The 57,671-nt window shown below is 39.9% G+C and carries 40 protein-coding genes (2 of these 40 cut by a window edge); 8 read left to right on the plus strand and 32 right to left on the minus strand.

From position 1 onward, the window contains the following. The 7 genes from E7274_RS03355 to nagB form a co-directional block, all read right to left on the minus strand. Nucleotides 1-721, minus strand: the 5' portion of a protein-coding gene (locus E7274_RS03355; RefSeq protein ID WP_304173708.1) for a hypothetical protein. The gene continues 500 nt to the left of window position 1, outside the view; 721 of the gene's 1,221 nt are visible here — the first part of the coding sequence; the start codon lies at nucleotides 719-721; its stop codon lies off the left edge, out of view. A 7-nt stretch (nucleotides 722-728) separates the two neighbouring features. Then, on the minus strand, nucleotides 729-1,808 hold the full coding sequence (locus tag E7274_RS03360; RefSeq protein WP_304173710.1) for a radical SAM protein: 1,080 nt from the start codon (nucleotides 1,806-1,808) through the stop codon (nucleotides 729-731). Continuing rightward, nucleotides 1,801-3,045 (minus strand): ATP-grasp domain-containing protein, encoded by a 1,245-nt coding sequence (locus E7274_RS03365; RefSeq protein ID WP_304173712.1) that lies wholly within the window; start codon nucleotides 3,043-3,045, stop codon nucleotides 1,801-1,803. The genes E7274_RS03360 and E7274_RS03365 overlap by 8 nt, the downstream gene beginning before the upstream one ends. An 11-nt stretch (nucleotides 3,046-3,056) precedes the next feature. Further along, a complete protein-coding gene (locus E7274_RS03370) occupies nucleotides 3,057-4,247 on the minus strand; it encodes a hypothetical protein (protein WP_304173714.1) in 1,191 nt (396 codons plus the stop codon). Between the two features lie 246 nt (nucleotides 4,248-4,493). Further along, nucleotides 4,494-5,432: a helix-turn-helix domain-containing protein gene (locus E7274_RS03375; protein WP_304173716.1), complete on the minus strand. Its 939-nt coding sequence runs from the start codon at nucleotides 5,430-5,432 to the stop codon at nucleotides 4,494-4,496. Then, on the minus strand, nucleotides 5,429-6,259 hold the full coding sequence (locus E7274_RS03380; RefSeq protein WP_304173718.1) for a helix-turn-helix domain-containing protein: 831 nt from the start codon (nucleotides 6,257-6,259) through the stop codon (nucleotides 5,429-5,431). The genes E7274_RS03375 and E7274_RS03380 overlap by 4 nt, the downstream gene beginning before the upstream one ends. A gap of 252 nt (nucleotides 6,260-6,511) precedes the next feature. After that, nucleotides 6,512-7,237, minus strand: a complete 726-nt coding sequence (gene nagB / locus E7274_RS03385) for a glucosamine-6-phosphate deaminase (RefSeq protein WP_304173720.1) — start codon at nucleotides 7,235-7,237, stop codon at nucleotides 6,512-6,514. A 250-nt stretch (nucleotides 7,238-7,487) separates the two neighbouring features. Here nagB and E7274_RS03390 point away from each other — a divergent pair, with 250 nt between their 5' ends. The 4 genes from E7274_RS03390 to E7274_RS03405 all read left to right on the plus strand — a co-directional run bounded on the left by E7274_RS03390 (nucleotide 7,488) and on the right by E7274_RS03405 (nucleotide 10,744). Continuing rightward, on the plus strand, nucleotides 7,488-8,198 hold the full coding sequence (locus tag E7274_RS03390) for an N-acetylmannosamine-6-phosphate 2-epimerase (RefSeq protein WP_304173722.1): 711 nt from the start codon (nucleotides 7,488-7,490) through the stop codon (nucleotides 8,196-8,198). After that, nucleotides 8,185-9,339: an N-acetylglucosamine-6-phosphate deacetylase gene (gene nagA / locus E7274_RS03395; RefSeq protein WP_304173724.1), complete on the plus strand. Its 1,155-nt coding sequence runs from the start codon at nucleotides 8,185-8,187 to the stop codon at nucleotides 9,337-9,339. Before E7274_RS03390 ends, nagA begins: the two co-directional genes overlap by 14 nt. Then, on the plus strand, nucleotides 9,326-10,174 hold the full coding sequence (locus tag E7274_RS03400; RefSeq protein WP_052169744.1) for a MurR/RpiR family transcriptional regulator: 849 nt from the start codon (nucleotides 9,326-9,328) through the stop codon (nucleotides 10,172-10,174). Before nagA ends, E7274_RS03400 begins: the two co-directional genes overlap by 14 nt. Before the next feature lie 72 nt (nucleotides 10,175-10,246). Beyond that, on the plus strand, nucleotides 10,247-10,744 hold the full coding sequence (locus E7274_RS03405) for a hypothetical protein (protein WP_304173726.1): 498 nt from the start codon (nucleotides 10,247-10,249) through the stop codon (nucleotides 10,742-10,744). Between the two features lie 81 nt (nucleotides 10,745-10,825). On the opposite strand, the gene E7274_RS03410 is transcribed toward E7274_RS03405, so the two are convergent. From E7274_RS03410 to E7274_RS03430, 5 genes are all read right to left on the minus strand, one after another. Further along, complete coding sequence (locus E7274_RS03410) at nucleotides 10,826-12,301, minus strand: PTS transporter subunit EIIC (protein WP_304173728.1); 1,476 nt, start codon at nucleotides 12,299-12,301, stop codon at nucleotides 10,826-10,828. 215 nt (nucleotides 12,302-12,516) lie between these two features. Then, nucleotides 12,517-13,338, minus strand: a complete 822-nt coding sequence (locus tag E7274_RS03415; protein ID WP_304173730.1) for a carbohydrate ABC transporter permease — start codon at nucleotides 13,336-13,338, stop codon at nucleotides 12,517-12,519. Between the two features lie 15 nt (nucleotides 13,339-13,353). After that, on the minus strand, nucleotides 13,354-14,244 hold the full coding sequence (locus tag E7274_RS03420; protein ID WP_090482318.1) for a carbohydrate ABC transporter permease: 891 nt from the start codon (nucleotides 14,242-14,244) through the stop codon (nucleotides 13,354-13,356). Nucleotides 14,245-14,331: 87 nt separating this feature from the next. After that, nucleotides 14,332-15,651, minus strand: coding sequence for an ABC transporter substrate-binding protein (locus E7274_RS03425; protein ID WP_304173732.1), 1,320 nt, complete (start codon nucleotides 15,649-15,651; stop codon nucleotides 14,332-14,334). Nucleotides 15,652-15,745: 94 nt separating this feature from the next. Beyond that, the gene (locus E7274_RS03430; protein ID WP_304173733.1) at nucleotides 15,746-17,959 is read right to left on the minus strand and encodes an alpha-galactosidase; all 2,214 of its coding nucleotides are present in this window, start codon (nucleotides 17,957-17,959) and stop codon (nucleotides 15,746-15,748) included. A 113-nt stretch (nucleotides 17,960-18,072) separates the two neighbouring features. Between E7274_RS03430 and E7274_RS03435 the strand changes: the two genes are divergently transcribed. Continuing rightward, complete coding sequence (locus E7274_RS03435) at nucleotides 18,073-18,900, plus strand: AraC family transcriptional regulator (RefSeq protein ID WP_304173735.1); 828 nt, start codon at nucleotides 18,073-18,075, stop codon at nucleotides 18,898-18,900. A gap of 41 nt (nucleotides 18,901-18,941) precedes the next feature. On the opposite strand, the gene E7274_RS03440 is transcribed toward E7274_RS03435, so the two are convergent. Next, on the minus strand, nucleotides 18,942-21,134 hold the full coding sequence (locus tag E7274_RS03440; RefSeq protein WP_304173737.1) for an LTA synthase family protein: 2,193 nt from the start codon (nucleotides 21,132-21,134) through the stop codon (nucleotides 18,942-18,944). A gap of 199 nt (nucleotides 21,135-21,333) precedes the next feature. On the opposite strand from E7274_RS03440, the gene E7274_RS03445 reads away from it, so the two are divergent. Further along, complete coding sequence (locus tag E7274_RS03445) at nucleotides 21,334-23,883, plus strand: hypothetical protein (protein ID WP_304173739.1); 2,550 nt, start codon at nucleotides 21,334-21,336, stop codon at nucleotides 23,881-23,883. A 57-nt stretch (nucleotides 23,884-23,940) separates the two neighbouring features. On the opposite strand, the gene E7274_RS14405 is transcribed toward E7274_RS03445, so the two are convergent. The 13 genes from E7274_RS14405 to E7274_RS03505 form a co-directional block, all read right to left on the minus strand. Beyond that, nucleotides 23,941-24,588, minus strand: coding sequence for a lysoplasmalogenase family protein (locus tag E7274_RS14405; RefSeq protein ID WP_442960410.1), 648 nt, complete (start codon nucleotides 24,586-24,588; stop codon nucleotides 23,941-23,943). Between the two features lie 14 nt (nucleotides 24,589-24,602). Next, nucleotides 24,603-26,726 (minus strand): hypothetical protein, encoded by a 2,124-nt coding sequence (locus E7274_RS03450; RefSeq protein ID WP_304173741.1) that lies wholly within the window; start codon nucleotides 26,724-26,726, stop codon nucleotides 24,603-24,605. Nucleotides 26,727-26,769: 43 nt separating this feature from the next. Next, nucleotides 26,770-27,951 carry a class B sortase gene (locus E7274_RS03455; RefSeq protein ID WP_304173742.1) on the minus strand — a complete coding sequence of 394 codons (1,182 nt, stop codon included), beginning with the start codon at nucleotides 27,949-27,951 and terminating at the stop codon, nucleotides 26,770-26,772. 141 nt (nucleotides 27,952-28,092) lie between these two features. Next, nucleotides 28,093-38,712, minus strand: coding sequence for an Ig-like domain-containing protein (locus E7274_RS03460; RefSeq protein ID WP_304173744.1), 10,620 nt, complete (start codon nucleotides 38,710-38,712; stop codon nucleotides 28,093-28,095). 173 nt (nucleotides 38,713-38,885) lie between these two features. Continuing rightward, nucleotides 38,886-39,497, minus strand: coding sequence for a Fic/DOC family protein (locus tag E7274_RS03465; RefSeq protein WP_090482291.1), 612 nt, complete (start codon nucleotides 39,495-39,497; stop codon nucleotides 38,886-38,888). A gap of 4 nt (nucleotides 39,498-39,501) precedes the next feature. Then, on the minus strand, nucleotides 39,502-39,666 hold the full coding sequence (locus E7274_RS03470) for an antitoxin VbhA family protein (RefSeq protein ID WP_304173746.1): 165 nt from the start codon (nucleotides 39,664-39,666) through the stop codon (nucleotides 39,502-39,504). A 122-nt stretch (nucleotides 39,667-39,788) separates the two neighbouring features. After that, nucleotides 39,789-41,048 (minus strand): MFS transporter, encoded by a 1,260-nt coding sequence (locus E7274_RS03475; protein WP_304173748.1) that lies wholly within the window; start codon nucleotides 41,046-41,048, stop codon nucleotides 39,789-39,791. Between the two features lie 156 nt (nucleotides 41,049-41,204). Continuing rightward, nucleotides 41,205-41,777, minus strand: coding sequence for a winged helix-turn-helix domain-containing protein (locus E7274_RS03480; protein WP_304173750.1), 573 nt, complete (start codon nucleotides 41,775-41,777; stop codon nucleotides 41,205-41,207). A gap of 152 nt (nucleotides 41,778-41,929) precedes the next feature. Continuing rightward, entirely contained in the window at nucleotides 41,930-42,715 is a 786-nt protein-coding gene (locus E7274_RS03485) for a hypothetical protein (protein WP_304173752.1), read from the minus strand. A gap of 376 nt (nucleotides 42,716-43,091) precedes the next feature. Next, on the minus strand, nucleotides 43,092-43,256 hold the full coding sequence (locus E7274_RS03490) for a hypothetical protein (RefSeq protein ID WP_304173754.1): 165 nt from the start codon (nucleotides 43,254-43,256) through the stop codon (nucleotides 43,092-43,094). Between the two features lie 582 nt (nucleotides 43,257-43,838). Then, a complete protein-coding gene (locus E7274_RS03495) occupies nucleotides 43,839-45,749 on the minus strand; it encodes an ABC transporter ATP-binding protein (protein ID WP_304173756.1) in 1,911 nt (636 codons plus the stop codon). Then, nucleotides 45,749-47,512, minus strand: a complete 1,764-nt coding sequence (locus E7274_RS03500; protein WP_304173758.1) for an ABC transporter ATP-binding protein — start codon at nucleotides 47,510-47,512, stop codon at nucleotides 45,749-45,751. The genes E7274_RS03495 and E7274_RS03500 overlap by 1 nt, the downstream gene beginning before the upstream one ends. Nucleotides 47,513-47,514: 2 nt before the next feature. Beyond that, nucleotides 47,515-47,997 (minus strand): MarR family winged helix-turn-helix transcriptional regulator, encoded by a 483-nt coding sequence (locus tag E7274_RS03505; RefSeq protein WP_304173760.1) that lies wholly within the window; start codon nucleotides 47,995-47,997, stop codon nucleotides 47,515-47,517. Nucleotides 47,998-48,295: 298 nt separating this feature from the next. Between E7274_RS03505 and E7274_RS03510 the strand changes: the two genes are divergently transcribed. Beyond that, nucleotides 48,296-48,853 (plus strand): TetR/AcrR family transcriptional regulator, encoded by a 558-nt coding sequence (locus tag E7274_RS03510; protein ID WP_090395239.1) that lies wholly within the window; start codon nucleotides 48,296-48,298, stop codon nucleotides 48,851-48,853. Nucleotides 48,854-48,913: 60 nt separating this feature from the next. On the opposite strand, the gene E7274_RS03515 is transcribed toward E7274_RS03510, so the two are convergent. Together E7274_RS03515 and E7274_RS03520 are read right to left on the minus strand one after the other, a co-directional pair. Beyond that, the gene (locus E7274_RS03515; RefSeq protein WP_304173762.1) at nucleotides 48,914-49,852 is read right to left on the minus strand and encodes an ROK family glucokinase; all 939 of its coding nucleotides are present in this window, start codon (nucleotides 49,850-49,852) and stop codon (nucleotides 48,914-48,916) included. Between the two features lie 26 nt (nucleotides 49,853-49,878). Beyond that, nucleotides 49,879-52,080: a transglycosylase domain-containing protein gene (locus E7274_RS03520; protein WP_304173763.1), complete on the minus strand. Its 2,202-nt coding sequence runs from the start codon at nucleotides 52,078-52,080 to the stop codon at nucleotides 49,879-49,881. 199 nt (nucleotides 52,081-52,279) lie between these two features. Between E7274_RS03520 and E7274_RS03525 the strand changes: the two genes are divergently transcribed. Beyond that, the gene (locus E7274_RS03525) at nucleotides 52,280-53,314 is read left to right on the plus strand and encodes an aldose epimerase family protein (protein WP_304173765.1); all 1,035 of its coding nucleotides are present in this window, start codon (nucleotides 52,280-52,282) and stop codon (nucleotides 53,312-53,314) included. Nucleotides 53,315-53,369: 55 nt separating this feature from the next. On the opposite strand, the gene E7274_RS03530 is transcribed toward E7274_RS03525, so the two are convergent. The 4 genes from E7274_RS03530 to E7274_RS03545 all read right to left on the minus strand — a co-directional run. Then, a complete protein-coding gene (locus tag E7274_RS03530) occupies nucleotides 53,370-54,347 on the minus strand; it encodes a diaminopimelate dehydrogenase (protein ID WP_044939128.1) in 978 nt (325 codons plus the stop codon). A 119-nt stretch (nucleotides 54,348-54,466) separates the two neighbouring features. Beyond that, nucleotides 54,467-55,636 carry a galactokinase gene (locus E7274_RS03535; protein WP_304173767.1) on the minus strand — a complete coding sequence of 390 codons (1,170 nt, stop codon included), beginning with the start codon at nucleotides 55,634-55,636 and terminating at the stop codon, nucleotides 54,467-54,469. An 18-nt stretch (nucleotides 55,637-55,654) separates the two neighbouring features. Then, nucleotides 55,655-56,182, minus strand: coding sequence for a DUF6106 family protein (locus E7274_RS03540; RefSeq protein ID WP_304173769.1), 528 nt, complete (start codon nucleotides 56,180-56,182; stop codon nucleotides 55,655-55,657). Between the two features lie 58 nt (nucleotides 56,183-56,240). Then, nucleotides 56,241-57,671, minus strand: the 3' portion of a protein-coding gene (locus tag E7274_RS03545) for a glycoside hydrolase family 2 TIM barrel-domain containing protein (RefSeq protein WP_304173771.1). The gene runs 1,587 nt beyond the window's last position; 1,431 of the gene's 3,018 nt are visible here — the last part of the coding sequence; the start codon falls outside the window, past its right edge; it ends in the stop codon at nucleotides 56,241-56,243.

Below are 57,671 nucleotides of genomic sequence, written 5' to 3' on the forward strand. Positions count from 1 at the left end.
TTATTGAAATAAACATTGCACAGAATTTATACCTATCACCTATCTTTAAATAATTATTTTTTAAAATCAGTTCATCTAACAACCTACATTCATATATTGTGTTTTTTCCACTATTCAATGTTTCCAGTACCAACTCTGAATATGAAATATCAACAATCTGTCTATTCACTAGATTGATTATTGTACAATCAACAACTAGTACAAAACCGGTGTAGTGCCTTTTGTAAATTTTTAGGTAATGCCCCTCTAAAGGATTTCCATTTACTATTGCTTTCCAAGCTAAGGCTCTCTCATTTACACATATTGAGCTTTTTATACCTTCTTTTTCCTTCTTCAATTCGTCAACAATTTCTTTGTCATTTTGTGTACATACATAAACTAAATCTGCAGGATTTATATTCAACTTTCTCAAAAAAAATATAGCCTTTAATATTTCTTCTCTAATTGTTGTACAGTCACAAAAAGTACTCATCATTATGTTGAAAGGTAATAGAAAGCTATCTTTTCCCCAGAGAGGTTCATGCGAAGGTTTTGTTCTAAATGTTCTTTGAATTGTGTAATATTTAAATCTTTCTTCATCGCTATATATTTTTGAAACAATGTTATCAAAGCTTGATATAACGTAATTGGTATTACCATTTTCACTACCAATAAGACTTTTTTCTTCGATCTCTTTGTACTCTTTTCCGTAGTACTCTCTAAAAATATCTCTTACTCTCATATTCTTCCTATACAAAATTTAAGTGAATGTAGTCATAATCAATTGCTTCTTGCATTATATTGTAAGAATCATGTTTACAAGGTTTCCTGCAATTATTGAGATTATTTGATTTTATTAAATTCGAGTGTAAATCAGAAAAGAATATATTTTCGAAATTACTTTCATATATATTTCCCAATATTGTTTCCCTGTCGTTTCTTTTAAGAACACACATTGGAACATCACCATTTGCCTTTATTACCGCAACTAAACAGCTTGTAGTGCATTTTTTATAATATCGTTTTCCCTCAATATGCATCCACTTAATTCCTGCATCAAAAACCTGAAAGTTGTCACTTGCATATTTTTCTGCCTCTAAGACTTTATCATGACTATCTTTCCATATATCTTTATCTACATCGTATAGAACAGATGCCGGTCTATATTGTACAAATCGGCATCCTAATTCACCAAAATATTTAGCTGCAAGAACAATATCCTCGTTATTTTCACCCGTAACTAGATATCCTATGCCTATGTTTTTGTTATTTCCACTTTCAACAACCATCCTAATATTATTAATGACCTTATCAAAACAATCCACACCATGTATTTTTTTATATAATTCTGGGGTTGCCGCATCAACACTTACTCTTATAAATTTAAACATATGGTACATTCCACTCAATCTATTCAAAAGCAATCCATTTGTTACAATTCCTATATCAAACCCTAATTCATACGCATATTTAACAATCTCTCTAATATCATCATGTGTTGTAGGTTCTCCCCCACCTGAGAATTCAATTGACTTTACTCCCAATACCTTAAGTTCAATTAAAAGCCTCTTTAGCCTATCAACATTCATGAAAACAGGATTTTGTTTCTCATTTGTTCCAAAAAAACAATGCACACACTTGTTGTTACAAAATCCATCTGCCAAATCGATTTCGCAACATATAGGAGTAACTATATGTTTGTGCTTTAGCTCCTTTAATTTATCAGAATGTACTAAAATCTTTGATTGGTTAAAAGGCGAAACTAAACCACTATAATGCCAAACTTCAGTGTTTGTTTCTTCAATATTTCTATTTATTAATTCACTCATAATTTTTACCTTTTTCAAATGTACAATGTTCTTTGTACCAATTATCTATTTCTATAACTTTGTTTCTTAGTTCTTTTCCTTTATATGACTTAACACATATAGCCGCTACATTCTGTGCCACCGTTTCTGGTGCTCTATATTCTTTATTTTCTGTAGCAAAAGTATAGTAATCAAATACCTCATCAAATGGCAGCTTACTTGGAATAGTTTTTACCCTTCCTTCCTCCACGCCACATAAGATAAAAGCATACTCATCAGTAAACATTAAATTATCTTTAATTATGATTCTATTTGGATCACATTCCGCTACTAGCAACTCTTCTATTGGATTAAATCCAAATTCATTCTCTATGCACTGTATTATTCTCCCTCCTCCCATCCGAGAAGCAATTTCACAAAAAACTATTTCTTTTCCATCATAAAATACTTCAAGATGAAATAAATAATTATCTGGTGTATCAAATTCCTCTATTACTTTTCTGGCATAATTCTGTAGTTTGTCATATGTATCCGTTCCCGCCATTACAGTTTTAGAGATTGTACTTCCTCGTTTTTCATTTTTAAAATTTATACAGTTTTTTAGATATTCCCAAACAAAAATATATTTTACTTTATTATTGATAACCAATCCGTCTATGTGATAAATATTATGAGGAATGTATTCTTCACACATATATTCATTTTTTATTATATTATTTTGATGTTCTCTTATTTTTTCGTACTCATCTTTTGTCCTTATAACGAAAACCCCTTCTGCACCTGCTTTATCAGTAGGTTTTAATACAATTCTATATTTATTTTCTTTTGCAAATTGTTCAAAATCTTCATAGTCTATTACTTTAAAATATTTTGGTACCCTGTATCCGGCCGCTTTTACTATATCCTTCATAATTACTTTGTCTCTAAATGATTTTGCAGATATAAGTGATTGCCCCTCTATATTTAATCTTTCGCGTATCTTAGCAGCAAGTATTACATCCTCTTCAAGATATGAAAAAATCAGGTCTATGGATTCTCTTTTATTTATCTCCTGAATTCTTTTATAAACTTCATTTTCATCCCACTTGGCAACCGTAAAGATATGAACATTGCACGGTTTATTATGGATATAATCATTTTCATGTCTTTTGTTAATAATGATATAAATATTTTTATCATGGAGCCGTTTAGTCCATGATTCTACCTTAAAATACGTATTGCTTCCTGGAGATAAAATCACTATATTATCTTTGCTCATCTAACTTCTCCCTAACCTCTTACGATAGTTGCTTCTGAATAATTCGATATTTTATTCTTTATAATGGTAAATTCATCCCAATCGTTTACACAAAATCGGCAAAGAAACGATAGTTCTGATACGTTTTTAGCATTCTCGTATTTTATGCCCGGTTTGACGTATGAAATAAATTCTCTTATAGAATTATCATCTATTTCTGATACATCTTTTTTTGTTCCTTTCGTAATCAATGAATTATATGTTCCTGAAATTCTTATAGGCCGCAGGAGAACTTTTTCCATATCTACATTTTCTTTGCTTATATTATTTATTTTATGCTCCCAATATTCTCCTAAAACATCTACTCCAAAAGAATCAGTAATCATTTGTGGAATTCTAGAACCCCCAAATCTGCAAGCACCTTCGCAAAATATAAAGCTATTGCTCTCTTTGATATAGAACCATTCAAAATGAAACGGAATTACAATATTTTTTGCATACTTTTCTATGATTCTAGAAGTTTCCTCGTACAAACGTGTAATAACTGCATAATCTGACCAATAGTATTTATTAGTATATGCCAGAATATATTTTTCTCTTTTATTATGTTTCCATATCTCTTCAAGTATTTTTCCATCATAACAATGTGAAAAAAAACGAACAATTTTCCCATTACATGCGTATCCATCACTGGTGAACATTTGGTCATAAGAAATATACTCTTCATAAATATAATCTTCACTAGATATCTTTTTATCACCTTTTATTTCACTATTACATAAAACAATGCCCTCGGCACATGATTTTTTTCTTGGCTTTCTTATTACTTCAAATTTTATCTTTTCATCTAGTTCCTCACTATATTTTGGTTGTTCAACTGTTCCATCAAAAAAGCACCTCATATAGTATTTATCTTTAAAGATTGTATTCTTTAAAAATTGTGATTCATGTTTACAGTAATAATCATTTAGTGCCCCAACCCAATCCATTATTGTCTCATCTAGAGTAAAGATTTCTTCAATATTTTCTTTATTATTGATCTTATCCACAATACGTATAGCTGATTGCATTTCGATCTTTTCTATATAAAAAATTTTTATGTATTTATACAGCCCCTTTTCATAATTCGATTTCTGACTACTTTCTGCAATTACAATTAAATCCTTACAGTCTATTAATCCTATATTTAGAGGATTGTACTTATAAATGAATATTTTTTTCATATTGGTCTCCTTACTCTTGTATGTTAGCTTACTAGATAAAAATATAACAGGGCATATCACGCAATATAATGTTGCGCGATATGCCCTGTTGCTTCATCTTCATTTCTAATAAAATAATAACATGAATATATAAAAGGAGATTACATGTATGAAAAAATTGAATTTCATTCTAGTTATGATGTGTATTGTTTTCACAATTACCTCTTTACCTTTATTAAACAAAAATTCTGTGTCTGTAACAGAATCTTATTCTGTGTCTTGCATTTTAGAACCAGAGCAATAAATACTTCCTAAAAATCCATCCATGGCTTCTATCTTGTTTGGTGGTTCATCCATATAAGAAGCTATTGCTATAGCCGTATTTATATGCGCTATAGCTTTTTCTATTAATGTTATTTTTTCATCTCTTACACCTATATAATATTCATTCCAGCCCAAATTAAATATATAATTATATAGATATTCTTGAGTCTCACTCTCCCATATTATTTTAATAGCAGTTTTTATAATTTCGATACTTTTTTCGTACTCCAAAGATAGCCCTAAATAATTTGAATAATTAAGATATATCTTATTGCAAATGAGACTTCCTAAATTACTCTCTGCACTATTAAAGTAATTTATTAATTGTTCATATATATGCAATGCCTTTTCTTTGTTACCATCATTCCAATAACCTATAGCTATACTGTTTAAAATATGCAATTCAGTATCATTATATATTTTCGTTAACGGAACTATTCCATCCTTATACTCGTTTACTGTTTTCCTTAGTAATGACTCCAGTTCATAGGTAATTGAAATATCGTTGCTTTTTTTTAGTATTTCTATTCTTCCAATAAACTGCATATATTCTTTTGTTCCTGTATAACACAGATTCTCTTCTATAGCATGTAAGTTTTCGTATATCTCATCATATTTTCCTTCATGGAGCATCTGTTCATATTCATTATAGTATCTTGCATCCACAAAAACGGCCATATCATATGGCAAAATATATCTTTCTCCTGTTCTGCCCATTTTATACTGCAACTCTAAATATCTTTCATTTGTTGGAGTAATCAAACCTCTTTCATATCTTGCCAATGTTGATACATCACAAATTCCTTCAGATAATTCTTCTTGCGTTATTTGTAACTCATCTCTTCTATTTCTTAAAACATTTTTTATTGCAAATAAACTCAATTTAAACCTAACTCCTCCTTTATTATTGGAAAACATTTACATATTATTTCCTCATTATTACTAAGTTCTGTCCCTATTGATTGCTTTATGTATATCATTTTCTCTATATCCTTAAATTGACCTATTGCTCTTTTATATTGAATTGCATTATTTAGGTAATATATTTTTTTGCAATTAGTGATATTTTTACAGCAGTTCACAACTGTCGTCACTATTTCAGAATAATATGATTGTTTTAATATATTATTATCATCCGCATTGCGTAGGTATTTTTCTAACCAAAACAAATCATTAAATTTATTTTCAATTCTTATTATTTTTATAAACAAATACATTTCAATTCTGGAATAAAACCTACCTTGAGTAAAATCTCCTTTTTGCGTAATCTTTAACCCCATTTTATATAATCTTAATGCTTCGTCGATATTATTCTCTATTAAAGATATATCTCCTTTTACCTTTAATATAAACTGCTTGTGAAGTCTTTCATTTTTCACAAATCTCATCTCAGAGTATTCAGAAATTTTTATTTCTGCTTCTCTTATATTTTTTTGACTTACTAATGTCATAATCTCTTTCCTAAGATTCATAATCTTCGTCTCATCATTGCTAGCTATATATGTTATGTGTAAAGGATTTATTCCAAGTCTTTCAAGAAATGCATCTAGCAAAAATTTATCAGGCTGTACAGCATCATTTTCGTACCTATTATATGTTGACGCACTACACAGTCCTCGACAAATTTCTCTGTTTGAACATTTCTTGTCTTTACGTTCTTTTCCTAGAATTTCACCTATAGTTTTACAATATGACATTTCTTCTTTCATCGTTTATATTAACCTATATCATACCTTATTTTATTCCTTCATCTCATATTATCTTAAATTCAACTATTTGCAAGTATTTAAACAAACATTTTACACTATTAAAATGTTCAATAATAACCCAATTACTGCTCTGCTATATGATTTCCTCAATCTAGGTGAATTCGGTTCTTAAATCCGGTTAGAGCCTACTGTATCAATTGAATCTAAAAAACCTTAACCCCTGCGGGTTCTTTATAGTTCTTTATATTTTTTTTAGAGTTTTGATGCGGCGGCTTCGTCGCAGATTACGGTTACGTCAGGATGGGTTTGGAGGACTGAGCCTGGCACGGTTTCGGTGACGGGGCCTGTGAGGACTTTGGCCAGGGCGTCTGCTTTGGCGGTGCCGGTTACGATGAGTAAGATGCGCTTGGCGCTCATGATGGTTTTGATGCCCATGGAGTAGGCCTGTCTTGGGACGTCTTCGATTTTTTCGAAGAGGCGTGAGTTGGCACGGATTGTGCTTTCGGTTAGGTCTACTAGGTGAGTGACTTCGGTGAACGGTGTGCCTGGTTCGTTGAAGCCGATGTGTCCGTTTTCGCCAAGCCCGAGGATCTGAAGGTCTGCTCCACCTAAAGATTGTACCATTGCTTCGTAGGATGCACATTCTGCATCAGGGTCTGTCGCAATTCCGTTTGGTAAGTGGGTGTTTGCAGGGTCGATGTCTACCTTTGAGAATAGGTGCTGGTTCATGAAGTAGTGGTAGCTGTTTACATCATCGTCTGCGAGGCCTGCGTATTCATCCAGGTTTACGGTGCGAATATTTTTGAAAGATATTTCGCCTGCATTGTACATTTCCACTAGTTCCTTGTACATGCCTACAGGTGATGATCCTGTGGCAAGGCCAAGGATACTGTCATTCTTTTCTTTTATTTGAGCTGCTACAAGGGCTGCTGCTCTCTTGCTTACAGCATCATAATCCAATTCTTTGTAAATCTTCATTTCTTAAATACCTCAGTTTTATTATGTTATTATTGTACTAACAATATGTGTTCAGAGTTTGCGCTATCTCTTTTGTAAACTCATTATATGGACCGCCAGAGTTTAGCGTCAATTAAACAGAGCACTTCTGAAACGGCTTTCAGGCACATATCCCATATCAGGGTGTGGTGATGTTAGTACTTTCATAAATGGGCTAAATCATTGAGGAATAAAAATATCTTACTTAAAATAGATGCATAAGGAGTTACCTATGAATCATAATTCTCAAATTTTAAATCATATAAAAGGTGGATTGGTGGTTTCCTGCCAAGCCCTTGATAGCGAACCTCTCCATAGTAGTTTCATTATGGGAAGGATGGCGAAGGCGGCTGTAGAAGGCGGCGCAGTTGGAGTCAGAGTAAACGGGCCTGATGACATTGCCGAGATAAAAAAGACTACTGATGTTCCTATTATCGGATTGTGGAAGCGAGAATACGATGATTCAGAAATCTACATCACTCCTACCCTGACAGAAATCGATGCTCTCGCTGAGACTGGGGTGGATATCATTACTACTGACGCCACAGATAGAATCAGGCCAGGTGGCATTACACTAGACAGCTTCTTCAAGGAAGTTCGCGCAAAGTATCCGGATATCCTTTTTATGGCAGATTGCTCTACCTACGAAGAAGGTGTTTATGCCCAGAAGCTTGGGTTCGATATTGTCAGCACTACTCTCGCTGGCTACACCAAAGAAACTGAAGACAGGCAATTACCGGATTTTGACATGCTTGAAAGGCTTGTCGCCACACTCAGTATTCCTGTAATTTGCGAAGGCGGCATTTGGGAGGTAGCTCAGCTTCAAAAGGCCTTTGAGCTTGGATGTCACTGCGCTGTTATTGGCAGCGCAATCACCAGGCCACAGCTGATCACAAAACGATTTACCGATTCAATCAAGGAGATTAAAAATGAAAATAATTAACGGTAGCGTGTTTTTAGAAGATGGAAAATTTGATGAGGTGGACGTTGTTTGTAAGGATGGGTTGATTTCGGATATCGGCCAGGATGTTACTTCATCTAGCGATACAGAAATATTTGATGCCAACGATTGCTATGTTATCCCTGGTTTGTGTGATATACATCTCCATGGATGCATGAGTTTTGATGCTTGTGATGGCACAAAGGAAGCACTTGCTGCTATGGCCAAATACGAGGCAAGCGTAGGCGTCACTTCTATCCTGCCAACAACCATGACATATCCAGAAGAGCTTCTTACTACTATCGCTAAGGCTGTTGCAGACTATCGTAAATACGATAATGACACAGAAGGATTTGCAACCATTCATGGCATCAACATGGAAGGCCCTTTTATTTCACCTGAAAAGAAGGGCGCTCAAAATCCTAAGTATATACAAAACCCAGATTACGATATGTTCCACCGTATAAACGTAGCCAGTGGTAATTCAGTTCGTTTATGCGATATTGCTCCTGAAACAGAGGGTGCTATGGAATTCATTGAAAAGGCAAAGGCCGAAACAAGAATATCCTTGGCTCACACCACTGCTGACTATGACACATGCAAGGCAGCCTTTAACGCTGGTGCAAAGCACCTTACTCACCTCTTCAATGCCATGCCTGCGTTTACACATCGTGCGCCAGGGCCAATCGGAGCTGCTGCAGAAAATGATAATGTCACCCCCGAGCTTATTTGCGATGGAATCCATGTTTATCCTGCTGCAGTAAATATGATGTACAAGGTTTTCGGTGCAGACAGGCTTATCATGATTAGTGATTCTATGCGTGCCACTGGGCTTCCTGATGGAGAATACGAGCTTGGTGGTCAGCCGGTCACAGTAAAGGGCCGCCTGGCAACTCTTCATGATGGCACTATCGCAGGCTCTGCTACTAACCTCTTTGACTGCATGATGACCGCTGTAAAAGAAATGAACATTCCTTTAGCAGACGCTATTTTGTGCGCTTCTAGAAATCCAGCAAAGGCAATTGGCGTGTACGACACAGTTGGTTCCATCACTATTGGCAAGCAGGCTGATTTTGTTATAATTAATAAATCAGATTTTAGTATTAAACAAGTCATTGTAAGAGGTAAATATGTCAACAGTTGATTCAACTAAAGATAAAATACGTGAAGCCTACGATAATTTGACCAAATCAGAGCAGCAAGTTGCAGATTACTTTTTGGAGAACACTGAAATCAGCGATTTTTCATCAAAGCATATCTCCTTGCTGCTATATGTTTCTGAAGCAACTCTTTCTCGTTTTGCCAAGAAATGTGGGTTCAAAGGCTACCGCGAATTTGTTTACATGTACGAGCTTGATTTCAAGGATTACTTCACTGAGAAAGAAGAAAAAGAAATCTCTGATATCACTCGCTCAGTTCGCAAAAACTATAAAGACATTATGGTGAAGGCTTTTGATTTGATTGATGAAGATCAGATGCGCCGGATTGCCACCAAGCTCAGCAACACCGAGTACACTGTCCCAGTGTATGGCATGGGTTCTAGCGGGTATGTTGCCCGCGAATTCCAGCTTCGCTTCATGCGACTGGGTCTAGATGTTATCGCAATTACGGATTCACAGATGATTGCCATGAATGCCTCTTTAGTAAAAAGAGGTTCTTTAGTTTTGGCTTTTTCTATCAGCGGAACTACAAAGGTGGTTATCGATGGTATAAAAAAAGCAAAGCAAAACGGTGCTAGAGTTGTTCTTTTCACAGCTTCAAAAGACAAAAAATTAGCAGAGCTTTGCGATGAAATCGTTGAAGTTGCCTACCTCAAGGAGCTTGAAAAAGGCACCAAGATTTCCCCACAAATATCTCTGCTGATATTAATAGATGTTCTATACTCTTACTATTTTGCTAACGACTCATTCTTCAAAGCTGAAAAATACAAGCGTACTTTATCCGCCTTGGAGATTGAGAAAAATATTTCTCCTTTGTAGATTCAGCAATTGACCACGTAATATTATATGTGTATACTTATCCCTATAAATACATTTAAGGGGATTTTTATCATGAGAAAACATATAATTATTACAACACTTAGCGTTTTAGGATTGTTATTAGGTGGCTGCAGCAACAGTATTACTGATATGCAGAGCCGTGGTTACGATGATGATTCTGTTCTTGCTGACGACAGTTGCAGCTATACCTATGCTGAAAGGCTGGGAAATGTCACTTCTGACTCTGTTGATTTACAATTTAAAGGGTTCACTGGAAACGACTATATTTGGTATTTAACGGCTGATGAAACCAGTGAGTTTTCACTTGACTATTCCTTTGATGTGGAAAAAGGTAATTTTAAAATTATTGAGATAACTCCTGATAAAGAAGTTATTACACTTTGGGAAAACCTCGATGATGCCACAGCAGAAGGAACTTTAAATATCGATGTTGAAGAAGGAACTTCATTAATCAAAATTGTGGGAAAGAAAGCCAAGGGCGATATCCAAATTAACGCCGCTTCAAATCAGGAAGTTCAAATCATAGTTCCTAACGTTCCAGACGTATAAAAAAATATTACAACATAGAAAAAGACCACAGCTTTCGCTGTGGTCTTTTTACATTCTAGAATGGAGTTATGGGAATGTGAATTATAGTAATTTTTTGAATTCGTCATATACGAACTGTACCTGAGTTCCAATGACTACCTGTACTGAGGTTTTGCCTGGTCGAATCATGCCGGCAGCACCAGCAGCTTTTACAGCTTTTTCATCAATCACTGACTGATCCTTTACTTCAAGTCGGAGTCTTGTTGCACAGTAGTCAGCTGATGTGATGTTTTCTTTTCCGCCGAGAGCAGCTAAAACCTTTGAAGCTACTACAGCGTAGTTGTTATCTGAAAGCTTTGCATCTTTATCAATTTCAACATAGTCTTCTTCATCGTCCTCACGACCAGGTGTCTTGAAATCGAAGGCACCAATCATGTAATAGAATACAAGGTAGAATACTACAAATGCTGCGATGCCAAGTGGAATAATCATCCATGTGTTCTGAGCAGCTGGAAGTGATGCTGAGAAGATTAAATCTGTTGCACCTGCTGAGAATGAGAATCCAGCTCTAAATCCTACCAAGCCTGTGATAATTGTAAACACACCATAGAGAAGTGCGTATACTACGTAAAGACCTGGAGCAAGGAACATGAATGCAAACTCGAATGGCTCTGTAACACCGCAAACGAATGCGCAGATTGCTGCAGATGAAAGAATACCGATTGCAATCTTTCTCTTACCTGTCTTTGCGCGTCTAATCATTGCGATTGCAGCACCAGGAATACCAAACATCATACATGGGAAGAAGCCTGACATGTAAAGTCCTAAATCCCATGAAACATCAGCAGATGTCTTGCCTGCCCAGAAGTTTGTTAAATCGCCAAGTCCGATTGTATCGAACCAGAATACATTGTTAAGTGCGTGGTGAAGGCCTGTTGGAATAAGAAGTCTGTTAAGGAATGCGTAGATACCAGCTCCAACGATTCCCATCTTTGAAATTCCAGTGCCGATTGCTACAAGGCCTGTGAAAAGTAATGGCCATACAAAGAGCAATACAGCAGATACACAGATAGAAACCAGACCTGAGATAATTGCTACGCTTCTCTTACCACTAAAGAATGAAAGCCAGTCTGGAAGCTTTGTGCCTTTGAATTTGTTGTAGCACAAAGAACCAATTACACCGGCGAGAATACCAATAAATGGATTTGCAATCTTATCAAATGCAATTGTGCGTGTAGCACTTTCTGCAATTGATGGCATGATTGTTGTAACAAATCCAGTGCCAAGAAGTGTTGTCATGATTAACCATGAAACAAGAGCAGCTACACCACCTGTACCATCATGATCATCTGACATACCAACACCGACGCCTATTACGAAAAGTAGCGCCATGTTGTCAATTAAAGCTGCACCAGCTTTTACCAGGAACAAACCGATAAGCATTTTTGCACCGGTAATGTCTCCTCCTTGCATTGTTGCTGGGCATAAAGCGTATCCGATACCCATTAAAAGACCACATAGAGGTAATACCGCTACTGGTAGCATAAGGGCTTTACCAAGTTTTTGTAAAAACTTCATACATTATCCTCCTTTTTATCCCCTAACTCCCTAATAAGATTCCTTATTAAGTACTAACTAAATTATAGTCATTTCGCAAAATCTGTGTCAACGAAATCGGCACACTCTGAAACCTCTTTCATATTTCTACCACCCCTATCACTTTCCCTGACAGTACTTTCACATAAAAGAAGCCCAAGCAAACGCCTGGGCTTCCTTTAATGTATTGGGTTTTATTAAAGCTTTCCACCTGATGTAGCGATACCTTCGATGAACTGCTTCTGGAAAATGACATAAAGAACAATCATTGGCAAGCATGCGATTAATGCTGCAGCCATAAGTTCTGGATAGTTTGAAGAGAACTGTCCTTGCATCTTTGAAAGTGCGCTAGCAAGGGTTGTCTTGTTAGTGTCTGGGCAAACAATCATTGGCCACATCAAATCCTTGTAAGCAAATACTGCTGTGAAGATTCCTAGGGCTACCATGGCTGATTTTGTAAGAGGCGCCATGATAAAGAGGAATGTTTGACCGATGTTGCAGCCATCCAGTCGTGCTGCTTCCTCCAGTTCCTTTGGCAAGCCCATGTAGGCCTGGCGAAGAAGGAAGGTTCCAAAGGCTGATACCAGACCAGGGAATAAAAGTCCAAGTAAGGAATTGGTCCAGCCAAGTTTGCTTACCATTACATATTGAGGGATGATGAAAATCTGTGATGGAATCATCATCTGGAAAAGAACCAATCCAAACATCAAATCTCTGCCCTTGAACTTAAGTCTGGCAAAAGCGTATCCAGCTAGAGTTGCTGTTAATACTGCGCACAAAACTCTAAGGGCAATCACCATTATTGTGTTGAAATATAGTCGTCCAAAGTTGACATTATGCAAAACCTTTACAAAATTATCTACCCGAAGCTTTGATGGAAATATTACAAATGGATCCATCTGAGTAGATTCGCCTACTGTCTTAAAGGCTGTAAGCACCATCCATGCAAATGGCACCAGCATAATAAACGACATGATTATAAGAATTACATAAATAATTATCTTGTTTTTACGTCCCATTATTCTCACCTCACATTAGTTGTAGTGAACCCATTTCTTTTGACCAACCATCTGTAGCACAGTCAAAAGCATGATTACCACAAGAAGCACTACTACAACTGTTGCTCCATAGCCCTTGTTGCCCTGTGTAAATGAGTATTTATAGAACAAGCTAACAAGTGACTGTGTTTTAAAGAGCGCTGGATTGTTATTGTCGATTACCATGTAGATAACATCGAATACCTGCATAGCCGCAATAACTCTTGTGACCAGTACGAAGAAAATTGTTGGAGAAATAAGTGGAACTGTAAGGCTAAAAAACTGCTGTACTCCATTTGCTCCATCTATAGATGCTGCCTCATAGTAGTCTCTTGGGACTTCCTGCAAGCCTGCCAAAAACAAAACCATATTGTAGCCGATGATTGACCAGATACCGATGATTGCAATTGAATAGATTGCAATGTCCGGGTTTGAAATCCAGTTGGTCTTTCCAGGCAAGATATGATTCAATAGTCCAAATTCAGAATTATATAGCCATCTCCAAACCATAGCGATTGCTGCTGGAGCTGCAACCATTGGTAGGAAAAAGATGGTTCTAAAGACACTACGTCCTTTTATTTTTCCATTTAAAAATACTGCTAATACTAACGAAATTATGATAGAGATTGGTACCTCAACTACTGCATATTTAATTGTGTTCCACAGTGCCTGCCATACTTCAGTATCTGAGAAAACCCTTTGATAATTACCGAGTCCAACAAAGATATTTCCTTTGCCGAAATCTCCAGTTTTGAAAAAGCTCTGATATATAGTTTGAAAAATTGGAATGATGTTTAGGATGATTAAACCAATCATTGTTGGCGCAATGAAAAGCCATCCCCAAATAAATTCGCTTCTTTCGCGCTTTGTAACTCTTTTTTTATCCATAACATTAGTCTCCTGCTTTAAGACAGACAAGGTGCAGTATGGACTACTGCACCTTTATCTGCAATTTAAACAATAATAAAGAAGAAGTTATTCCTCACTGAGGGTCTGATTCATGCTGTCACAAATTTCCTGACAAACTGTTTCTACATCCTTTTCGCCAGTCCAAGCTTCTTTAAGCTTTTCTGTCTGCATATCTTCCCAAACTGTTGTGTACTTTGAATATGGACGGAATACTAAGTCAGCTTCAAGCATATCCATATGTCCGCTTAAGTCGAATACGTCTGTGCAGTTAACCCAAAGGTCTGAGCATCCTTCGTATGCTGACATTGTTACACCAAGCTCTGCCTGCTTCTCCTGCATTTCCTTAGAGCCGAGCCATTCAATAAGAGACCATGCTGCATCTGGATTCTTTGTTGTTGCTGATGCTGCCCAGCCAAGTCCGTTGTAAATAGAAACTCTCTTACCTGTTGTAGCATCCTTTGGAAGAACTGCTACGTCACAGTTTGCTGCTGTGTATTCATTGTCCTTGAAAGCTGATACCATCCAAGAACCCTGTGTTACCATTGCAACCTTTCCTGACTCGAAAAGTACATCTGCGCCTGATTCTGAGATTGTGTTAAGGTCTGGGCAAGAGCCGTCCTGAACCATATCTACAAACATCTGAATTGCCTTGATTGTGTTAGGGTTGTCATAGCCTGAAGACTTCTTGTCGTCGCTGATGATTTCTCCACCCATTGAATATACTGCATTGTAGAATGAGTCCTGGTTGTTTGAAGGTGCAATTGCATATCCCCAGTGCTCATCGTTTGTAAGCTTTGCTGCTGCATCTACGAATGTATCCCATGTCCATGTGTCATCTGGATAGTCAACACCCATCTCATCAAAGATTGTCTTGTTGTACCAAAGTGCGATTGTATCGATATCCTTTGGAACTGCGTACTGCTTACCATCTAACTGATAAAGATCTACGATGCCTTCGTAGTAATTTGCCATGTCGATTGTGTCGCTGGCTTCAATCTTATCTGTCAAATCCATAAGCATGTCATTTTCCATATATTTCTGTGCCTGATTTGAGTGCATCCAGAATACATCTGGAAGCTCACCACCTGAAGCACCAGCCTCAAGTAATGTCCAATAATCATCCCAGCCAACTACCTGGATTGTAGCCTTTACACCTGACTTCTCTGACCACTCATCAATGATTTCCTGCAAACCTGCTCTCTGGTTTTCATCCCAAATAGAAACTGTAAGTTCGCCTTCTACGCTGCCCTTCATTTCTGTGGCTGCTGCAGAATCACCACCATCTGCTGATGCATCTGATGAACCATCCCCAGAGCTACCACATGCCATCATTGACATTGCCATTAATGAAGCAAGCAATAAACTAGTTACCTTCTTTACCTTCATAATAACCTCCCTTTCGGTTTTGCCGATTTTTATTCTAAATTCATATTAGCTTTCTTTGTCATATCTTTATATGGATTAATTATTCCAAAAGATGTCATTTTGTGACTTTCCCTTTTAGGATGTACATATGAGTTGTGTAGTCTCCATCACTCTCATACCAGTTTCTTTCCTTGTTCATAAGGGAAATTCCAGCATTCATTACATAGTCACCATAAATATCATCCTTATCATTTATCGTATATACGATATCTGGATTTAACCCCTGAAGCTTGATTCTCTCAATTCCCCAGTTTGGAATGTTTTCTGTTTTGTGTGTGGTAACGATTGCTGTCTGCTTATCATCTGATACAACCATCCATGCTGAGATATTGTTTTCAAATGGAGACTGGAGACGGTAATAATTACCGTACTGGAACAGCTCACGGTACTCCTTCATAAACTTGATTTGCTCTTTGACACTTTCGAAATCCTCTTCAGATATTTCATTCAAATCAAGCTCATAACCAAATGTGCCATAGTATGCCACATTCGCCCTATCATCTATGGTCATAGCGCGATGTGTCTGCAAATTTGGTGATGCCGATACGTGTGAGCCAACCATAGATACCGGATAGCCGTAGCTGGTGCCATATTGAATCTTCACTCTCTCATGGCCATCTGTGTCATCTGAACACCAAGCCTGTGGCGCATAATAAAGCATGCCTGCATCGAATCTGGCACCACCGCTGGCGCATGATTCAAATAGGATATGTGGGAATGCCTTTCTCAATCTTTCATACAAGCTGTACACGCCCATAATGTATTTGTGATAAACCATGCCCTGCTGATTTTTATCTACATCCTGGCTATAACACTCGGTGATTGAACGGTTCATATCCCACTTGATGTAATCGATGCTGGCGTTTGAAATCACTTCGTAAAGCTGATTGTAGATGTTGTCTACAACCTCTGGCTTTGAGTAATCCAGTACCATCTGATGGCGACCTAATGTGCGTGGTCTGTATGGCGCTGCAAGTACCCAATCAGGATGCTGGCGGTACATATCGGAATCCTCATTTACCATCTCCGGCTCAATCCATAGTCCGAATTTTAATCCAAGTTCATTTATCTTTTTCGATAATCCACTGATGCCATCTGGAAGCTTGTCGGTATTTACGTACCAATCTCCAAGGCCAGCAAAATCGTCATTTCTCTTTCCAAACCAGCCATCATCCAGGACAAAAAGCTCCACTCCTGCTTCTTTTCCTTTGCTGGCAATCTTAAGGATTTTTTCCTCGTCAAAATCCATCTCTGTAGCTTCCCAGTTGTTGAGAAGAATTGGACGTGGCTTGTTTTTATAGGCGCTTCTCACCAGGTTGTTGTTCATCAGCCTGTGGATGTTTTGGCTCAAATCATTGAGCCCGTTTGATGTGTAAGTAATGATGACCTCTGGAGTATTAAACTCTTCCCCAGGCTCAAGTGGCCACTGGAACCACTTTGGATTGATTCCCATATTGAATCTGAGCTTTCCGAAAGTGTCAGCCTGGGCCTTTGCAATATAGTTTCCGCTATAGACTAGATTGAATCCAAAGGCTTCCCCCTGTAACTCATCTGTATTCTTTCTTTTAATAATTACAAATGGATTGTAATTAGCGCTGGAATGGCCACGAAGGCTTTCAATGGCTGTGATACCCGATGAAATATCTCTTTCCTTTGGACTTCGCTCTCTGCCCCATGCTCCTTCAAACTGAAGCCATGTGAACTTGGTATCTGGAAAATCAACATTGCAGCTAAGTGCCTGCTCTATCTTTAACTTTTTGTCGCCTGTATTCTTTAGCTTTGTATGACGGCAGATGGCAGAATAATTCTCCCAAACTGTGTAGCACAAAGTCACTTCCAATCCAGATATCAAATCCCTGCAAACAAGCTCCAAAGAATCTGCTTCTTCATCCTCATTTGTGTAGGTTGCTGGCAGACCTGGAATAGGCGCCTTGCCTTTGTAGATTCTATGAAATTGGTAAGTAAACTTTGTCACTCTAGAACCATTCTCCTGAAGAACTTCGTATGCACTTGAACCAAAATCTCCATCGCCAAATGCTGGGTACTCCAATAGGGCTAATTCCTTGGTGTATTTTTCATCATCCTTTTCGTTACAGCACAGCGGTCTGATGCCATATGACTGATAATCATGAAGCTTTTGATCTGTGCGAATTGGCTTTCCAAAATATAGCTGGCCAATATCTCCATCCTCACAAATTCCAATCACATAACTTAGCGATTTATTAAATATATGAAATTGTTTTTCCTTCTCATTAAAAATTATTCCCATATTTTCTCCTTTGCCCTTCTTTTTTGCTATAATCATTATATTGATTACATAGAACAATTAAGATGTTTCAATTTTTCATGTTCATGTCACTTTGTGACATTTGGGAGAATCGTATGGAAATTAGAGGCGTAGATAAGTGCCGATTTATAGATATTACTACCTCAAATGATTTTTATCTTTTTGAGGTTGGACGATATAAATGCGAGCCAAACTATAATTATGGTCCAATCATCCGCACAAGGACCATCTTTCACTATGTTATTTCCGGTATGGGATATCTGTATATGAATGATAAGAAATATGAGATTCATGCAGGCCAAGGCTTTCTGATTCCGGCCAAGGTGAAGGCTTATTACGAGGCGGATACCGAGAATCCTTGGGAATATACCTGGATACACGTGGACGGCCCTCGAGTTACCGAGCTTTTCAATTCAGCAGGAATTTCCCTAGAGCAACCAATATTTACGCCTAACGGTGATGCCAGTGAAATCGTAGAATATATAAATCGTATATACGATAATTATGACAATGAGTGCTATTGCTACGCCATGGTTTATCAGATGTTCAGCTGCCTCTTAGAGAAGTCCAGCACCAAGACCGAATCCACAGAAGTAGACCCTCGGCTTGCCTATGTAAAAAACGCTATCAGATATATCAGACTGAAATATTCCGAACCAATCAATGTGGAAGACATCGCCAATGCCTGTGGATTAAACAGGAGTTATTTGACCCGAGTGTTCAAACATGCCACCGGTTACACTCCTCAATCCTATCTGGCCACCTATCGCATGAAAAAAGCTTCTGAAATGCTTTTAAAGTCAAATGAAAGCGTCAATACCATTGCTTTTAATGTAGGATACTCCGACTCCTTCACTTTCTCAAAAGCATTCAAAAGATACAGCAATCAATCTCCTAGCGAATATCGAAACAGTCACACATAAAAACAAAGGTCGCAAAGCTTAACGCCTTGCGACCTTTTTTATTACTCATCTGCATCTTCTGATGTTTCAGATTCCTCTAATTCTGCTTCCTCTTCTTCCTCAACATAGTTCGGATCGAATACGGTGTACTCATTTGATTCGCGGAAGATGGTGTTTGAACTACCTACCTGACAAACCTTAATTACATCGCCGTTTTTAACATCAGAAGCCTTTATTGAAAGAACCTGTCCAGATTCGTATTTAGTTGAAACCTGTTCGTCGTTTACGTATACCTTAGACCATTTAGTGAACTCATCACCATAGATATGCAACCTTCCATTGAAGAAGTATGCGCTATCGATTGTGACATCATTTACACCCATGATTAAGTCTGAAGGGCCGTACTCTGTGCCAACCTCGTATGTGTAACGATCTCCGTACATGATATCGTACTGAAGCATACGTAAGTCATTCATGTAATCACTAGTTCCATACTGCTTGCCCTCAGCCATTGCTGTCTGGTGGTAAGCGTTGATGTTTCCGTTGTGAATATTGAGTCTGTTTAAGAACTCTGATACAAGCTGGTATGAAGCAAGGTCCTCATCAACCTTTTCCATACCGAAGTTGTTCCATGTGAAGTACTTTGTCTTGTAAAGATCACCGGTAGCAATCTCATCTTCTGTAAGACCCATAGTTGGAAGATGGTCACCAAACATGATAACAAGTGTATCCTCACCTCTGGCATCAAGTGCTTCTATGTACTGCTTAACAAAATCATCTACGTTGTAGATACGGTTGATGTAGTATTCCCAAGCCCAGTTTTCTTCTTCTGTCTTGCCAACTGCGTTGACCTTGATAGCTGGGTCTTCCTCAACCTGGTAAGTTGGGTAGGCTCCGTGGCCTTCAACTGTGATTGTGTATACGAAATCACTCTCTGGTGTAGAATTCATGGCATCAAGAGTACCATCAATAAGGATGTCGTCTGTAGGCCAGTTACCAAGTGGAGTGTAATCTGTAATATCTAAAAGCTCCTTAGATGTGAATGTATCAAATCCCATCATGGAGAATGCGTTTGCTCTTGAATAGAAGTTACCACCATTGTTGTGTACAACGTGAGTGCTATAGCCATCTTCTGAAAGAACATCAGCGTAGCTCTCAACATCTGTCTCCTTAAGGATGGTCTTCTGTGGGTACTCGCCTGGGCCGAAGAAATTACAGCTAAGACCTGTAAGAACTTCGAACTCGGAGTTACATGTACCGGCACCAACTACAGGTACTATACAGTGGCCTGTAGAATAGTTCTGCTCAAGGTAGTGAATGAAAGGAATTGGATCCTCGCTAGTCTCGATGAAATCCGCCTCTGACACATCATAGAATGACTCGAGCAGGATAACAACGATGTTTGGCTGAGAGTCGTCCTCAGATGGAATCTCAAGTGTGCTTACATAAGCAGAATCTTCATCAACGATGCTTTCGATTTTGCTCTTTGAATAACCAAATGGGCGGTTCATACCACGGTCGAGAACCGAAGTAGAGAAGCCGTATAAGTATCCATAATCTAAATATCCCTGGGCAAGGTTGCCGAAATAGGATGTCATAATTCCTGAGTTTCTAAGAAGCAATGTGGATGGATAAAGGGAAACCCAAAGGGCCACCACAAGTATCAATCTCTGCCAGAATGGCTTGCCGTTCTGCTTTTTCTTGCCTATTTTCAAGTAGATAATCATGATGATTATGTAGATTACCAAGGCTGTGATTGCAAGCATGGCTTCCTGTGCTGAGAAGTAGTTGGAATCCTGCATTGTAAGCAAGTCACTGATCATGTATAAGTCAGTGTAACCAAATGGTGAAACACGGTTCAACAGAATGACGCAGTTTATAATACCAAGGATTATAAAAATCATGCTGATGAATACTCGCCACCAACCACGTCTCTTGCTAAGGAACACAATTGAAAGTGCTACGAATATGCAATATGAATTAAATAGGAAAGGTCCTGTGTGATTAACTACGAAGCCCCATGCTGCTGTAAATGAATGACGTGACATCCACTCCATAACAAATATCAGTATCATGGCCAGTGGAATGTGCATCCAGAATGAGTATTTATCCCACAACATCAACCATGTTTTATGGAACTTGCTTCCTAGATAAGACTGAACAACCTTTGAGTTAGCCATTTTGATAAATGGCTTTTTTATGTTCTTTCCCAGCCATACAAAGCCAGACTTTATTTTTGAAAAAAATCTTTTCATGAATCCTCCGATTAGCACAAATTACATCTAATCTAATTTAATCAAGACAGTATGAAAAAATAGTGATAAAATGTTAAATATTCAGAGCCTATCAAAGAAAAACATTTCTTATTAAAGATAGGACATCTGAATATCTTAAAATCAAAATTCCAACGGATTATAACACTTAAAAGATATTTAATCAAGAAAGCGAGAATATATGAAGTTACAATTCTATAAGAAGGGCATCCCTACAGAAATCCTTAAGCGAGTGGCCATTTTGATGGTTGTTTTCGTGGTTTCGGTGGTGTTTTTCGAGATAGTCACCAATATCAGCGAGCCCCAGGAGGTATCGGCCCAGGCCTCTCCTACACTGCCTACTGTCACCATTGATTATCTTGGTGATGCTTATACCGAGCTGCACGGCTATGTAACAGAGATGGACCCAGCCTACATGCGAGACGCCATCATCCCTTTGGATTCCGAAAGAAACGTGTCTATCACGGTGGATTCCAAGGACTACGATGTGGATGGATTATCATATGAGATACGCTCTTTGGATACCCAGCGAAACATTTCGAATAACGAGCTGGAATTTACATCTAATGATGGCATTCTCACAGCTAGCTTCCAGGCGGAAAACCTGATTGAGAAGAATGAGGAGTATCTTCTTATTCTTACTCTTACAAGCGGCTCAGAGGAAATCTACTACTACACTAGAATCATGCAGCCAGACGGATGTAACGAGGAAGAGATACTTGATTTTGCTCAGTACTTCCACAACACTGCTCTTTCTGAGGATGCAACAGATTTAGCCACATATATTGAGCCTTCATCTTCTGCTTCAGCGGATTTAAACCATGTTACTATCAATTCAAATCTTGCACAGATTTCATACAGCGGATTTGATGGCACACAGGTAGGTGATGTAAACACTGCTCTCACCGATATAAGCAGCAACTATATCAGCCTCACATTCACTTACCTATTGAATAGAGATAACTCTGGTAAATCTGAGTACTACACATGCGTAGAGGATTTCAGAATCCGCTATACCTCCGACAGATTATATCTGCTTTCTTACGACAGAACTATGGAGCAGATTTTGGATGAGGAGTCCGTTTCCTTTAGCCAAAACGTGCTAAACATCGGCATCACTGATCCAGATTTACAGTATATGTCAAACGAAACTGGAACCATTGTTTCATTCGTTCAAAACGGTTCACTTTACGAATACAATCAGACGGACCGCACACTTAAGCAAATTTTCAGCTTTGTGGACGACCCTACTGACAGCCGTTCTATTTATGACCAACACCAGATTCTTCTTTTGAATATCGATGAATCCGGTACTATGGACTATGTTGTTTATGGATACATGAATTCCGGCAGCCACGAAGGCGAATGTGGAATCAATCTTTATCACTATGATGCCATCGAAGATACTTCCACTGAGCAGGTGTTCATCACCTCTACAAGCTCTTACCAGATTTTGAACGCCAACTTCTCGGAGCTTTTGTACGAGACAGCTGACAACCAGTTCTACATCATGGTAAATGGAACTCTTCTATATATGAACTTAAACGAGCTTACCACTAAAGAGCTGATGACAGGCCTTGATGATGCTCAATACGCTGTATCTGCATCCCGCAGATACCTGGCTTGGATGGATCAGGAGGATATGTCAGATTCAATCCACATCATGGATTTGGAGACTGGAAATTCCTACGATATTTCCGCAGGCACAGGACAGCTTTTAAAGCCGCTTGCCTTTTTGGATGACGATTTGATCTATGGTACTTTAAATGAGAACGACATCACTACTGACGGTGCCGGCTCCACTGTTTATCCAATGTACAAACTGACAATCGCTGATATCTCCTCTGGCTCAGGACGTGAGCTGATGACATATCAGAAGAATGGTTACTACATTACAGATGTTTCAATTGAATCCTACACCATTTATCTTGAACGAATTCAGATAGATTCTGAGGGAATTATCACCACCGCTGATGGGGACACCATCAAAAACAGTGCCGGCGAGCAAAACAAAGCGGTTGATGTTAGCACAATATCAGACGATGCAAAGGAACAGGTTGTTGTTCTTACAATGGCCGAGCTGGAGGAAGACGAAAAGCTTGGCAAAGTGGATTACGATGTGCCTGGCCTGGTACTTGCCGATGGCAGCCACTCAATTTCCGTTGCCTCTGCCACAAGCTCTACGCAATACTTTGTATACGTTGGCAGCAAGGTTTCGCTGGCCACTGACGATTTGAATCGTGCCATCACCGAGGCCGATGAAAACATGGGAATCGTGCTTGATAATACGCCTAAATATGTGTGGAAACGAGGCCGCAAGTCATATCAGAATGCAATCACAGGAATCGCCGTTGGTTCCAGTGATTCGGAGGCTTCCGGCAGCGCCAGAGCCCTTTCAGCTATGCTTGTTCAGGCTGGAGAAAATGTGCAGGTGCACACACTGTTAGAATCAGGAGAAACACCTATTTCGGTGCTTTCAAAGACATTGAAGGATTACGACATTCTTGATTTAACAGGATTGTCACTTAGCCAGGTGCTCTACTATGTAAACCTTGGCACACCTGTGTACGCATACACCGGTGATGACACTGCAGTGCTCATCGTAGGATACGATGCAAGCTCTATCATATACTTTGATCCTATGACAAGCCAGAATCAAAAGATGAGTCTCGCTGAGGCCACTACCTACTTCGAGTCCTACGGCAATGTATTCGTGTCATATATACAATAAACTACAAAATTAATGAAGCCAGTATGTTACGGCTACAAGCCTACATACTGGCTTTTATTATAGGCTATATATAAATAACAATATTGCTGTATAATACGTACCCAAATTTATGTAATGCACTATCCGCTTGTTGTCGCGGTTTTTATAATGGTAAAAATACAAAAACAATATTGTGAAGTCACTGAACAGGAAAAGCATTCCGGCTATGCCAAGGATTGGTGTGCCGTTTAAACCGCATTCCAGTGCCTTTAAAGTCATTGTAGATACGAAGTAGCAGTAGATTATGCATGAAACGAAAAGACTGCCCATATGGAGGTGACACCACTTCTGCATGCCAATAAGTATCAGACAAGGAATCACTGGCACGATGTACACAAGCACATTGGTGCCTACCGTGATGCGGCACATGTAATTAAGCAGGCCTACATGGCCCAGCATAAAGGCTATAATGCCTATTTCCATGGCTTGTTTGCGGCTGTAGGTATTGTATAGGCCCATCATCAAATCGCCTATAAAACAGGCTAATAAGGCCCACAGAAGCAAGCCTAGTCTTTCTGAATACCACTGATTGATAAATAGAATAACCAAAAAGGAGATACTACAAATCACCTTTAATGGGACATAGTATCTCCTTGAAAATCTATTATCACATACAGCAAATAATGCAATTATAAGTGCTACATAAATAATAGTTTCTATTATCATATTTTTCACCCGACTTATTCGTCGTCTCTATCACCTGCAAGAATAGCCTCAAGTTTCTTCTGCTTACTGAAAAGAATTGTACCTGCTCCAAGTAAGAAGATTGCTAAGCAAAGTAAATATCTGCTATCGAATCCATCTGCTGTAGTAGGTGTTGTATCTTTTGTGTGCCCAGAAGAGATTGAACCGTCGCTGCTTACCTTGTAAGTAACTGTAGTTGTTGTCTTTCCTGTGATTGTAAGTAATGTCTCTGCCCAGCCGTCTGTGTAATCAAATCTGACTACGTGATCTCCAGCTGAAAGGCTTGAAACATATGATGCTGTAAGAGTAAGGATTGTTGAGCCTGACTCTACAGTAAACTGGTTCTGAGCAAGTGCTACGCCATCAACCTTGATTGCAACAATCTTATCAAGTGGGCCGTCACATGTGATTTTAACTGTGCCTACATTTGATGGTACCTTTTGGTTGGCGCCAGCTGTAACTGAATACTTTGAGTTGCTGGTTGTCTTACCAGAAGCTGTTGTTGCTTTGTACTTGAATGTAACTGTTCTGTCTGCGTTAACTGTGCCTGACTGGTTTTCTGCGCTTACATATTCGTATCCAGAGTATGTCTTTGGATCATAGCTGAATGTGTCGCCCTGAGAGTATGTATCAGTCTGACGTGTCTTTGTCTCAATCTTCTTTGTCATTGTCTGGTCGTAGAATACGTCGTAAACTGTGACCTTAAACTTCTTTGTAGAAGATGAAGATGCTGTGGTCTTCTTATAAGTAAATGTAGCTGTCTGGCTGTTTGAAGCTGTGACAGTGTATGTTGTTGTGCCAAATGCTGTGTAACCATCCACAGTTGGGGCTGAAATCACTTTGCCAGCCGCCTGAGTGTATGATGTGATTGTACGCTCACCGATGTATGTTGTGCCATCATTCTCGTAGAAGTTACCCTTGACTGTTACTGTGTAGGTAGTTGTGCTATCTGAACCTCCGCTGGATGATGCGGTATATACATATGTATATGTGGCATCTGCTGTAACAGTTGTAAATGTTGGGCTTGTTGTAAGGTTATAATCTGTTGAATCGTATGTATAGGTAGATGGTGCGGAATATGTAGGGGTATCTCCGCTTGCATATACAAGTGTATCAGCAGTAACTGTCTTTACTGTTGTACCAGTAGAATCATTCAACTGATAATTAATAGTAATAGCATATACTGTAGCACTACTTTGGAATGTATATGTATATGTAGTAGATGCTGTAGCTGCAGCAAGTGTTGGATCATCATCCTCTACTCGTGTAAATGTGATGCTATTGTAAGTGTATGTGTCATCTGTAATTCCTGATGGCGTTTCACCAGCAGCAACTGATTCTGTGGATACACTCTCGATTGTTGTAAGTGTACTACCATCAGCATTTAAAAGCTTGTAGTCATAAGTAATTGTATAGCTTGTTGTATCATTCTCTTCTGAACTGTCAAATATTACTTGAATGAGGACGCCGCTTGCTAGCAGTGTTTCCATCATACTTCGAAAATATGTTACGGCATAGCTATCTTCGTCTGAGCCTGTCAAATCTATTGTTGTTCCTGTAGCATACCAAGAACTTTGGCTACCAAATGATGTAAGATTATTACCATTTGCAAATATTAATGTTGTAACATCACTATTGCTTAATGCATTGTCATCAACTACTGTTACTGACGATGGAACTGTAAATGATGTAACTCCATCAGGTACACTAATCAACTCTGTCTTGCTGCTATTATTGTAAATAGCTCCATCATCATCTGTATATGTTCCATCTGAATTTGTTGATGCAAGCGATGTGCCAAGAGCAGCTGCTGATAAGCTATATAATTCTAATGAATCAGTGCTGAAGGTCGTGGTTGTTTCGTCTGTGGCTTCCTCTGTTGTTTCCTCTGAAGAATCAACTGCGTCTTCCGATTCTTCAGTCTCCTCGGTCTCTGCCACCTCTTCAACATCTTCTTCAGTTGTATCTGGGTCCTCGTTCAAAACTTCGTCCACGATAGTCGTGTCCCCGTCTGCAATCGAAATTGAGCTGCCAAAGAAGGTCCAGCCCGTCAGAAGAATAGATGCGCTAATTAGAATACATCCTATTTTTTTCAATAATCCCTTGTTCTTTTTCACCATAGCATTCCCATCCCTAAATCCAAGTTTTTAGGCTCTGTTATTTTTATTTGACTCTCTTTGCCACCACAAACATGCGACCGTCTTCGGTGTAACTATTACAAGTACTGAGCGTCAAAATCTTGTCAGTAGAACTTATGTCGATTGTCTCGTCGTATACCGATAAACTTTGGATATTATCTAAAAACTCCTGGAGCTCTGAGCCTGTAACTGCGTCAATGAAATTGTAGTATTTGTAGCTGTCGTCATCATCATAACCCACTGCTGACAGGCCTACACCTACAACTTCGTACTCCTGCTCCTCATATAGAGTTTTAAAGATTATCGTCTTATGCGACTGATAATAATCATAGTCTAAGTATCTCTTTAATCCACCAAACATGGTCCCTGATCTCATGTTGTGACCATAAATGATGGTGTTAGTGGTCGGATTAACTATGTCGCAACGATAATCGACGAATAAAGTACCGGCGGTACTCGTTTCTCCATAGAAATCTCTTCTCAAATAGTATTCAGGGTCGTTTGGAGTTTGACATACTGGATAGTTGATATCCGTGTCAACGACTTCCAGAATCCCTACGAAATCGCTATTTTGCGAGTATAGCTCAGTCATATCTGGAAGAATTTCTCGCTCATCTGCTGCATAATTCTTATCCCAAGGACTTACTATCAAATCCTCAGTGATTTCATTGGCTGCAGCGGAATTGGACGACACATCCCCTCCATTTGAGTCCTCTACAGAATCTATATCGTCATTATCATTATCAATATTAACGTTATTTTGTGAAATATTAGTGTTTTGGGTATTATCTTCTCGATTTTGTATCTCTGCAGCTATTTTCCTGGTCTCATAAACGTCCTTTATTTCTACCCCGGCGTATACTCCAATGAGCACCACAGCCATGGCTACGAATACAAGTCCTAGGCGTCTGGAGCTTTTTGCCTTGGTTGCTGCCTCTTCGATTATCTCTCTATCGTCTAGAAGTCCTGCGGATTTGTTTGCCACAATATCCGCCACGTGTTCTGTGTACTGAGCACCGATTGGACTGTTGAATGTAATGATGCCATCACGAATATCATTATATAGGCGTAGGGCAACCTCTGGATCTTGTATATCAAGCTCCTCATTAATGCACTCTATTTTTTTGACGTCTTCTTGGGCTGCACGATATTCATAGTGAGTTTCAAACTCGAACCCACCAATACTAAACCTTTTCTTGTCTGACATATATCGTTCTTCCTATTGCACATGATACTACAATATATTGTATCAAATTCAATAGGAACACACAATTAATTGATTAAAATTTTTTCCGCAATATTCAAAAAGGCCCTAGGACATACTGCCCTAGAGCCTTCCTTTTACAGTTTATTTAATTGTTACTGGTACGTGGTCTGATTCTGTAACTTGAGTTAAAGTTCCGTTAACTACTGCCCATCCTTTGATGTAGTAATAGTATTCCTGACCACTTGTAAGTTTTGTATTTGTGTATGAACCTGTTGTTGCAGGAATGATTGCAACCAACTTTCCATCACTTGTAGAATCATCTGCTCTGTAAATATAGTAAATAATTACATTGCCTGATGTGCTCCAACTTACGGTAGCTTTTCCTGCTGCATTACTTGCAACAGTAATGTCTGTTACCGCAATACCAGTTACTGCAGTAGTAGATTCTGCATCACTTTCTAATACAGTTGAACCATTAACTGCATACGCAATCGCTTCAATCTTGTAGTTTGTGCTACTGCTAAGATTTTCGAATGTGTATGTAGATGTCTTTCCTTCTACAGCTGTTTCTCTAGCAATTGCATATTCACCGTCTGAGTTCATCTTGTAAAGCTTCAACTTTGTTCCGCTTGAGAAGATATCGCGAACCCACTCTACTGTAATTGTATCGCTTGTCACATCTGTGACTGTAAGGTTTGCTACATTCTGTAGCTTGATTGTATATTCCTTATCTACCGTACCTGTAATCTCATCAGATGTACCAGTGAATGTAATCTTGCCGTCACCATATACGTAATTACCATAATCTACAGAGTAATCACCAGTAGATGTGGTCTCATCATATTCAGTCAAATCTCTGTAAATCTGAGTATCACCTGTCTGAAGATTTGTTGACTCAATGTAGATAGTAAATGGTGGTTCAACAGCTCGTCCTGTGTATCTTGGATACTCACGTGAAAGTACTATTGTACAATCTGCAATTGGACGTGATGTGATTTTATATGTAGCCTCCACAGTACCTTCATGGCTTCCTACTGTATAAGGTATTGAAGCCGTGATTGTTCCAAGGCTTGTAAGGTCTGTTGTTTCTACACCTGATCTTGAGTATGTAATAGTACCAAGTGTAGCTGTTGAAATACTTAACTTAAAGTCTGGCTCAATTGGATAACCTGTGTATTCATATGATGACTCATAATTTGTTGCTGTTACACTCTCTTCATCATATTCAACACTATAGTCCAGCTTGAGTGTTCCAGTCCAATATGCACTTCCTAGACCCGTATACTCAACCCAACCATCTGTTAAATATCCATCATCAGAATCATAATCAGTTGCCGTATATTGAGTTCCATATGTTAGTACAAAATCTTCTTCTTGATCATTTTGCGCTGGAAGTACCAAATAAATCGCTGGACTACCTGTGGTGATATTTGTTCCACTATACTGCTGTACTGGAGTGCCAGCCACAAAATCACCATCGCTGTCATAATAATATGGTTTAGTTTCACTTAAATCGCCCCATATATAGAAGTTTAGACTTTGTGTACCTGAATAGTTATTTATACCTGTTACCGTTACTGAGGCTACACCTGGTTCAATATTGTTTGTATAGGCTACCTCATAGTCCGTGCCCTCTGTAAGGTATCTTGAACTATTCTTTACAGCTACTTCTGGTTTAATTTCATTTCCAGCATCATACTGATATGCATCGCCATCAAGGCCATTTACAAATTCTACAGTGAAGCCACTATCTTCATCAATATCCCCGTGTACTATTATGTACTTTATATGGAATAGGTAATTGTCACTACCTGTAGCATAATAGTTACCACTTGTTGAAAAGTCTGTAGCACTTGAAGCTGCAAAACCAATTGCATAGTCACTCAATGTTGCATTTAATTCACTTCCTGAATAAGTAAATGTAGATACTGTATCTGAATTTGTTGCCTTAAATATCAAATCATCACTGCTAATTTGTTTTGATGTAGTACCTGATGTTCCAAGTGTATTATCCTTTACGGTCACAGTAGGAACAATTGCCTCACCATCATAAACAGCATAGAAGTAATTAACGTAATTTGCCGCATCTGTTTCAGATACTCCTGCGGTCTGCAGATATGTATATGCATCAGTCGCATTCTTTATTCTTGATAATCCACTGCTTACCGTAAATGTAAGCTCTCCTCCAGTTGTCTGAAGTGGATTTTCATTAGTAAATGTATACGCATCTGCAGTTATCTGCTTTCGATTGATACTATACATCTGGGATTTTGTGCCACAGTAATCACCCATACCAGTGATTACAATGTTTTTATATCCTGCATTTATTGATGAATCTTCGTCACCGTCTGCATCTGTATAGCTAACAGTGAAGGATGTATCCTGCACAAGCTTTGTTCTTGTTGTGCCATTCAGCAAATATACCTTAACGGTAGGCTTTTGTGCTACACCATTATATGTATACTGATGTCTTGCCGCATATGTTGTTGGGTTATCATATGCAGAATCATAATCAAGCTCTGTAGTTCCAAATGTATATGTAATTTCAAGATCTACTGTGTTAAGGTTTTTACCAATGTTAAATGGCAATGTAATGCTTCCAGTGTAATCGCCTTGACCAGTAATAACAATGTATGGTGAGTCCTCTGTTACTGTAGCATGAAGTCCGCCATTTGAATCTGTTGTATAAGTCTTACTCCATTCAGCAGTTGCCGCCGCTGAGTTATTGTATGCTGTGACTGTGAAATCATCTGAATCAAGTCTGTACCCATCTGTGCTACTTGTGTCCGTGCTCGTTCTACCTGAATCATAAATTACTACATTTGGTACGTTTTCTGTAGTTGTTCCCACCGATGTAACATCTGATACATAAATTGTTAAGCATTCTGCTGCCCCACTTGAATCTGAACCAACAGCTTTAAATCTTGTGTTTGTTGAATCGTATGTCCACGTTCCCTTCCAGCCTGTAGTAGTTCCATCATCATAATAGTAATGGAAGTTGTCCTCAAGAGAACGTCCTGTAATTGTAAAGTATGTTTCAAGGCTACCTGTACAACTGTTTTTACCTGTAAGGGTAATTGTGTATGTACCCTGCTCGGTGATTGTTGTGCCGTATGTTGTTCCATCCTTTTTAACAGATATCTCGTAATCATAAAGGCTATCCGCATCAAGAGATGAGTATGCACCCTTCTGAGTCAAATATACTGGCTGATTTGTCTTACCTGTTGTTGTACTTGTATATGTCTGGCCAGATTTAATCTTTACAACATCTGCTACATTTATTGCACTTCCAGTAAACTCTGCTGTCTGCTGAGCAATCTCAACTTCATTTCCACTTAAATTCAGCTGATTAATTGTAAATGTACCAGACTTCTGTGTTCCGGTCTTGATATTGCCTGAATCTCCAGCAGTAATTGTAAGTGTTGGAGGCGCCGTTGTATCGGTGCTCTTTGCTGCTTTTGTATTATTGCTCCAAGCATATACCTTATAATCACCTGTTAAGGAATCTGTCTGCTCCTGAAGCTTATTCTTAATATTATTAGTTGTATCCACGTAATATACTGAATAGCTTGGTGTAAGCTTGACTAAGCCGTCAGCAACTGTACTTGGATCATTATAGTAACCAGCATATGTTGCATCATCGATTTCAAGCTTTACATAAGAGCTTGAAAGGTCAAGTTGTTCAATTGTGAAAGTGTTATTGCTTGGCGCAAACTCATCACATTCATAAGAACCAATACCAATAATCTGGAAGTATCCTGTTCCAGCCTTATCATTATCGTAATACTTAACCGTAAAATCAGTTCCCTCTGTAAGAGTCTTTGTTGTGCCTGAAACTGTTATGCTAGCCTTTACTATTGGCTCAATTTCACCACCATTGTAAGTACAAGGATCAGTTGAATAAAGCACGCTTGAGTCGTATGGATTGTACAATGTAAATGTTGCTGTATCTAATCCAACACTTGTTACCTTGAAGGTTGCCGATTTACTACCGTAAACAAGCTCAGTATCTTTTGCTGTTGCTTTGACTGTGTAACTACCAATCTTTGTAACAGATGTAGGTGTCAAAGTAACATAGCTTGTGATAGATGAACCGTAGTCATAAATGCTTTCTCCGGCTGCAGTAACCTTTGTGTTCTGTGCTATTGAATACTCACTTCCTGTATAAGATATAGAAGTAATTGCCTTTGTGCCATCATTTGGATTATAGAATGTTATAACTGTGTCATCTGATGACAAATTGTATTTTACGTAAAAGCTTAGCTTTGTCCCTGTACTTGATGTACTGATAAAGTAATCACTTTCACTTGTACCACTTATTACAAGGTAATAGAAACCTGCTTCTTTTACTGTTGTCACTGTTGTTGTAGAAGTATCAGCTGCATGTTCTTTATAGGCGTAGGTTACAACATAATCTCCAGTGGCTTCCTGACTACTTCCGGTACCCACATCACCCTTTACCGCATTAGAATCTATGCCGCTTAAGTATTGCAGTACATTTATTGAGCTACCTGTATAGTCAAAGGTAGTTGCAGAAAGCGCAATAGTTCCATCATTAGCTAGTGTAGACAAATCTGCTAAGAAGCATATTGTATCTCCATCTGCATCTGTAACGTTTGTGGCGCTTCCTGTACACATGTACTGGCCTGTTACTGTAATGTTTGTATCTGGGCCAGGGTTACCAGCGTTTCCTCTAGTAATTGTATAGTTATTGTATGTATTTCCATTGTATGTAAATGACGAATCTAATGTTTCATCATATGTGCTGGCATTTGGCGAACCAAGTGTCTTGTATGTGATTACAGGCACGATAGAGCTTTCATTAGCCAACGATGGCTTCTCATCTGCAAAGTATACATGTGACATTCCATTTGCTGATAAATCAAGCACTACATTAAATGGTACCATGCAATATCCACTATATGTTCCAAGTCCTTTTACGAAGACATAGTTTGTCTGGTAAGAAGGAAGGGATGTAGTAACAATAAGGCTTGTATAGCTTGAATTAAACTGGTCATTTATGGCATCAAGCTCAGAAGTGTCTGTTACTAAGGCATAATCTGTTCCCCTAGTAAGCTCAACTCCCGCTTTGTTCTTAAGTGTAAGAGATGATGCCTTAATGCTGCTTATAGTGAGCGTCTGAGCAGTATATGTTACATCATTAACCGTTCCTACAAAATCTTCAATAGAATTACTTAATATCTTATATTTAATAGTTATTGTCTGAGCAACATAGTTGGAGCCTATGATATTTATTACAATTTCTTTTTCTCCAACTGTTACAGCGTCAGTAGGATATGTGATTGTATAATCTGTACCCTTTGTAAGGGCTGTGGTTCCATTTGTTGCTGTGATTGAGATATCTGGTAAAACATCACTACCTGTGTAGTAATACTCTGCATAGTATTCCTGAGTCGAATCAGATAAATCATACTCGTAAGTATAAGGTGTTGTTGCACTTTCATCTGTAGGCTTTGATGTAGTAGCAATCACCTCTTTTTCAGAATTATAAGTTCTTGATACTGTTACGTAACCAGCTTGAATTGTATATCCAAGAGTTTGTGTGCCGGTATAGTTACCCATGCCAGTTGCAGTCTTGGTTACGTTGTCACCAACCTTTGAACCGATGTTAGTATCTACTTCAACATCAGTGCCAACTGTCAGCTCAAGGGAATAGCCATCTTGCGCTGCGGTTTTCTTTGTTCCTGCAATTTCATACTTGTAAGTAAATATAAATGAAGGTTCTACAGTTATATCACTTCCTGTGTAATATGCAGTGCTTGAACCTGCTGTTGTCATTCTTGCATCAGTTGTTTCTATTGACTGTGGGTTAATTCGGTAGTAGATAGTTGCTGCACCGAAATAACCTGCTGTTGGTTTACCTGTTGCTTTATAAGTGATGATGTTGTAGCTATCTGTTGTACTATTAGCTGGTCTTGCATCATAAAGGTTATCTCCTGTCAAACTTAAGCTACTTACAGGATCTGCTACCGTATAATTTGTACTATCAATTGTTGTTCCAGCTGCTGTTGCAAGGCTGACTGTTGGAGCCTTACTGTTTCTCCAGTAAATATCAAATGGATCATCTAGTGTAGAATTGTTAGTTTCCTGTGTAATCCATCTTTCTTCGTTTGTTGTTGCTGTGTAGTAGTAGCTTGAAATTGTTACTAATGCTTGGCTTAAATCAGTACCGACATCATATGTCACAACAACTGTTCCTGTATAATTTCCTGTACCTTTTATTACAAGATACTTTGTGCCTGCAACTGTTGTAATATCTGTTCCAGTATCAGTTGAAGAATCATAGCTGTCATAATACTCTACAGTATAGTCTGTCGAAACAGTAAGCGCTGATTTGTAAGTTACTACTGGACTTGGTTTTACTGTAGAAGTACTACTCCAGTCATAACTAGAATCTATTCCACTTACCATATCCTCAGTGATTTCTCTTGGCTGGATATTGAAATATACAATCGCATTGTTTCCAGCATAAGAATCTAAACCTGTAATTTTCAAATATGGTGAGCTTGAAGTGTAGTCTGTACTAGTATTTGCTGCCTTTGCATTTTTATACGAAGCAGCATAGTCCGTATTTCTAGTCAATAAAGTACCGTCAGAACCATATACTGCTACGCTTCCGCTGTAATTGCTACCTGTATAATATGTCACTAATGAAGAACATTTATAGTATCTTGTATAGCCTGTTACATTACCTGATGAATCTGTTTCTTCCTCAACGCTAACGTACTCGGCTGCATTTGTTCCTCCAATGTATATTGCAGAATATGCATCTTTATTACTGCTTATTGTAAATGTAATAACAGCACTGCCTGTTAGATTGTTTTTACCTGTAACTGTTATTGTTGCTGTACCCGGAGATATATTATCCGTATATGCAACTGTAAAGTTTGTGCTTGTTAGTGACTGCGTTGTACTATCGTACTTAAAAGTTTCTGTAAATGTTGAACCAATAGTTACTTTTACAGATGGTGTATGTGCACTTCCTGTATAAGCAAAAGCTTCTGTTGCTGCGAGTGCTGCAGTTGCAGTTCCTCCGTCTGATAAGCTCGCTGCAGTTATTGAATATGTATAAGTTCCACTTAAAGTACCAGTATAATTGCCTAAACCTGTAATAGTAGGGCTAACTGTTCCAACATTAATATAATCGTCACCATAATTAATCTCGAAATCAGTTCCTTCGATCAAATATGTGCTTCCATATTTAATAGTTAAATCTGCGTTTGTTGTTGTAGTTGTTGACCATGTTGTTGGCACACCATTTGATAAAGCAGTTGCAACCTTTGCTGTGGATGCATCTGTTGCTGTACTCCAGGTTAATGCTGCACCTGTAAAAGTTTTCTCTGATGCATTTGTTCCAAAGGAAACAGTGATTGCTGAATTATTAAGTGGTCTTGATTCAACCTTATAGGTTGCCACAACTGGATCATATATTGAGTAATCAGTTGTTCCATTGTTTAATCCTGTTACAACTATGTACTTGGTTCCCACTTTTTCTGTAAGTGTAGTTCCAGTTCCAGCTGTGGAATCGTAAGAATCATATACTGTATATGTATAATCTGTTCCATAAGTTAAAGCACCATTAAGCCTTACACTTATAGTCGGTATAGATGTTGATCCATCATAATATTTACTGTATCCAGTTACATAACTATTGCTGTACGTTCCATCATAATATGTTCCAGAATCAGAGATTCTAACAACCAAATCTAATTCATAATTAGGCACGATATAGTAAGCACTTGTATTGTAAGTGCTTGAATCAAAGTTTGTACCTGCACCGGTTATTTTTACCCTTGGTGAATCAGAAGTGTTAATATGATCACCCTGATATGTCACATTATAGTCTGATGTGCTTACCTCTACACCTGTACTTGTTGCAGATTCATAACCCAAATATGCAACAAAATCTGTACCTGCCACAGGCTCTATTGCGCTTCCTGTATGAGCAAATTCATTACCATTTGGCCATACAATTGTTACATCTGTCATTGATGCCTGCTGAATAGTAAATGTTGTAAAAATGCTACCTGTATATCCTGAATCAGAATTCATTGTGAATACAATAGCTTTCTTTCCAGCTGTTGTAGCACTTACTGCCGCACCTTTTGCAGCATAATCAGTCGCAGAATATCCTGATACATAATCGTATATTGCATAAGTAGCGCTTGATGCAGTAACCACTCCAGTGACTTCTGCATTATTTGAATTATAGAATGTAACTTCGCTCCATCCTGCATCAGTTACTTCAGTAAGAGTATATGCTGTGCCTGTATAATAGCAGTCTAGCAATCTAGAATTACTACTTAAACTTACAGTCAGAGCATTTGATATGTCTGTATCTGAAGATGATACTGTAACAGTTCCTGTGAAGTTACCGCTACATGAGCTGTCGTCCGCATTAATTACTATTGAGCTTGTAACTCCAGTCAAATTAGATACTGTAGCTGTAAAATCTGTATTAAACACAGGTGTAACAGCCAGCGCTGAATTGCTGTTTACATTTGTTACACTAGTTACACTTCCCGATGTTACTTTATAGTTTGCGGCTGCAAATGCATTGTTTCCATCTGTACTACTTGTAGTTGTTATATCTATAGGATTAATTGTAAAGGTTCGTGTATATGTATATGCCGCATCCACCGTTGGATAGTATTTAACAACAACAGTTGCTGTTCCTGCATTTTTATTATTAGAGCAAGACGAAGTCATATATGGATATGCCGCAGATGTAGTACCTACAGAAGTTCCACTGGCAGAATATAATACTACGCTCGGTGTAATAGCGCTTCCTGTATAAGAAGTACTATATGCTGAAGCTCCTTCTAATGTTGATACACCACCAATATACACATCAACTACATTAACAGTTATCTCCTTCGAGTTACCGTTATAGGTTGCAGTAATTGTCACAGTACCCGCTGATACAGCCTTTAAAGTAGCAGTCATTGTTCCCTTTGATGTGACTGTTGCTATTGATGTATCGCTAGACGTCCATGTGATTGATCGTTCAATGGATGAATCTGAAAGTACAGCTGTTAATGTATCAGTATTTCCAACAGCATAATGGTAAACATCATCGTTATCAGGTGTTGATGTTGTAGTTATCGATGCAACTTCATAACTATCACTAATAGTGTCAGTTAACTCTAATGAAGCTTGGCAACCCAAATCACTATTTGCTGATGTTGATAAATAAAATGCATCGTTATAAGTTCCACTACAATTCCAGCTTGTAGATGAGTTTCCTTTAATATAAGTCTGAGAAGACAAGCTATTTTCGTATGTTGAACCATAACACAAATTAACTGCTGTGCTTGAGCTAACAACTATCGCATAGCTGTTTCCTTTTGTTACATAACTATTTCCACTTACACTCTCAGTTAAATCAATTTCTATTGTGTAATAGCCTGTTCCGTCTGGTGTCAAATCCTGACTACCTGTTGCAACCTTTGTTCCTGATGTAGGAAGGGATGTTGAAGATAAATTCTTGTAAGCTGTAGCTGTGAAGCTATACGTTTCACTAGCATCTGATACATATATTACAAATGTTGCCTTTAATGGTTTTGTATATGTTGTATCAGATGTGGCTGTTGTAACTGCCGCAAAGTTTTGCCAATCCTCTAATTCAATATATGAAACATCCGATATCGTACCAACTACATAAGTCGAGAAATGCTCAGCATCAAAGCTAACATCCTCACCTGCTACATCAGTTGGGATTTCTGTTACTGTTTCCTGGTCGTCCTCGATGCGGTATGCAACGATTTCTTCGTCTGGAGTATCGGCAAGCTCTGAGACACCTTCGAATGTGACTGATACTGAGTTGCCATCATCCTTTGGTTGATACTTGTCTCCACGACGGTCGTAGATTGTGATATCGAAGGCCTCGTATGCCTCGAATGTACCTTCATCTATGGTCTCATTTACAATATCATTTACTCTTGTGAGCGATTTGGTGTAGATAGTAACCTTTGACTTTCTTGGCATTTCGCCGGCTACAGTTACCTTTACACCGTGGATTGTCTTTGAGTATTCCTGATACTCAAGTGTCATATCCTCGTATCCGCAGAGTTCACAAACCCAATCTTCGTCGAATTGGCAGTCCTCTACTTCTTCAACTCCGCACTTTGCGCAGCGCTTTGTATGTGTTCCGTCATCGTTTGAAGTGTACTCCCACTCATGGTCGCACTCTTCCTCTTCTGCTGGCTGCTCATAACCGCAGTGGACGCAGATTCCGTCTTCTCCGAATTCGCAGTCTTCTGTCTCACCCTTCTCTTCGCACTTTGTACAAACCCAAGTGTGTGTTCCATCATCGTTAGACACAGCTTTCCAATCGTGCTCGCACTCTTCTTCTGCGTCCTCCTCTGGAACCTCTTCCTCTGGGACAATCTCTTCCGTTTCATTTATATTTTGGGAATCGTCTATATTTATTTCTTCAGGATTCGTCACATCTTCCGTGACTTCTGGGTCAGTTACTTCTGGGTCAGTTACTTCCGGTTCTGTCTCAACCGGTTCTGTCACTTCTTCCGTTACCTCTGGCTCAGGCGTAGTGGTATCCGCAGTTTCTCCTTCCGTAGTTTCTACGTCGGATGCCGCCCCGTCGTCTGTGATGGTTTCCGTTACTATATCCACATCGCTATCTGCCAGTGATGAGAAATCATCTCCCATCATGGTTGTAAGTAGCAACATGGCTAGCAAGAATGCCATCATCCTTTTCAAGATATTCATGCTGTTGTTCATAGGCCAATTCCCCTTTTCTCGTGCTTTTTGCACGCAAAAATAGACGTAAATATAGTTTTACGATTTCATTATCGGCACTTCTTATTATTAACTTTAGCCTGTTTCCGGAAAAAATATGTTAATTTAATGTGAAAAAAGCGCCCAAAATGGACGCTTTCACGGAATGTTTAGAATTATATTTCCACCAGGCATTTATACAAAAGCTCCTCGAATGGACCGTAGTTCAGGACGGAGCTTTCTTTGCTGGCCAGAATCATGTCATTTTTAGTTGTTTTAGAAAAATCAATATCGAAATGGTTGCTGTTTTTGCAGATGTATTCGATGAATACGCGCTGAGCGCGGCCGTTTCCCTCGCGGAAAGGATGAATCATGTTTATCTCGCCAATCAGATAGGCCAGCTTCTTCGCCATCACTTCTTTATCATCTATATCTTTCAGGTAATTATTGGCAATAATCCAATCGTGAACCTTTTTAAATTCTATTTCTATGAATTGTGTCAGGCAAAAGATCGTGCCCTTTGAAATATCTACGGTGCGAATCTTGCCAGCCCACTCGTAAATATCCTGGAACAAGTACCTGTGAATGGCACAAAGATGTTGCAAAGAAAAATCTCCAGGAATTGGGCGCTGGCTGATTTCAAAGTACCGCGCGGAGCTAAGCTCCTGTTCTGCTTTGAAGAGCTGCTCCTTGTCGTGTATATCAAGTTTGTTTTTGAGAATGTGAGTGTGGGGATAACAATACTGACCGTTATCCTCGTACTCATAGCGGTAATATTCATCCATCATAGGCTTATCCTACTGAAACATACCTAGATGTGATTTCGCGGATCACATCCTCCACATCAATCTCTTTTTCAATGATCATTCTCCCACGTTCAAGCTCCTGCGGTGTGAGTATCATGTCCTCCATTGCAAACGAGGCAGAGACGCTAGCTATCTTCTCATCTGTAGACATTAATCTCTCCTTATTTATCGGATTAAAAACCATATTTTTCACCTATTATTCCGAAACGACTGTTAATTGGTGGTTAATCTATGGCTCTATTATATCACATTCTTTAATTGTTTTGTTATGGTTTATAACTGACTGTTTGGGCAGCCTTTTTCGGTTTGTGGCCTGGTTTTGGTGACGAAATCGAGGAAAATCGACAGGGCGAGGGCTATCACACAGATAACTATGGTGAAAATCCAGGCGTTTCTATCGTCGTTCGCATCCACATATCTACCTGAGTACCACATGACATAACCGCTAGCCAAGGCTCCGAGGAAGCTTATACAACCAAATGCTCGGCCCCTGTACTCTGGTCCCACTGATTGAACAATATATGGTGAGAAGCAAAGCATTGTAAGGATTTCTCCCACAATGAAGATTGCTATGGCGATATAGTAGGCTGGAATGTGACCAAGACTCACTAAAAACACGCCAAAACTGATGATTTGGGCTGCCACGCCGGCGGTGAGCTTCCATTGGTTGCTTCTTGATTCAACTATTTGAGTTATTATTGGTGTCAGGATGACTACCAGGAAGCAGCTTACGCTCATTACTGTGCCGTATATGGTAGCTCCCATATCTCCGTGATACTTGGCAAAGTCGATTGGCATCAGATACGAGAACTGGCTGTAACCACCTTCGTACAATGCGAAGGCCAGCATGAAAAGGATTACAGGCTTGTTTGTTTTTATGAGCATGCTGATGAAACCTCTGGCTGCTGGATTTGCCTGGGTTGTTGGAGTTACCTGGGTTGCTGGTGCTATTAAGTCTTCCGGCTGATGCACTTTGGCCTGCTCTTGGCTACTCTTTTCATCTACAAACAAAATGATCAGCACTGTAGACATGGCAATTGTAACCGCGTCAATAATGAAGCACAGCCACAGGTAATTGTTGAACAGAAAGCCTCCGATGATTGGAGCCAGAATGAAGCCCACGTTTGCGCCCATGTACTGGATGGAAAAGGCTTTATCCTCCTTGCCCGGTGGGGTAACAAGGGCCACCAGCGCACTATAGGCTGGACCTTCGATTGTCTGGAAAAAGCTCGCCATCATTATCATGATGAAGGATGCAAAGTTGAAGTCCTTTACTCCGCAGATAAGATAAATAGTTATGGACACCAAGTCGCAGGCGATTATCATGGCCTTCTTGCTGATTCTATCTGCCAGCTGGCCACCGATAAGATTTGCTGGCAGGTTGATTAAGCCCGCAAGCATTATCCATAAGGCTGTCTTAGATGCAGACAGCCCAAACTTCTGGTTCAATATCAGCGTAAGCATCGGCATAATCATGGCACCCATGTTTGTGACCATTCTTCCGATAGCTAATGCATAATTTGCCCTCGTCAATCCTTTGTACTGTGTTAAAATTTTCATGTCTCTACCTCGTTGTGTGTGCTGTTTACAGTTCTGGTTTTGTTAGTTATCTGTTCCGGGATTGTTCCTATTATGTTCCTTGGGTGATACTTTTTTGTTCGGGGAACGTTCTGGTTTTGCTACAGAGTTTTACTTCTTGTCTACTGGGTAGGCCAGGAGTGTTGTGCTCCATGGCTTAGTATTTGGTTGTTTATCGGCGTGGGCCGCTAGGAAATCAATTATATAGTTCTTCAGCTCTGCGGCATCTTCGTCTGTAAGGAATGCTACTGAACTTATCACATCTCCCGTGACCGGTGCAGGCACGTCTGTGTTTTTCTCACCTCTAGCCCAAAGATTTCTCTTATATTCTAAAAACCCCTGCCAGTTTTCATTCATCATGTAGTTTAGGAACACTTCCTGCTCATTTACTACGCTATCATCCTGCTGTTCATTAGTTTTCAGGGAGATGTTCACATCCTCCAGCGCATAGTACTTGGCCGTGATTCCATTTATTTTCTTCGTGTGATCAAGCCTCAGTACCCCCAGGATTTCCAGCTTTTTGATGTGGGCTGTGGCCGCCGATGGTGATATCCCAAGCTCATTTGACAACTGCTTTGGCGTCATCGCCTCCCCGCTAACCTGCATCAAACGAATCAACCTCTGGCGCTGTGGGTTCATATAAATTTTGTTCTTTTCTGGTGTATCCAAGATTATCTCTTTCATAGTTATCCCCCTGTGTTATCTATCTTTATAATTCTCCGTATTGTTGATTCAATAGTTGTATTAACTTTATATTTACTTGATTCTTTCCCGCTTTGATTATCACAAATTATACGTTACATTTTATGTAACGTCAATTATTTTTTTCTATTTGATTACACTAACTTCTCTTTAATTTTCTGCTCAATTTGTTTGATATCCAGCGAAGAGAACTCTGTCTCCATAGAAATCAATAGATTCTCTCCTGCAACAACTCCATTTTTCTCATACATGTTAATCTTCTCCAGATTCTTGCTGGCATAGTCATCTTCTGCAGCCAGACCCAAGTGCTCCCAGTAATATGTCTTCCTCTCCTTTGTATTAAGCAACACAAAGTCGGGATACACTGTCCTTCCCGATTTAAGCTTAAGTGCCGGCTCGTACTGATATGGCACATTGTGCTTGTAAAACATATCCGCCAAAATCTTCTCCGACTTTGACCTTACATACTCGCCCTTGTCAGTTATATATTTCCCCTTTTCAGGGAATGGATTCTGATTTCCTGGATTCTGCTGGTACCACTGCTGGATGAACTCTGCATCCGGCTTGATTAGCGGCTCTATCAAAATCTGCTTCGCGTGGCTTCGATTCTCGTATACTTTATTTATTGCCTCTGGGCTATAGTTTCCTAAAAACTGCTCCAATGTATCTATTTGCTCAGTTATTGCGCTTTTTAGATCACGATAGTACTCCTGCTGCGCCATATTCTTGATAATATCCAAATCACTTTTCTTTACATAAGTGCGTCTTCCATCTGAATGGTATATGTAGTACTGGTAGCCACTATTTCGCTTGGAAAAGCTAATTGTTTGGCCATCTATATTCATATTCTTATTTTCAAGTTTCTCAATTTGATTTAATACTCTCTTTAATTCCGTTAACTCTTCATAAAACTTTTTCATACTCTGTAACTCCTTCTTAAACTTCATGTAAATATAGCTCTTCTTCTGTTATAGAGCCTTATTGTTTCTTCTCAGACACGTAGATTCCGGCTTCCTCTATTTCTTCGTGTCTTAAGACCTCTTCCTAGACACGTAGATTCCAGCTTTCTCTATTTCTTCGTGTCTTCTGGTCTCTTCCCGGACACGTAAATTTCCTCTTTCCTCATTTCTTCGTGTCTTCTGGCCTCTTCTCTGACACGTAAATTCTTACTTTCTCATTTTCTTCGTGTCTTCTGCGCGCTCTGCTGACACGTAAATTCCCTCTTTCCTCATTTCTTCGTGTCTTTTGGTCTCTTCCCAGACACGTAGATTCCAGCTTTCTCTATTTCTTCGTGTCTTAAGATCTCTTCTCAGACACGTAGATTCCAGCTTCCTCTATTTCTTCGTGTCTTCCGGCCTCCTCTCTGACACGTAAATTCCCGCTTTCCTCATTTCTTCGTGTCTTCCAAGCTTTCCTCTGACACGTAAATCTCAGCTTTTCCGACTTCTTCGTGTCTTCCATGTCCTTCTCTGACACGTAAATCCCATCTATCCTTCTATTTTCGTGTCTGTCGCCCCTCTCCGGGCACCAATGCACCAAATAATTAGGCTCTTCCAGGTAACAGCCCCTCACTTAACAGCAAAATCTATGCCTATTCTTCCTTCTCAACATGGCTCGCCCCCAAAAACAGGGCTATTATATCTATTCAAACCTTCTCAGCTTGAATTAACCATCTTAGCCCTGCGCAGCCAAAATACCAACAGGCGCACGAAAAGCCCATTCCCTCAGGCCTCCGCTTGGTGCGGGCGGCCTGAGAGTATATCCACGATGATTTAATTCAATTTAAAGTATTAATGGGATTTCGGGTTCGATACGTGAACCCACAATTAGATTGTTATATGAAAACAAATCTTTCAAAACTCGTTTGATACTATAACTGCTGAAATCAAACTTGTCAACCAATATAGCCAATAATCACCAACAACTAGAATCAGGCCTATTTCCCCCACTCATTCCAATTAGACATTCACTACATTCCATAATAAAAAAACCCTCCGCAGCGCCGAAGCACCGCGAAGGTTTTTCATTTTCTATTCCAAAGCTTTACGCATTCTGAATCTTACCGGTGTAAAGCTGGTAGTACTTACCGCCTTCCTGGATAAGCTCTTCATGGTTACCGCGCTCGATGATGCGTCCCTGGTCGAGAACCATGATGCAATCAGCGTTGCGGATTGTTGAAAGTCTGTGGGCAATAACAAATGTTGTACGGCCGTGCATAAGCTTGTCCATACCGTCCTGTACGATTTTCTCTGTACGAGTATCGATAGATGATGTTGCCTCGTCAAGAATAAGTACTGGTGGATCTGCGATTGCTGCGCGGGCGATTGCAAGGAGCTGGCGCTGGCCCTGTGAAAGGTTGCCGCCGTCACCCTTGATTACTGTGTTGTAACCCTGAGGCAATCTACGGATAAATCCGTCTGCGTTGGCAAGCTTTGCTGCTGCAATAACTTCCTCTTCAGTAGCATCGAGCTTACCGTAGCGGATGTTGTCAGCAATTGTGCCCGTAAACAAATGTGTATCCTGAAGTACGATACCAAGTGAGCGGCGAAGGTCCGCCTTCTTAATCTTGTTGATGTTGATTCCGTCGTAACGAATCTTTCCGTCAGCAATATCGTAGAATCTGTTAATAAGGTTTGTAATAGTTGTCTTTCCGGCACCAGTTGCACCAACGAAGGCAATCTTCTGACCTGGTGTAGCGAAAAGCTTGATGTTGTGAAGGACAACCTTGTCTGGATTATAGGCGAAGTCTACGTCATCAAACACAATATCGCCTTCAAGCTTCTGATAAGTTGTTGTGCCTTCTGCCTTGTGGAAGTGCTTCCAAGCCCACATTCCTGTACGCTCTTCGCACTCAACAATTTCGCCATTCTCTTCTCTTGCATTAACAAGCATTACGTAGCCGTCGTCTGTTTCTGGTACCTGGTCGATGAGCTCGAATACACGCTCTGCGCCGGCCATAGCAAGGACGATAGACTGGAACTGCTGTGATACCTGCTGGATTGGCATGATAAATGAACGAGTAAACTGTAGGAATGAAACAAGGGCTCCCAGTGTAAGGCCTGTCCAGCCGTTGAGGGCAAGTGTACCACCAACAACTGCGCAGATAACGTAATTTACATTACCAAGCTGCATGTTTACTGGGCCTAAGCAGTTTGCAAGTCTGTTAGCACGATAAGCGTTCTCGAAAAGTTCCTCGTTAAGTTCGTTGAACTTCTCCATTACCTCTTCTTCGTGGCAGAATACCTTAACGACCTTCTGGCCATTCATGATTTCCTCGATGTTTCCGTTTACTGCACCGAGGGCCTTCTGCTGCTTGCGGAAGTATCTTCCGGATGTGCCAGCAAGTGTCTTTGTAACAAGAGTAATCAAAGCAATCATTACGATTGTCACACCTGTAAGAGTTGGTGACATCATAAGCATGTACACAAATACTGTGACGATGGTGATTGCACTGTTGAACATCTGTGGGAAGCTCTGTGAAATCATCTGGCGAAGTGTGTCAATATCGTTTGTGTAAACTGACATGATATCGCCGTGTGCGTGTGTATCGAAGTAGCGGATTGGTAAATCCTCCATCTTCTCAAACATCTCGTTTCTCAAGTCTCTAAGTGAGCCCTGGGCAACGAAAATCATAATAAAATTGTATGAGAACATTGCGATGATACCAACTGCATAGTAGACAATCAAAGTCTTAATAGCATCTGCAAGTGGTCCAAAATCTGTGCTGCCAGTCTGTATCATTGGCAAAATATATGAATCAATCAGCTCCTGCATGAAGGCTGTTCCCTTTGCATTGCAGATTACTGAAAGGAAGATGCAGATAATAACAAGCACAAGCTGCGCTGGGTATCTGCTTCCTACATATTTAACAAGGCGGCCGAGAACTCCTCGTCTTGCGGCCTTCTGCTCTTTTGTCAGTTTAGGAATTGATCCTGGTTGTGGTCCTCTAGCCATTAGTCCTCGCCTCCTTCCTGAGCCTTGTCAAAGTCGCCGCTGCCGGCGCCTGTCTGCTGCTCATAGATTTCCTTGTAAATCTCATTTCTAGCCATCAACTCTTCGTGTGTACCGAAGTCGTTGACCTTACCATCATCCATAACGATGATTCGGTCTGCATCCATAACAGATGAGATACGCTGTGCAATGATAAGCTTTGTTGTGCCAGGGATTTCCTCCCGGAAAGCACGGCGGATGCTTGCATCTGTAGCTGTATCTACTGCTGATGTAGAGTCATCAAGGATAAGAATCTTTGGCTTCTTAAGAAGAGCTCGCGCAATACAAAGTCTCTGGCGCTGTCCACCTGATACGTTTGTACCACCCTGCTCGATGTGTGTGTTGTAGCCATCTGGGAACTTCTCGATGAATTCGTCTGCGCATGCAAGCTTTGCAGCACGCTTTACTTCCTCGTCTGTTGCATTTTTGTCGCCCCAACGAAGGTTTTCAGCAATTGTTCCAGAGAAAAGTACGTTGTTCTGAAGAACTACGGCAACCTGATTACGAATTGTCTCAACATCGTAATCCTTAACGTTGTTGCCACCTACAAGAACTTCACCCTCATCCACATCGTAAAGACGTGAAATCATTGAAACAAGAGTAGTCTTTGCTGAACCAGTTCCACCAAGTACGCCGATTGTCTCGCCAGAGTTAATCTGAAGATTGATGTGGTCGAGAACTGGGCGCTCTGCTGTTTTGTTGTATCCGAAGACAACATCCTTGAACTGGATTGATCCATCTGGCACTTCATAGATTGGATTCTCACCATTTGTGATTGTTGTCTTTTCCTCAAGTACTTCATAAATACGTTTCATGCTGGCTATTGACATTGTAACCATGATGAAAATCATAGCGAAGAACATGAGTGACGTAAGAATGTTCATGCAGTATGAGAATAACGAAACAAGCTCACCAGTTGTAAGTGTGCCCTCGATAACAATCTCATGGGCACCAAACCAGCTGATAAGGATGATACATACATAAATAACTGCACTCATCATTGGCATTGTGAAGGCGATCATTTTTTCTGCAGCTGTTGCTGCCTTGTAGATGCCCTGGCTGCCCTTGACGAATTTTGTCTTTTCAAATGCCTCACGAACGTAAGCCTTTACAACTCTGATACCTGTGACATTTTCCTGTACAGATGCGTTCAAGTCATCGTACTTCTTCATAAGAATTTCGAATAATGGTCTTGTCTTGAAAAGTACAAAAGTCATGAATGCAAGAATGATGACCATAGCAAAAAAGAAGTTCGATGCAATATGTACATTAATTCTGAAAGAAAGAATCATAGCAACGATAACTGTAACTGGTGCTCTGAATCCCATTCTAAGAACCATGATAAATGCGTTTTGTACGTTTGTTACGTCTGTTGTAAGACGTGTAACAAGTCCTGCTGTTGAGAACTTATCGATATTTTCAAATGAGAAGGTCTGAATGTTTTCAAACATCTTCTTTCTGAGGTTTTTGGCTAGTCCTGCAGAAGCCTTACTTCCGTAAACAGCTCCCATTACGCCGCCAAACAAACCTACGACTGCGCAAATGAGCATGTATCCACCGATTCGATAAATCTCGCTCATGTTGCCCGCTTCAACACCTTTGTCTACTAAATCTGCTACAAGAAGTGGAATTATCATTTCCATTGCTACTTCAAGAATCATAAAAACAGGAGTCGCTAGTGCTGCTGCGGTGTATTCTTTTGTTTCCTGTAATAATCTCTTTACCAAATTTAATCCTCCTTCTTTAATTCTACGTAAGATTTATATTCCCTAGCGTTCTGCTGCATCTTTTCAAGGACGCGAATCACAGTGGCGATTTCTTCTTCAGAGATACCTTTTGTTACATATTCTTCTACTTCATGTATTTGGTTCTCTATAAGATGATGAAACTCCATCCCCTTTTCTGTAACTATGATTTGCTTTTTGCGTCCGTCACCATCTACTGGGACCTTGGCAATCAAGCCATCTCGCTCCAGGGTCTGAATCATATCTGCCAATGTAGATTTAGGGAAATGGAAAACTTTTTCCAAATCTTTTTGGAAAATTGGTTCAGTCTGTCTAACAAAATAACCAATAAGCCATCCGTTCTTTGTTGTGCAAAGATCCATTTTGTTGTCGCAGGCGCCTCTGTGAATTGCGTCCTTGACTTCACGACCTATGCTTCCGCACAAAAAACCTATATGTGTCTTATTGTCAAATTCCTTTGAACTCATTTCTTCTCCTTTCCTCTATAATTTCTTTCTTTAATTTGCTTTGGGAATGTCCGACTTCGGAATGTTCGGTTCCGGACAATTCGGTTTCGGACAATTTGCATTATACACTCTAAATTGTGTCCAAGCAACAAAAAAAATATTAAAATTCTATTAAAAAGTCCACGAGCGACTTCATCCGTGGTATAGTAGACAATAGACATAATGATAGGACTTGAATAGGGGAGTACATAATCGTTAGAGAATGGATTTATTGCTTAATCCGCCTTAGGGAAGTAATTAATAAGAAAAGGAGTATAACATGAGAGAACGAAGCAAAGATTTACGAGTAAGAAGAACTCTTACCGCAATTAGAAAGTCATTTAATGAACTCGTACTAGCACGTGACTATCGCGAAATCTCAATTACCGATCTTACAGAAAGAGCAGGAATCAACAGAAAGACATTTTATCTTCACTATACATCTTTGGATGACTTGATTGATGAAATTGAAGAAGAAGTTTCTTCAGACTTATTAGAGCATATTGGAAAGTATGCATTAGATATGGATCTTAGTGGATGTATCACATACTTCTACAAATATCTTGAGTCATGCAGCAAGGTACAGAAGAAGCTTATGTGCGATGAGTCATATTCATTCTTCTACAATGCAGTTGTAGATAAGGTTTTGAACAGTGACGAATTTTCTAAGTTCTTCAACCAGACTGAGCATCCTTCAATCGTACGTTCATACACAAAGGCAATCACATCTATTTACAAGGATTGGTTGGCAAGTGGACGCGACGTAGAATTCAAGACACTTACAGATGTTGCAAGTGTTCTTGTTGGCAAGGGATACGCTGGCGTTATTAAAAAATAAATATGTACTGTAAAAGGCAGGTCTTGAGATGACCTGCCTTTTTGTTTGCTTTATTTCTAATTAAAGGATAAGCTTCATTGCGCCGTAGATACCAGCATCGTTTCCAAGTGATGCGAGAACGATTTTTGTGCTCTTGCAGCCGTGGAATGCGATTTGATTGAATCTGTATTCTACTTCATCAACAAGATACTGGCCTGCCTTTGAAACGCCACCGCCAATAACGAAGGCTTCTGGGTTTACCACACAAGAGATTACCTGAAGGCCCTGTGCCAAGTATTCGCAAGCACGTCTTGCGATTTCCTTTGCAACTACATCACCCTTCTTTGCCTCATCAAAAACAGCCTTTGCATCAAGTGTTTCCACATCTCTAAGGCTGCTTGCATCATCGTTCTGAGCAAGGCGAATCTTTGCAAGACGAGCAATACCTGTTGCCGAGCAATACTGCTCAAGACATCCGTGATTGCCACAACCGCAAGTGTTTTCCTCTGTGTAATTTACTCTGATGTGACCGATTTCTCCTGCTGCACCTGCTGCACCGCTGATGATATCGTCGTTGATGATAACACCACCGCCAACACCTGTGCCAAGTGTTACCATTACTGAGCTTGAATATTCCTTTGCAGCTCCCATCCAAGCTTCGCCAAGTGCTGCAACGTTTGCATCGTTACCAGCCTTAACCTTGAGACCGCCGAGGCACTCAGAGAATTCCTTCTCTACGTTGAAAACGCCCCAACCAAGGTTTACACAACGGTTTACAACACCGTCATCTGATACAGGTCCAGGAATTCCGATACCTACGCCTGCTACATAGTCAGCAGCAATGTTCTTTTCATCCATCTTCTTAACAACTGTCTGTGCAAGATTCTTAAGGATGTTTACACCGCCGTTTGATGTGTCTGTAGGAACCTCCCACTTCTCAAGTAGCTCACCATCTGCTGTGAATAAGCCGCACTTACATGTTGTTCCCCCCAAATCCAATCCAAATCCGTACTTTGCCATTTCTTTCAAAATCCTCCATATTACTTCTATTCAACCTGATCCTCCACTTCTTCAGTGGTGGTTGTTATCTCTATATCTGTGGCGCCATCTGGAATAGCGCCCTCTGGCACTTCCGTACCGTCGAAAGTTTCAGTAATAATTTTGTATGTGTTAGGCTCCTGAGGGGCTTCCCCAGGATTTTCCTCATCAAAGACACCGTATGGCTCTTCTTCTGATTCGCCCTCTTCATCCATCTCCACTTCGTCCTGCTGCTCTTCTGTGCCGATGTATTCCACTGGCTTTTTGAACTCTGCAGGTAGCAGGCCTTCGTGAATGGTATTCATGTATTCTTCCCAAATTTTAGCTGGGTAAGATGAGCCAGTCAAGCCCGCTATTTTCTTGGGCTGATCAGAGCCAACCCAGATGCTTGTGGTATAATATCTGGTGTAGCCAACAAACCAGCCATCGCGGTTGTCGTTGGTGGTACCAGTTTTGCCTGCTGCTGGCATCTCACCAAGGTCGATGCCTCTGGCGGTACCCTCAGCCACTACCGATTGTAGCATATCTGTCATGGTTCTGGCAGCATTTTCTTCGTAAACTTGTACCTCTTCTTCCTGGGCTTCGTAAAGTACCTCTCCCTCAGAATCGGTGATTTGCAAAATGCAATCTGGCTCTCGCATATAGCCATCATTTTGGATAGTGGCATATCCTTTTGCCATTTCCAAAGGACTTACGCCAACTGTAAGGCCGCCAAGACATGCTGCCATGCCATAGTCGTCATCTTCTATGTGGGAAAATCCCAGGTTCTTTAGATACTGGATTCCCTTTTGTGGTGTCACTTCCGAATACAACTGCCAAGCTACTGTGTTTTTGGACTGTGCCACAGCCTGGCGCAATGTTATTTCTCCGGAATAAGTACCTGTTGCATTTTCCGGGCCATCCGCCGTCTTTACGTCCATCACCTTGCTGTCTGGGGTGTAGCCCATTTCGATGGCTGGAGTGTAAACAATAAGTGGCTTGATTGAGCTGCCTGGCTGGCGGAAGCTTTGATATGCTCTGTTTAATGTGTAGCCTGTCACATCCTGACTACGGCCACCAACAATTGCTTTGGTCATGCCTGTCTCGTTGTCAATGCAAACTCCTGCCGACTGCACTGTGTAGATTCCATCGTCATTAACATCTGTAAAATCCTCCAGGTGGGAATCTATTGCCGCCTGCAGTTGATTTTGCATGTTCATATCTATGGATGTGTAGATTCGATATCCTGATGTAAATAATGTGGTATTCCAATGATTGTAAGCCTCATCATAGGCTCTGTTGTAGGCTTCCTCGTCTTCATCCGAGTCAAACTCAGTCTTGAACTCGAAGCCATTTGCCTTCATAAGCGCCCTGGTTGCACAGTAATATGCGTATGTTTCTACATAATTATTCTTGATGCTATCTGGCCTTGTCAGCACAATATTTTCGTTCACTGCCGACGTGTAAGTTGCTTCGCTAATCACCTTATCCTTCAACATTGATGACAATATAGTATTTCGTCTGGTGATAGTGTTTTCTGGATTCACTACTGGGTCGTAGTAGGTCGGGCTGTTAGGAATGGCAAGCAGGTAGCACACTTCCGATAGGGTCAGTTCCGAAATATCCTTGCTGAAATATCCCTTTGCTGCCGCCTCAATGCCATAATATCCGTTAGCAAAATAAACATTATTTAAATAGAACTCTAATATCTGTTCCTTGGAATACTTCTTTTCCAGCTCCGATGCGATATAAATTTCCTCCACCTTACGCTGCCATGTCTTTTCATTGCTGAGGAAGATTGTTCTGGCAAGCTGCTGGGTGATGGTGCTACCACCCTGAGTGATTTCCTTATCCTTTAGCATGGTGTAAAGAGCTCTAGCGATTCCTTTATAATCGATACCGTTGTGCTCGAAGAACTTTTTATCCTCAATGGAAACCAAGGCTTTCACTGCGTTCTGTGGAATCTGGTCGTAAGTGATGTAGTACACATCCTTCTCTCCCTTTAGCACAGAAATCGTGTTGCCATTTGCATCGTATACTTCACTGGTTTCTATCTGTCTAAATGTATCTTCCGTGGATTTTTTTACAAGAGAAGTAGCCTCTGATTTTAACTCAGAGACTTGAGCTGCGTAACCGCTGGCATAGTAATAGGTGACGGCCGAAACCAGCAGCAGTAGCAGTACTATTTGGAGTTTGATTAGTCGAAATATTTTCTTGTTATTGGCCTTCATTCGCGGACCGCCTTGTTTTGATATAAATATATTACCATAATGTCATTTCTTTGACATTTTTACCTTTATAAATTGATTAATTATTTTGTATCACTTGTATTAAAAACCACATACATTTATCATTAGTGTAGATTCTTGCTGACAATTTCCTTTTTCTATCAGCAAGAAGTCAAAGTTATTTTATAGGGAGGTTTTTATCGTGGAAAAAGAAAAAGTAGGCGTTACTAAAAACGGCGAAGACATGATTGCATATACTCTTATTAATAAGAATGGTATGCAGGCAAAAATCATGAATTTTGGTTGTAACCTTTTAGAGCTTTGGGTTCCTGATAAGGAAGGAATTCTTACAGATGTAGTTTTAGGATATGACAATATTGAGGATTATTTTGAGAATTCACCTGGATTTGGATGCTGCATCTGCCCTAATGGCAACCGTATCGGCGATTCAAAATTTACTTTAAATGGTGTTGAGTACAAGCTCGATGCCAACGATGGAAAGAACAATCTTCATTCAGGCTTCCATCCAATGCACAAGCGCATTTGGAATGTAGAGTCTGTTGATGACAGCCATATCACATTCACTTGCCACAAGGCTGACGGAGAATGCGGATTCCCTGGAGAAATGGATATCACAATCACATACACTCTTGGTGATGACAACTCATTAAAGCTTGAATATTCAGGGGTTTCAGATGTTGACACAATCTTCAACCCAACTAACCACAGCTACTTCAATTTGAACGGACATGACTCAGGTTCTGTTATGGATCACATCGTTTGGATTGATGCTGACAGATATACTCACACTGATTCAGAGTCTATTCCTCACGGAGAATGTCGTGAAGTAAAGGGAACTCCAATGGATTTCACTACCCCTAAAGCTCTGAAGAAGGATACAGATGCTGACTATGATCAGCTCAACTGGGCAGGCGGTTTCGACCACAATTACTGCCTCAACAATCCTTCTCTTACAAAGCCAAGTTGTACACTCGAAGATCCTGCAAGCGGAAGAAAGATGGAAGTTTACACAGATTTACCTGGTGTACAGCTTTACGCTGGCAACTACCTTGATGACAGCCACATCGGCAAGGGTGACTGCCCTTACGGCAAACGCTTTGGAGTATGCTTCGAGTCTCAGTACTTCCCAAATGCAGTAAACGTACCTACATTTGAGCAGCCAATCGCCAAAGCAGGCCAGAAGGCTCACTCAACTACAATTTATAAATTTATCTAAATAAAGAAAGCCATTATGTTACGGCAACAAGCCTACATAATGGCTTTTTTGTATCCTAAAGGAAGTGAGCACGAAGCTCTTCTGCAGGAATTGGTGAAAGGTAAGCTGGTGCGATGTCGAATACTGTCTTTGCACCTGTAGCGCCTTCTTTATTCATGCGAGAAATTGCTCTTGCATATGCTGTAAGAACAGCGCCTGTAAACTCTGGGTTTGAATCGAGGTTCAAGCTGTACTCAATGACGTGCTTGTTGCCATCAAATCCTGTCTCGCCTGTGTAGATAACACTTCCACCGTGTGGCAAACCACTGTGGTTCTTCTTTAACTCTTCCTCTGAAATGAAATTTACTGTTGTATCATAATCTGAGAAGTAGTTAGGCATTTCCTTGATTTCCTTCTCAATACGAGCCTTATCAGCACCCTCTTCAACAACTACGAAGCATTCTCTTGTGTGCTTTTCTCTTGTTGTAAGCTCTGGATTTTCACCATTTCTAACTCGCTCAAGCGCTTCTGGAACTGGTACAGTGTACTGTCTAGCATCAACAACACCTTCGATACGACGAATTGCATCTGAGTGACCCTGGCTAACGCCCTTGCCCCAGAATGTGTAAGCCTGTCCCTTTGGAAGGATTGATGTTGCATAAAGACGATTCAATGAGAACATTCCTGGATCCCATCCACATGAGATAAGACCAAGCTTTCCAGCTTCCTTTGAAGCCTTGTCAACGTTTGCAAAATGCTCTGGGATTCTTGCATGTGTATCAAATGAATCGATAACATTGTAGAGCTTTGCGTACTTTGGTGTCATTTCTGGTAAATCTGTAGCACTACCTCCGCAAATAACAAGTACATCTATATCTTCTTTTCCTGTATCCAAATCTGCTGTAGATTTAACAGGTGCGTTAGACTTTACTGTAACTGTACTTGGATCTCTTCTAGTATAAATAGCTACAAGCTCCATGTCTTCGCTAAGAGTAACAGCAGCTTCTACACCACGTCCAAGATTTCCGTATCCTAAAATACCAACTTTAATCATGTCATACCTCCATTATTCTTTTAATCTTTTGTAATTTTAAAACAAGGATTAGTTGCATGCAACTGTTTAGATTAAAAAAGAGGCCACCCTTTCGGATAGCCTCCCTACAAAATCTTTTATTAGCTCAATCTTCTAGCTCCATCACCAATGTCTACTACGTAGAACTCTGCGTCTAAATCATACTTTTCTTTGTATGCCTTTCCTACTGTCTCCTTGAAGTTTTCAACAGCTTCGTCCTTTACGATAGCTACTGTGCAGCCGCCGAATCCGCCGCCTGTGATGCGGGCGCCGATTACTCCTGGAACGCTCCACTCTGTCTCTACAAGGAAATCTACCTCCTCGCATGATACTTCGTAATCATCGCGAAGTGATACGTGGCTGGCATTCATAAGCTTACCAAATGTTTCGATGTCGTTTTTATTCAGAGCTTCTACGGCCTTGATTGTACGCTGATTCTCTGCTACGGCATGCTTTGCACGACGATAGTTTACTTCGTCCTTGATTGCAAAGCCATACTTTTCGAATTCTTCATCTGTAAGCTCGCCAAGTGTGCTGATGCCACATACTGTCTGAAGATCAGCAAGAGCCTGTGCGCTTTCGTTGCGTCTATCGTTGTATGCGCTGTCTACAAGTGAGTGCTTTACCTTTGAATTTGTGATTACAATCTTTGCTCCGTCCAATTTTACGCTGGCATATTTATAGGATAAATCTGCACAGTCAAGGAAAATGGCGTGGTCTTTTTTACCCATTGCAACCGCAAATTGGTCCATTATACCGCAATTACATCCATTGAAATTGTTCTCAGAGTACTGTCCGATGAGGGCTAACTCTGTCATTGTCTTGTCGATACCGAATAAATCAGTGATTACTGTGCCTGTAAGTACCTCAAGTGATGCTGATGATGAAAGGCCTGAACCGTTGGGAATATTGCCCCAAACACACATCTCAAATCCTGATTTAATTTCTGAACCCTTCTCAATCATAGCCCAAACTACGCCAAGTGGATAGTTTGCCCAGTGATATGCATCCTTATTTGTGAGGTCATCAAGTGAGCTTTCGATAACTCCTACATGCTCGATGTTTGCTGAGTAAAGCTTGATAACTCTATCTTCACGCTTTCTAGCAACTGCATATGTACCGATTGTAAGGGCACATGGGAACACGTGACCACCGTTGTAATCAGTGTGCTCTCCTATAAGATTTACACGGCCTGGTGCAAAGTATGTACGAATATCGCCACCCTGGCCGAACTTTTCCTCAAAAATTACTTTTAACTCCTGCTCGTTCATCACATTTCTCCTTTAATTCTAACGATAAATGTCTCTCTTATTGTATTTCTCCATTGCTGTAAGCAACTTGTCTGTAGGATTGAATATTACTTTGAAATCGTTGCCTTTTGCCTCGCTATGAGCCACTAAGATGTAATCTTTTACTTCTTCATTGTGTGCTGAGCAGTCATATGTCTTAAGCTGAACATGGTCAAACTTAAGTGATTCGTTTGTTCCAACTGCTGCAACCATCTTTATCTCACTAGACTCGATTGTGACAACCTTTTTTCTCTTTTCGTTATTGATGATTTTCGCAATCTCAAGGCTACCATTTGTGTAGTCATATTCATATTCGATGTTTTTGTTCGAATATAAGATTATCGTAAATATACCCATAATAATGAGCAAAATCGCCATTATAAGTGTTAAAATCCCTCTTGAATAACCAACAGTACCAACTAATAAGCAGAATGTTGCTACAGCAGCACCTGTTTTTTTTGTTTTTTCCTGGGCTGTTTCTATGACCTTTACTGCCTCTTCTACGAATGTGTCGTTTGATTCAAACATTATCCTACCTCCTAAATAAAAAGATCCGGCCACATGTGTAGCCGAATCTAATTATACCTTATATACCCCTGAAACTAAAGCAAATCTCCATGTCTTTGCTATTATCTAGCATGAATTCTGGATGTGTTTTTGCACCCCAGGTATCGTCTCCAGCAACACCCATTTGCTTGCCTATTCTCACGTGTGTGAAATGAACTGGTGGAAGCTCTGTTGGATGCATTGCTTCGTCGATTTCATGTACTGTGTAAGGAAGGGCCGAGAATCCATTGTTCTTTGTAAGGAAGAGGACTCCGTCTCCTCGATTGTCGGTAAGCTTTGCATACCTTGTATCCTGATGATTTCCGCATTCCTGTGGCACTAAGTATTTAGCCATGTTATCAGCTACCTTATTTCTAAATACTCCTAGCTTGCCATGGTCACGGTCGTTGTATGTTTCCTCTGGACCTTTGCCGTACCATTCCAGGTTTTCAAGCTGGCTATCAAGTGCAAATATCATTGAAAGCTCTGGAAGCTCGCCTATTTCCGCTGATGCAGGAAGTCTTAAACTACACTCAACAAGTCCATCTGCATATACTACATACTCTACCTGACAGGTTCCTGCAGGCTTTGTAGCCATGTGATAGGTATAAGTTACCTTTACTCGCTCATCTGTGGCATCTACCTGTGGGAACTCGTTGATTCCCTGATCCATAACTGATGTTGAGATGTATTTGCTTGCTAATTTCCACTGAGCCGCTCTAAATGGCAACTGGTTTGCCAAATCATTTTCTGTCATAGGGCGCCAGAAGTTTGGCAATACGATTCGCTTTAACAGCTCTTTTCCGTGATATTTGTATGAGCTAAGGCCCTTCTGTCCTACGAATAGCACCTCGAAATCATCGCCTTTTACGCCCAGGTTGTGGAAGCCCTGAGTAACCTTAAGCTGCTGCTTTGGTCCTCTTTCGAAGGTGAATCGCCCAACTGTAGTCTGGCCGTAAGCTACTTCATGGCCTGCCTTTGCCCACATTGTATCTTCTGCAAGAACAAATGAAAGTGTCACTACATACTCATCATCCCTTGGCAAATCAAGCTCTAGCGCATATTCCGTAGTCTCAAGCGGAGGACAATCAATCACTAACTCCTCTTCTGCTATCAAATCACCAATCTTTTCTACTGTAAGAATGGCTGTGTATTCATTTGTGTTAGTAAACAGATTTCTGTTTTCAATGATGGCCTTGCCCTCATCAAAGGTTATCTTGATATTTGAATAATCGAATTTAACCTCCTGCATCTTTGGGCTAGGCTCTCTGTCCTTGCTGTAGCAGATGCCATCTCCTGAGAAGCTACCGTCGTTTGGTCTGTCGTCGAAATCTCCGCCGTAGCCTTCGAATTCAACGCCATTTACATCTTTCTTTGTGATGGCCTGGTCGATGTAATCCCAGATAAATCCGCCCTGGAACAGTGGCTCCTCATAAGCGTACTCTGTATACTTGCTCATGGCGCCACAGCT

The sequence above is a fragment of the Pseudobutyrivibrio ruminis genome (assembly GCF_015057245.1).
Taxonomy (GTDB): domain Bacteria; phylum Bacillota; class Clostridia; order Lachnospirales; family Lachnospiraceae; genus Pseudobutyrivibrio; species Pseudobutyrivibrio ruminis_E.

Coding starts and splice junctions, on each gene's coding strand:
- E7274_RS03360 (WP_304173710.1), bottom strand. CDS start 1,808: ATGAGTGAATTAATAAATAGAAATATTGAAGAAACAAACACTGAAGTT.
- E7274_RS03365 (WP_304173712.1), bottom strand. CDS start 3,045: ATGAGCAAAGATAATATAGTGATTTTATCTCCAGGAAGCAATACGTAT.
- E7274_RS03370 (WP_304173714.1), bottom strand. CDS start 4,247: ATGAAAAAAATATTCATTTATAAGTACAATCCTCTAAATATAGGATTA.
- E7274_RS03380 (WP_304173718.1), bottom strand. CDS start 6,259: ATGAAAGAAGAAATGTCATATTGTAAAACTATAGGTGAAATTCTAGGA.
- nagB (WP_304173720.1), bottom strand. CDS start 7,237: ATGAAGATTTACAAAGAATTGGATTATGATGCTGTAAGCAAGAGAGCA.
- E7274_RS03390 (WP_304173722.1), top strand. CDS start 7,488: ATGAATCATAATTCTCAAATTTTAAATCATATAAAAGGTGGATTGGTG.
- nagA (WP_304173724.1), top strand. CDS start 8,185: ATGAAAATAATTAACGGTAGCGTGTTTTTAGAAGATGGAAAATTTGAT.
- E7274_RS03400 (WP_052169744.1), top strand. CDS start 9,326: ATGTCAACAGTTGATTCAACTAAAGATAAAATACGTGAAGCCTACGAT.
- E7274_RS03405 (WP_304173726.1), top strand. CDS start 10,247: ATGAGAAAACATATAATTATTACAACACTTAGCGTTTTAGGATTGTTA.
- E7274_RS03410 (WP_304173728.1), bottom strand. CDS start 12,301: ATGAAGTTTTTACAAAAACTTGGTAAAGCCCTTATGCTACCAGTAGCG.
- E7274_RS03415 (WP_304173730.1), bottom strand. CDS start 13,338: ATGGGACGTAAAAACAAGATAATTATTTATGTAATTCTTATAATCATG.
- E7274_RS03420 (WP_090482318.1), bottom strand. CDS start 14,244: ATGGATAAAAAAAGAGTTACAAAGCGCGAAAGAAGCGAATTTATTTGG.
- E7274_RS03425 (WP_304173732.1), bottom strand. CDS start 15,651: ATGAAGGTAAAGAAGGTAACTAGTTTATTGCTTGCTTCATTAATGGCA.
- E7274_RS03430 (WP_304173733.1), bottom strand. CDS start 17,959: ATGGGAATAATTTTTAATGAGAAGGAAAAACAATTTCATATATTTAAT.
- E7274_RS03435 (WP_304173735.1), top strand. CDS start 18,073: ATGGAAATTAGAGGCGTAGATAAGTGCCGATTTATAGATATTACTACC.
- E7274_RS03440 (WP_304173737.1), bottom strand. CDS start 21,134: ATGAAAAGATTTTTTTCAAAAATAAAGTCTGGCTTTGTATGGCTGGGA.
- E7274_RS03445 (WP_304173739.1), top strand. CDS start 21,334: ATGAAGTTACAATTCTATAAGAAGGGCATCCCTACAGAAATCCTTAAG.
- E7274_RS14405 (WP_442960410.1), bottom strand. CDS start 24,588: ATGATAATAGAAACTATTATTTATGTAGCACTTATAATTGCATTATTT.
- E7274_RS03450 (WP_304173741.1), bottom strand. CDS start 26,726: ATGGTGAAAAAGAACAAGGGATTATTGAAAAAAATAGGATGTATTCTA.
- E7274_RS03455 (WP_304173742.1), bottom strand. CDS start 27,951: ATGTCAGACAAGAAAAGGTTTAGTATTGGTGGGTTCGAGTTTGAAACT.
- E7274_RS03460 (WP_304173744.1), bottom strand. CDS start 38,712: ATGAACAACAGCATGAATATCTTGAAAAGGATGATGGCATTCTTGCTA.
- E7274_RS03465 (WP_090482291.1), bottom strand. CDS start 39,497: ATGATGGATGAATATTACCGCTATGAGTACGAGGATAACGGTCAGTAT.
- E7274_RS03470 (WP_304173746.1), bottom strand. CDS start 39,666: ATGTCTACAGATGAGAAGATAGCTAGCGTCTCTGCCTCGTTTGCAATG.
- E7274_RS03480 (WP_304173750.1), bottom strand. CDS start 41,777: ATGAAAGAGATAATCTTGGATACACCAGAAAAGAACAAAATTTATATG.
- E7274_RS03485 (WP_304173752.1), bottom strand. CDS start 42,715: ATGAAAAAGTTTTATGAAGAGTTAACGGAATTAAAGAGAGTATTAAAT.
- E7274_RS03490 (WP_304173754.1), bottom strand. CDS start 43,256: ATGGAAGACACGAAGAAGTCGGAAAAGCTGAGATTTACGTGTCAGAGG.
- E7274_RS03495 (WP_304173756.1), bottom strand. CDS start 45,749: ATGGCTAGAGGACCACAACCAGGATCAATTCCTAAACTGACAAAAGAG.
- E7274_RS03505 (WP_304173760.1), bottom strand. CDS start 47,997: ATGAGTTCAAAGGAATTTGACAATAAGACACATATAGGTTTTTTGTGC.
- E7274_RS03510 (WP_090395239.1), top strand. CDS start 48,296: ATGAGAGAACGAAGCAAAGATTTACGAGTAAGAAGAACTCTTACCGCA.
- E7274_RS03515 (WP_304173762.1), bottom strand. CDS start 49,852: ATGGCAAAGTACGGATTTGGATTGGATTTGGGGGGAACAACATGTAAG.
- E7274_RS03520 (WP_304173763.1), bottom strand. CDS start 52,080: ATGAAGGCCAATAACAAGAAAATATTTCGACTAATCAAACTCCAAATA.
- E7274_RS03530 (WP_044939128.1), bottom strand. CDS start 54,347: ATGATTAAAGTTGGTATTTTAGGATACGGAAATCTTGGACGTGGTGTA.
- E7274_RS03535 (WP_304173767.1), bottom strand. CDS start 55,636: ATGAACGAGCAGGAGTTAAAAGTAATTTTTGAGGAAAAGTTCGGCCAG.
- E7274_RS03540 (WP_304173769.1), bottom strand. CDS start 56,182: ATGTTTGAATCAAACGACACATTCGTAGAAGAGGCAGTAAAGGTCATA.